Origin of the sequence: Micromonospora sp. DT46 (assembly GCF_049841735.1) — a bacterium.
GTDB lineage: Bacteria > Actinomycetota > Actinomycetes > Mycobacteriales > Micromonosporaceae > Micromonospora > Micromonospora reichwaldensis.
Window position 1 is genome coordinate 1 of the sequence record NZ_JBNCKW010000014.1, and the last position, 56,451, is coordinate 56,451.

Sequence of the window (56,451 nt, forward strand, 5' to 3'; positions counted from 1 at the left end):
AGCACCTCCCGATGCTTCCGGAAGGGGTCAAAATTCAGCCGGAACCACGGGGTCAGTTTTCAGGCGGAGCCGACAGCCCTGCACCGGGCACGTGCGATCAACCGCCCACCTCGCCCTGCACCGGGCACGTGCGATCAACCGTCCCGGCGCGACCGGGCCCGGCAGGTGGGCGCACAGATGGGGCAGCTCGACAGGGGGTCAGGCGATACCGGCGGCGGATGGCGAGGTGCCGTCCTCGGGCGCGGGCGGCGGGTCGCCCGGGTCGAGGCCCGCGAGCGGTGCCCGGCGCAGCAGGCCCGGGCCTGCGGAGGCGGGCGGGCCGACCGGTTCCGGCACGGCGTCACCGTCGGAGGCGGCGCCACCCGGGGCCACCGGCCCGAGCGGCCGGAGCGGGGCTGGCGGAGCGCCCTCGGCACGCTCCTCGGCGCCGCCCGGGTGCCGGTCGTCGCCGTCGGTGCGTGGAACGGGGGCGGGAACGAGCGCCGGGGCGGAGGCCGACGGAGGCATGATCGGCACCTCGGGACGACCGTTGCTCCGCCGAGCCGAGGGCACGACCGAGCCGGCAGACGCCGACGGCCCGGCCGAATCCGCAGACGCCGATGGCCCAACCGAGCCAGCAGACGCCGAGCGCGTGGCAGGGGCGGCAAACGCAGACGGCCCAGCCGACACCGCAGACGGCCCAGCCGACACGGCAGACGGCCCAGCCGACACGGCAGACGGCCCGGACGACACGGCAGAGGAAGACGGCACGCCGGGGGCGGCAGACGGCGACGGCACGGTCGGCGCGGCGGACGCAGAGGACGTGGTGGGGGCGGAGGGGGCGGAACGCCTGGTGGGGGCGGCAGACCGTGACGGCGCGGACGAGGCGGCGGACGCCGACGGGCCCGGCAGCAGTCGGGGCGGCGAAGCCGTCGGCGCCGAGACCGGGCGCAGCCCGGCCACCACGGTGTTGACGATCTCGGCCGCGTACGCGCCGTCCGGGTCGTAGTCGGGGTCGAAGACGGTCAGCTCGACGCCGAGGCAGTGCGGGGTGTCGACGAGGCCGGCGAGCAGGATCTCCAGCTCGGCGAAGGCGATCCCGCCCGGGTCGGGGGCGTCGACCGCCGGCATCACGGCCGGGTCCAGCACGTCCACGTCGATGTGCACCCAGTAGCCGGCGCAGTCGGCGAGCTGCTCGTGCGCCCACTGTGCCGTACGCGCGGCGCCCTCGGCGCGCAGCGCCGGCACCGGCCGGGTGGTGATCCCGGCGGCCTGGAGGTCGAGGCGGTACTCGTCCTGCGCCCGGATGCCGAGCACCACCACGTCGATGTCCCGGAAGTACGGCCGGCGCCCCTCGATGGCGGCCAGGTCGGCCTGCCCCCGCCCGGTGACCAGCGCGAGGTCCTCGCCGGCCGCCGCGCCCACGTAGGAGGCGTTGCCGGGGTGCCGGAAGTCGGAGTGGCCGTCGACGAAGACCAGCCCGATGCGCCCGCCGACCGCCTCGCCGAGCCGGTGCATGGCCAGTGCCGAACCGAGCAGGATGGAGCAGTCGCCGCCGAGCACCAGCGGGAACTCGCTGCGGTCGATGATGGCGCCGATCCGTTCCGCGAGCGCCACCGAGTAGTCGGCGATCTCGCGGGCGTGGCAGACCCCGTCACCCGGTCGCCAGTCGCCGGGGTCGTAGCGGGGAGCGGTGAGGCAGCCCGCGTCGCGGGCCCGCAGCCGGGCGAGCAGCCCCTGGTCGCGCAGCGCGCCCGGGGCCTTGCCGCAGCCGGGGACCGAGGTGGACGTGGGTGGGCGCAGGCCGAGGTTGCTGGGCGCGTCGAGGACGGCGATCCGGCGCATCATGGGCTCCCGTCCTCGAGGTGTCGGGCGGGCCGGCCGGAACGCCGGCCCGCGCTGGCGTGCTACGTACTCACAAGCAGGGCGTGATCACGAACAGGGCGTGGTGCTCAGAACAGGGCGCTGGCCAGGGCCCGGCGCGCCGCGGCGACGGCGGGATCCTCCGGCCCGGCGACCGTGAAGAGGCTGACCAGGTGCTGGCGTACCTTCTCCCGCTCTTCACCGGCGGTGCGGCGGACCACGCCCACCAGGCGGGCGTACGCCGCCTCGGCCTGACCGCTGAGCACCTCGATGTCGGCGGCCAGGAGCTGGGCCTCGACATCGTCGGGGTTCGCCTGGGCGGCGGCGACCGCCGCGCCCGGGTCGGCCCCAGCCACCCGGCGGGCGAGCCCGACCTGGGCGAGGCCCGCCTCCGCCGCGGCGTCCGCGGGCGACTCCGCGAGGATCTTGCGGTACGCCTGCTCGGCCGCGTCGAGGTCGCCGCTCATCAGGGCGTCGTCGGCCTCGTCGAGGCGCGGGTCCTCCGGCTCGGCGACGCTCACGCCACCGGCCTTGAGCACCGCCTGGATCCACTGCCGCAGCTGCGCCTCGGGCACCACTCCGGAGAAGGCGTCGACCGGCTGGCCGCCGACCACCGCGTAGACCATCGGGATGCCCTGCACCCGGAACATCTGGGCGATCCGGGGGTTGGCGTCCACGTCGACCTTGGCGAGCACCCAGGCGCCGCCGCCCTCGGCGGCCAGCCGCTCCAGCACGGGGCTCAGCTGCTTGCACGGCTCGCACCACTCGGCCCAGAAGTCCACGATCACCGGTGTGGTGAGCGAACGCTCGAGAACCTCGGACTGGAATGTCGCCTCGCTCACGTCGATGACGGCGACGCCGCCACCGGCGGCGCCGGGGAAATCGGCGGAGGGGGCTGACTGGGCCGGGGTGGCGGGGCGGGCAGGGGCCGGTGCGGGGGTGCGCAGCGCGCTGAGGTCGACCGCGCCGCGGGTGAAGATCGACGAGGTGATCCGTGGGTCGCTCATGGTTACCTAGTCTCGCACGCGACCCACGGAACTCAGATCAACCGCGACGGCGACAGTTGTGACTGTCACGGCTGCTCCCGCCCTTGCCCACCCCGTCCCTGCGCCCCTGCCCGACCTCCCGCCCGGCATGGCGCGATCCCGCACCTCCGGTCCTCGGTACGAGGCCTGCGCGGCGACTGCCGGGACACGAGGTGCGGGATCGCGGTGGAACGGGGTCGAGGGGGGAAGGGTCAGAAGCGGGCGGGTTCGCGGTAGACGCCCCACTCGGCGCGCAGGGCGTCGCAGATCTCGCCGAGGGTGGCCTCCGCGCGGACGGCGTCCAGCATGGCCGGGATCATGTTGCCGTCGGTCCGGCCGACGGCGACCATCCGCTCGATGGCGGCCTTCACGGCGGCCTCGTCACGGCCGGCCTTCCGCTCGGCCAGCATCCGGCGCTGCTCCAGCTCCACCTCGTGCGAGATGCGCAGGATCTCCAGGTCCTTGGCGACCGTGCCGGTGTGGCAGTTGACCCCGACGATCCGCTTGTCGCCCTTCTCCAGCGCCTGCTGGTAGACGAAGGCGGATTCGGCGATGTGGCCGGTGAACCAGCCGTCCTCGATGCCGCGCAGGATGCCGGAGGTCATCGGGCCGATCTGGTGCGGACCCTCCCCGCCGAGCTGCCGGATCCGGGCGAAGATCTCCTCCGCCTCGGCCTCGATCTTGTCGGTGAGCGCCTCGACGTACCAGGACCCGCCCAGCGGGTCCGCCACGTTGGTCACCCCGGTCTCCTCCATCAGCACCTGCTGGGTACGCAGGGCGATCTCGGCGGACTCGTCGGTGGGCAGCGCCAGGGTCTCGTCCAGGGCGTTGGTGTGCAGCGAGTTGGTGCCGCCGAGCACCGCCGCGAGTGCCTCCACGGCGGTACGCACCACGTTGTTGACCGGCTGCTGGGCGGTCAGCGACACCCCGGCGGTCTGCGTGTGGAACCGCAGCCAGAGCGCCTTCTCACTGGTCGCGCCGTAGACGTCGCGCAGCCAGCGGGCCCAGATGCGGCGGGCGGCCCGGAACTTGGCGATCTCCTCGAAGAAGTCGACGTGCGAGTCGAAGAAGAAGCTCAGGCCGGGCGCGAAGACGTTGACGTCGAGCCCCCGGGAGAGCCCCAGCTCGACGTAGCCGAAGCCGTCGGCGAGGGTGTACGCCAGCTCCTGCGCGGCGGTCGAGCCGGCCTCGCGGATGTGGTAGCCGGAGACCGACAGCGGCTTGTAGCGCGGGATCTCCCGGGCGCAGTACTCCATCAGGTCACCGATCAGGCGCAGGTGCGGCTCCGGGTCGAAGAGCCACTCCTTCTGTGCGATGTACTCCTTGAAGATGTCCGTCTGCAACGTGCCGTCCAGAGTGGACAGGTCGGCGCCCTGCCGCTCGGCGGCCACCAGGTACATGCAGAACACCGGCACCGCCGGCCCGGAGATGGTCATCGACGTGGTGACCCCGGCGAGGTCGATGCCGTCGAAGAGGGCCTCCATGTCGGCGGCGGTGTCGATGGCGACGCCGCAGTGGCCCACCTCCCCGAGCGCCTGCGGGTCGTCGGAGTCCCGGCCCATCAGCGTGGGCATGTCGAAGGCGACGGAGAGACCGCCGCCGCCGGCGCCCAGGATCATCTTGTAGCGCTCGTTGGTCTGCTGGGCGTTGCCGAACCCGGCGAACTGCCGGATCGTCCAGGTCCGTCCGCGGTAGCCGGTCGGGTAGAGGCCCCGGGTGTACGGGTACTCGCCCGGCCAGCCGATGCGCTCGAAGCCCGGGTGGTCCACGCCCTCCGGCGGCCCGTAGACCGGGTCGACGGGCATCCCGGAGAGCGTGGTGAAGTCGGCGTCCCGCTTGCGCGCGGCGTCGTAGCGGGCCTGCCAGCGTGCCCGTCCGGCGGCGATCTCGTCGGCGTTCATCGGCGGGGCTCCTCCTCGAGTCCTCGACTGCACTGCGAGTGTAGAGCCCAGACCTGAACGATCGCTAAGTAAGTTCGTACCGGCAGGTAACCTGGGCCGCCGGACGCGTCACGCGACGGGCGCGGCGGGACCGCCCAGGGCCACGTCGTCGACCCTGATGTTGACCTCGTCGACCCGCAGCCCGTACGCCTCGACCGCCCCGGCGACCTGCTCCCGGACCTCGGCGGTCACCTGCGGCACCGCGCGGCCGGCCTCGATCACGATGACCAGGTTGACCACCGCCGCGCCGTTCGTGACGTGGGCCGAGCAGCCACGCCGGGCGTCGCCGACCTGGTCGAGCCCGACCTTGTCGAGCACCGCGTTGAAGAACCGGGCCACGTCCCCGCCCAGCTCGACCACCCCGGGCACGGACCGCGCGGCGGCCACCGCGATCTTCTCCACCACCTCGTCGGAGACGAGCGTCGTCCCGCCCGGCACCGCGTCCGGCGTCACCGACAGCTCCTGCGTCGCCTCGTCGCCCATCGTCTCCCCACTCCGCCGCGCACCGCCCCACGCCGACCGTGGAGCGGTGCGAGCGTACTAGCTCGACGGGCCCCTCAGGAGCCGAGTTGGGAGAGCAGTTCGTCGGCCGCCGCGTACGGGTCGAGGGCGCCCTCGGCCACCTTCGCGGCGAGCGCCGGCAGCTCCGTACCGTCGCGCAGGGAACCGATCCGGGCGCGGAGCACGCCCAGCGCGATCGCCTCGACCTCGGCGGCGGCCCGCGCCTCCTGGCGGCGGCGCAGCTCGCCGTGCTCGACCAGCCAGCCACGGTGCTTGTCGATGGCGGCGGCGATGTCGTCGATCCCCTCGCCCCGGGAGGCGATCGCGCGCACCACCTGCGGCCGCCAGTCGCCCGGGCCGCGCTCGCCCAGGGCGATCATGCCCTGGATGTCGCGGTAGGTGGCGTCGGCGCCGTCCCGGTCGGCCTTGTTGACCACGAAGACGTCGGCGATCTCCAGGATGCCGGCCTTGACCGCCTGGATGGCGTCGCCCATGCCCGGGGCGAGCAGCACCAGCGTGGTGTCGGCCAGCGAGGCGACCTCCACCTCGGCCTGCCCGACGCCCACGGTCTCCACCAGCACGACGTCGCAGCCGGCGCCCTCCAGCACCCGCACCGCCTGCGGCGTGGCGGCCGACAGCCCGCCGAGGTGGCCCCGGCTGGACATCGACCGGATGTAGACGCCCGGGTCGGTGGCGTGGTCCTGCATCCGGACCCGGTCGCCGAGGATCGCCCCGCCCGTGAACGGGCTGGACGGGTCGATGGCCAGCACGCCCACCCGGTGGCCGCGGGCGCGCAGCGCCCGGACCAGCTCGTTGGTGGTGGTCGACTTACCCACCCCGGGTGAGCCGGTCAGCCCGACCACCTGGGCCTGGCCGGCGTACGGCGCGAGGGCCGCCGCGATCCGCGGCAGCGTCTCGTCGCCCGACTCGACCAGGGTGATCAGCCGGGCCACCGCGCGCGGATCGCCCGCGCGGGCCCGCTCGACCAGCATCGGCACGTCCCGGCTGCGGCGCACCGGGGGTGCGCCGGCCGCCGGGACGCCGTCGACGATCTCGCTCACTGTGCTGCCTCTACGGGATCGGCCGGCCGGCGGTCAGTGACCGCTCTCGCCGGGGGCCGGGACGTGGATGATCAGAGCGTCGCCCTGGCCGCCGCCGCCGCAGAGCGCCGCGGCGCCCGTGCCGCCGCCCCGGCGCTTGAGCTCCAGCGCGAGGGTGAGTACCAGCCGGGCGCCGGACATGCCGATCGGGTGGCCCAGCGCGATCGCCCCGCCATTGACGTTGACCTTGTCCGGGCTGATCCCGAGGTCACGGGTGGACTGGATGCCCACCTGGGCGAACGCCTCGTTGATCTCGATGAGGTCCAGGTCCTCGATGCCGAGCCCGCCCTTCTTGAGGGCGTGCTGGATCGCGTTGGACGGCTGCGAGTGCAGGGAGTTGTCCGGGCCGGCGACGTTGCCGTGCGCGCCGATCTCGGCCAGCCAGGTCAGCCCCAGCTCCTTGGCCTTGGCCTTGCTCATGACGACCACCGCGGCGGCGCCGTCGGAGATCGGCGAGGAGCTGCCGGCGGTGATGGTGCCGTCCTTGGCGAACGCCGGGCGCAGCTTCGCCAGCGACTCGACGGTGGTGTCCGGGCGGATCCCCTCGTCCTCGCTGATCACCAGCGGGTCGCCCTTGCGCTGCGGGATGACCACCGGGGTGATCTCGTCGGCGAAGTGGCCGTTCTTCTGCGCGGCGGCGGCCCGCTGGTGGCTGGCCGCGGCGAACGCGTCCTGCTCCTCGCGGGTGATGCCGTGCCGCCCGTTGTGCCGCTCGGTGGACTCACCCATCGCGCAGCTGTCCCAGGCGTCGGTGAGCCCGTCGAGCGCCATGTGGTCCTTGACCACCACGTCGCCGTACTTGTAGCCGCCGCGCTGGCCGAGCAGCAGGTGCGGGGCGTTGGTCATGGACTCCATGCCGCCGGCGACGACGATGTCGAACTCGCCGGCGCGGATCAGCTGGTCGGCCAGGGCGATCGCGTCCAGGCCGGAGAGGCAGACCTTGTTGACGGTCAGCGCCGGCACGGACATCGGGATGCCGGCCTCGACCGCCGCCTGGCGGGCCGGGATCTGTCCGGCGCCGGCCTGGAGCACCTGCCCCATGATCACGTACTGGACCTGCTCGGGGGCGACGCCGGCCCGCTCGAGCGCCGCCTTGATCGCGACGCCACCGAGCCTGGTCGCGGGGAGGTCCTTGAGGTTGCCCAGCAGGCGCCCCATCGGGGTCCGCGCGCCGCTGACGATCACCGAAGCCATGCCTGCCTCCGAGGGGGTGCCGACCTGTACGCCTTAACGATTGTTCGGTCAGACTAGCGCCATGGCTGAGAACTCCCCCGTCGAGACCGCTGCCGACTATGTCACAGACATCGGCCTGCGCCGCATCGACCACGTCGGGGTCGCCGTCGCCGACCTGGACGCCGCGATCGACTTCTACCAGCGCACCTTCGGGATGCGCTGCGTGCACACCGAGGTGAACGCCGAGCAGGGCGTACGCGAGGCGATGCTGGCCGTCGGCCCGGACGCCGAGGGCGGCTGCGTGCAGCTGCTCGCCCCGCTGACCCCGGAGTCGACCATCGCCAAGTTCCTCGACAAGAAGGGCCCCGGCGTGCAGCAGGTGGCGTACACCGTCGAGGACATCGACGCCGCCTGCGCGAAGCTGCGCGAGCGGGGCGTGAAGCTGCTCTACGACACCCCGAAGCGCGGCACCGCCAACTCGCGGGTCAACTTCGTCCACCCGAAGGACGCCGGCGGGGTGCTGGTCGAACTCGTCGAGCCCGCCGCCGGGCACTGATCCCCACCTCCGGCTCCCGCCGACCGGGCGGGAGCCGGAGGCCACTCCCCCGGCCGCCGGAGAAGGGGCCGGAGGCCACTCCCCGGCTGGTGGGAGAGGGGTCGAAGGCCCCGCCGAGCGCGCCGGTGCGTGGTTCCACCGCCGCCCGGGCACCTCCACGCATCGGCCAATGCAGTTTTTCACAGAGGACTTCCGGCCCTACCTACTCTTCAGTAACGTCCCGCCCCACAGGAGCGCGGCCGGTACCGGATGTGTCGGATGCCGACATGGCGGTGGGCCGCACCGACGCCGACGATGGCAGCACCCAGGCCCGCGTGGGCGGGGTGCGGACGAACGGGAGGTCGACGTGCAGGACATCCTCGAAGCGATCATGGCGGCGGAGGGATCCGACCAACCCGCACGGGAGCTCGCCGGGATCGCCGGCCTGCCGGTACCCGAGACGTACCGCGGCGTGGTGGTGCGCGCCGACGAGACCCGGATGTTCGACGGCCTGGCCACCCGGGACAAGGACCCGCGCAAGGCGCTGCACGTGCAGGAGGTGCCGACGCCGGAACTGGGGCCGGGCGAGGCGCTGGTCGCGGTGATGGCGAGCGCGATCAACTACAACACGGTCTGGACCAGCATCTTCGAGCCGCTGCCGACCTTCAAGTTCCTCGAGCGCTACGGCCGGCTCTCCGAGCTGACCCGCCGGCACGACCTGCCGTACCACGTGGTGGGCTCCGACGCCGCCGGCGTGGTGCTGCGCACCGGGCCCGGGGTGACGAAGTGGAAGGCCGGCGACGAGGTCGTCGCGCACTGCCTCTCCGTGGAGCTGGAGGACGCGGCCGGGCACGACGACACCATGCTGGATCCGCAGCAGCGGATCTGGGGCTTCGAGACCAACTTCGGCGGCCTGGCCGAGCTGTGCGTGGTCAAGGCCAACCAGCTGATGCCCAAGCCGCGCCACCTGAGCTGGGAGGAGGCGGCCAGCCCGGGGCTGGTCAACTCGACTGCGTACCGGCAGCTGGTGTCGCACCACGGGGCGAACATGAAGCAGGGCGACGTGGTGCTGATCTGGGGCGCCTCCGGCGGCCTCGGCGGCTACGCCACCCAGATGGCGCTCAACGGCGGCGCGATCCCGGTCTGCGTGGTCTCCTCGCCGGAGAAGGCGGAGCTGTGCCGGAGGATGGGCGCCGAGCTGGTGATCGACCGCACCGCCGAGGGCTTCCGCTTCTGGAAGGACGAGCAGACCCAGGACCAGGACGAGTGGCGCCGCTTCGGCGAGCGCATCCGCGAGCTGACCGGCGGCGACGACCCGGACATCGTCTTCGAGCACCCCGGCCGGGAGACCTTCGGCGCCAGCGTCTACGTGGCCAAGAAGGGCGGCACCATCGTCACCTGCGCCTCCACCAGCGGCTACCTGCACCAGTACGACAACCGCTACCTCTGGATGCACCTGAAGCGGATCATCGGCAGCCACTTCGCCAACTACCGCGAGGCGTGGGAGGCCAACCGGCTCGTGGCACTGGGCAAGGTCCACCCCACCGTGTCGAAGACCTACGCGCTGGAGCAGACCGGTCAGGCCGCGTACGAGGTGCACCGCAACGCGCACCAGGGCAAGGTCGGCGTCCGCTGCCTGGCCCCGACGGACGGGCTCGGCGTACGCGACCGCGAGCTGCGCTCCCGGCACGAGGACGCGATCAACCGGTTCCGCGGCCACTGACCCGAGGGACGAGGCGCCGTCGCCCATTGCGGTGAACGGCGATTGCCTTTCCGCCTAGTGTCTGACGCTCATTCGAGCGATGCCGACCATGGCGCGACAAAGGGCCGCGGGGTACTCCCGCGGCCCTTTTCCATGTCACGCTCCGTGCCCTCTCCCCTGTCACGCTCCGTGCCGTCCGACCCGCCCGGGACCTGCCAAGATCGGCGATCTGCCCGGTCCTCGGCCGACCCGCAGTTGACCATGTAATGAGGACACGAAAGCTCGGCACCGCTCTTGCGAAGCACCCTGGGGGGTCTGCGAGTATGTCCCAATGCCCCAGCAGTCCTCCCCTCTTGCGTTCTTCGATAACGCGAACTCGCAGCCCGATTTCACCGTTGGCCTGCGCGGCTACAACACCCACCAGGTCGATGACTTCATCGGCCGGATGACGGCCGCGCTGACCCAGTCCGAGCAGGCCCGCGCCGAGGCCGAGCAGCGGATGAACGACGCCCAGCGACGGCTCCGCCAGGCCGAGCAGCGGATGAGCGCGCTGGAGCAGAAGCTCGCCGACACCAACAAGCAGCTCGAGGAGAACAGCCGGCCCACCCTCTCCGGCCTCGGCACCCGCGTCGAGCAGATCCTGCGGCTGGCCGAGGAGCAGGCCAACGACCACCGCAACGAGGCCAAGCGCGAGTCGGAGGGCATCCTCTCCGCCGCCCGCCTCGAGGCGCGCGAGATCACCGACAAGGCGCGCGCCGAGGCGGCGGCCATGAAGGCCAACGCCGAGCGGGAGGCGGGCAGCGTCCGCACCGCCGCCGAGCGCGAGGCCGCCGAGGTCCGCGTCCAGGCCCGGCGCGAGGCCGACACGCTGCGCGCCGACGCCGACCGGGAGACCAAGCAGCTGCGCACGGTCACCGCCCACGAGGTCGCCGAGCTGAAGTCCACCGTCGAGCGCGAGGTCGCCACCCTGCGGGCCACCGCCGAGCGGGAGATCACCCAGCAGCGGGCGAAGGCGGCCCGCGAGGCCGAGGAGAAGCGCGCCGAGGCGACCAAGCTGCTCACCGACGCCCGCGACAAGCGCGACAAGGACCTCCAGGCCCTGGAGCTCCAGCTGGCCGAGCGCCGGGAAAAGGCCGAGCGCGAGGAGTCCGAGCGGCACGCCGCGCAGGTGGCCCAGACCCAGAAGCTGGTCAGCGAGGCCGAGCAGCGGGCCCACGCCGCGCAGGAGCGGGCCAAGGAGATCGAGCAGCGCGCCGAGGCCCGCCGGGTCGAGTCGGAGCGCACCGCCAACGAGACGGTCGACAAGGCCAAGGCGCTGGCCGACAAGACGCTCACCGAGGCGAAGGCCGAGTCGAAGCGCCTGCTCACCGAGGCGCGCACCGAGGCCGAGCTGACCACCCAGGCGGCCCGTCGCGAGGTCGAGGACCTCACCCGGCAGAAGGACGCCGTCACCTCGCAGCTCGGCCAGATGCTCTCCGGCCTCGCCGGCATCGTGCCGGGCGTACCCGCCACGCCGCCGGCCGCGCCGGCCAAGCCGGAGGCGAAGAAGGCCGACAACGCCGACGAGCGGGTGGCCGCGGAGACCGCCAACTGACCCGACCGACCCACCCGACCGGGGCATGATTTCCACGGCGCGGGGTGACACCGGGTGACCGGTGCGCCCCGCGCCGTACGCTTTTTCCCGCCGAGCGAATTGCCCGGGCGTGTCGGCAGTGAAGTAGGTCCTATCCGGGGCGTCCGTATCGCCCCAGCCGGACTGGAGGCGTGTGAGGATGGGGGCATGTCGCACGGCGAGGAACTGTTCGCTCTCGGCGGGGATGTGACCACGGAGCCCAGCTTCGAGTCCGCTCTGCGGGGGTACGAGAAACGACAGGTCGACCGGTACGTCGCTCGCGCGGAGCACGAGATCGCGGCCCTGGCGGCCGAGCGGGAACAGGCCTACACACAGATCCACAAGCTGGCCGGCCAGGTCGAGGTGCTCCAACGTGACCTCGCCCAGGCACGCAAGTCGTCCGGGGCTCTGGAGAACGTCTCCTACCGGCACCTGGGCCCGCGGGTGGAGCAGATCCTCACCATCGCCGAGGAGCAGGCCGACGCGATCCTGGCCTCCGCCAACGAGGAGATCGAGGCTCGCCGGGCCGCCGCGGAGCACATCGTCGACGAGGCCCGCGAGCAGGCCGCCACCGCCCTCAAGGACTTCGAGATCGCGCTGGCCGCCCGCCGGACGGAGGAGGAGCGGCACACCGCGGCCCGCAAGGCCGAGGCGGACGCCGCCGTCCGCACCGCCAAGGACGAGGCCGCCCGGCTGCGCAAGGCCGCCCAGGAGGCGCTCGCGAAGGCCCAGCAGGAGGCCACCCAGCTGCGGGACGCGGCCAAGGAGATCCACCAGCGGGCCCAGCAGGAGGCGACCAAGCTGCGCGAGGCCGCCAAGGAGGTGCACGCCAAGGCGCAGCAGGAGGCCACCCAGCTGCGGGAGGCCGCCAAGGAGGTGCACGCCAAGGCCCAGCAGGAGTCCAAGCGCCTGGTCGACCAGGCCACCGAGGCGGGCCGGGCCACCCACGCCAAGGCGCAGCGGGACGCCAAGCAGATCATCGACGACGCCGCCGGCGCCGGCCGGGCCACCCGCGAGAAGGCCCGCCAGGAGGCCGAGCGGCTCACCACCCAGGCGGCCGAGACGGCCAAGCGCAACCGCGCCGAGACCGAGGCGTACGTGCAGCGGATGCGCAGCGAGACCGAGGCGTACGTGCAGCACGCCCGGGCCCAGACGCAGCAGGAGCTGGGCGCCTGGCGGGCCGGGGTGGAGCAGGAGGTCAACAGCCGGCGCGAAGCCGCGGACCGCGAGCTGACCCAGCGCCGCGCGGCGGCCGAGCAGGAGTTCACCAAGCGCCGCGACGAGCTGGAGAAGCAGTACAAGACCCGGCTCGCCGAGCTGGAGAAGCAGCACACGAGCCGGCACGACGAGCTGGAGTCCGGGTTCGAGTCGCGCCGCGCCGCGCTGGAGGCGGAGTACACCGCCCGGAAGAACGAGATCGAGCAGGGTGCCACCGCCGTCCGCCAGGCCGCCGAGCAGGACGCGCTGACGATGCGCCGGCAGGCCGAGGAGGAGGCCGCGGCGCTGCTCGGCCGGGCCGAGTCGGAGGCGGCCGACAAGCGCCGCAAGGCCGACGAGCACGTGGCGACGTCGCGGCGGCAGTTCGAGGAGTACGCGGCCACGACGCAGCAGCACCTGGCCACCACCCAGCAGCACCTCGCCGCCACCCAGCAGGAGGCCGCCGCCAGCCGTCAGCAGCTCGCCCAGGTGATGCTGGAGATCGCCCAGGCCCAGCAGGAGCTGGCCGACCTGCGGCAGGAGACCTGGAAGTCCCGGCAGGAGTCCGACGAGCTCCAGCGACAGGTGGCGGAGCTGCGGTTGGGTCGGCTCGCCGCGGCCGACCTGCCGGGCGGTACGGACGGCGCCGCCGCCCCGGTGGTGGCGGACGGCAAGCCGGCCACGGCGAACGGCGGCAGGCCCCGCCCCGACACGGACAAGACCTCGGCGGGCGCGGGTGCGACCCCGGTCGGCGCGGGCACGGACAAGGCGGACAGGACCCCGGCGGGCGCGGCCACGGCGGGTGCGGGCACGACCCCGACGGAAGCGGCCAAGGCGGATGCGGCCACCGCCCCGGCGGGCGCGGGCACGGCGGGCAGGACCCCGGCGGGTGCGGGCTCCGCGGACAAGGCTCCGGTCGCGGGCGGGGCGACGGGCCCCGCAGCGGCTCCGTCCTCCTCGGACGGGAAGCCCGCCGCCGGCAAGGTGGAGCCGGAGGACGCCGGGCAGCCGGCCAAGGGCCGGATCGAGCCGGCCGACGCCGGGCAGCCGGCCAACGGCAAGGCCACCGTGACCACCGTCGACGGGGGTACGGCCAGCGCCGGCGTGGACGGGGAGCCGACCGTGGCGGCGGTGCCTGGCGAGGGAGGTCGGGGCGCCACCCCGACGAAGATCACCAGCACCGGCGAGAACGGCAAGCGTCCGGCGAAGCCGACCACCGACGAGCGCAGCGCCAAGCCGAGCAAGGTCGTCGTCGAAAAGGACTGACCCCGGACCGCTCCACCGCCCGACAGCTGAGGCCGTCCAGCGGATCTTGGTACGGCACGGCCCCTATAGGGGCCGTGCCGTACCAAGATCTCAGGACTTCGGTCCTGCCCGCACCCAGAGGGTGCGCGGAGGGGCGGCGTTGGCTGGTCCCGGTGGCCCAGCCGGGTCGGGTGGCACCGCCCGGGTGGGTGGCACCGCCCGGGTGGGTGGCACCGCCGGGGCGGGTGACACGGCTCGGGTGGGTGGCGCGGGCAAGCCTGCGGCGTACGCTCCCGGTGGGATTTCGCCGACATGAGCCATGGTCGGGCCGTCCCGCGGGAATCGATCCAGGGAGGTCCGATGGCGGACGACGGACCGATGGCGTCGAGCGGCGACCGGGAGCCCGATCGCGCCCCGGCACCGGGCGACAGGAACCGGAAGCCGGAGCACGCCACCGCGCCCGAACACGCCGACAGGACGACAGGCACGACGGGCACCACGAGCACGAGAGACACGACGAGCACGAGAGACACGACGAGCACGAGAGACACGACCGGCACGGCGGACGACGGCGAGCTGGCGGGGAACGGGTCGAGCCGGTTCGGTACGCCGGGGCGGCCGCTGAAGCGCAGCAGCTTCCTGGTCGGCTTCACCGGCGCGGCCGGGGTGCTGCTCGCGTACGCCCTCTATCTGGGCGTGCGCAACGCGGCCGGCATCCTGGTCCTGGTGGTCATCGCGCTCTTCCTCGCCGTCGGCCTGCACCCCGCGGTGGTCCGGTTGCGGTCCTGGGGGCTGCCGCACGGGCTCGCCGTGGCGGTCGTCGCGCTGACGGTCGTGCTGCTCCTCTGCGGTGGCCTGTTCGCCCTGGTGCCGCCGATCGTGACGCAGAGCGGGCAGTTCATCGAGCAGCTCCCGAGCTACCTGGAGGCGTTGCGCCGCAACGAGACGGTCAACGACCTGGTGGAGCGGTACGACCTGATGGAGCGGGTGCAGAGCGCGGCGAACGCGGACACGGTCGGTCAGGCCCTCGGCGGGGTGCTCGGCGGCGCCCAACTGATCTTCGGCACGGTCTTCCGGGGGCTGACCGTGCTGGTGTTGACCATCTACTTCCTGGCCTACTTCGACCGGCTCCGCGACCTGGGCTACTCGCTGGTGCCCCGCTCGCGCCGGGAGCGGGTACGGCTGATCGGGGACGAGATCCTGACGAAGGTCGGCGCGTACATGGTCGGCGCGCTCAGCATCGCGGTGCTGGCCGGGGTGTCCACGTTCGTCTTCGCGGTGATCGTCGGGCTGCCGTACCCGTTCGCGCTGGCCGTGGTGGTCGCGGTGACGGACCTGATCCCGCAGATCGGCGCGACCCTCGGCGCGGTGATCGTCAGCCTGGTCGGGTTCGCCACGGACCTGCCGATCGGCATCGCCTGTGCGGTGTTCTTCCTGATCTACCAGCAGGTGGAGAACTACCTGATCTATCCCAAGATCATGCGCCGGTCGGTGTCGGTCAACGAGGTGGCCGCCCTGGTGGGCGCCCTGCTCGGGGTCTCCCTGCTGGGCGTGGTGGGCGCGCTGATCGCGATCCCGGCGGTGGCCGCGCTCCAGCTCATCCTGCGGGAGGTGGTCCTGCCCCGGCAGGAGTCCCGCTGACCCCGCCCGGCCCGGCCCGACCGGCCACCGGTGGACCGGGCCGCCACGGGTGAACCGGGCGGCCACGGCCAGACCGGTCGGCCACGGGTGGACCGGATCGGCCACGGATGGACCGGGTCGGCCGGGCCCGCGACGGGAGCGCGCGGCGGAGGGCGGGTCCGCGGCGCGAGCGCGAGGCCGAGGGCGGGTCAGCCGGCCTGGCCGGCAGGCGGGCCGGGCACCGGGCGGTCCGCGAAGGAGGCCACCGTGCGGTCGGCGTACGCGCTGACGTCGCCGGTCTCCATCGGGCCGTCCCAGGTGGTCGGCAGCGGCACGGCGGCGGCCGGGTTGACCCGGCGGACCACCTCGTCCAGCACGGTCTCGGCGTCGCCGACCCAGAGGTGCTTCGCCCCGGGCACCCCGACCACCTCGGCCTGCGGCACCGCCGCGAAGCGCTCCCGGGCCTCGTCGGGGCGCAGGTAGTCGTCGAACTCGGGCACCAGCGCGGTCAGCGGCTTGCCGGACTCCGTCCAGTGCTCCAGGTCGGCCGGGGCGGAGAAACGCAGCGGCGGGGAGAGCAGGATCGCCCCGACGACGGCCGGGTCGCAGCCGTACTTCAGGGTCAGGTCCGTGCCGAACGACCAGCCGAGCAGCCAGACGTTCGGCAGCTCGTGGAACTCGGCGTACTCGATGGCGGCGGCGACGTCGAAGCGCTCGCCGACCGCGTTGTCGAAGGCCCCCTCGCTGGTGCCGCGCACGCTGCTGGTCCCCCGGGTGTTGAAGCGGAGCACCGCCAGATCGGCCAGGGCCGGCAAACGCCACGCCGCCTTGCGGAACACGTGGCTGTCCATCATCCCGCCGTGCGTCGGCAGCGGGTGCAGGCAGACGAGGGTGCCCACCGGCGCACGGTCCAGCGGCCGGGCCAACTCGCCGACCAGCCGCAGACCGTCAGCGGTGTGCAGCTCGATGTCCTCGCGGTGCCCGGGCAGGATGGAGGACGCGCGGATCGGTGTGCTCACCCCACCAGTCTCGCCGGTGCGGCCGGGAACCGCCGGGCGGGGCGGAAACAGCGTGATCCAGATCGCTCAGCCGTAGCGGGGAGCACCGCGACCGCGCTGGACGACCGGCCCACGCCGGTCGCGGGCACGCCAGCACCCGCTGTGCCAGTGCCGCCGGTCGGTCAGGTCGCCCCGCCCGTCCGCCGGCCACGCCACCAGGTGCGCCACCCCGGGCCGGATCTCCTGGTCACAGCCGGGACAGCGGTACGTCTTGGTGGACGCGCCGCCGCTGATCCCGCGTACCTGCCAGTCGCCGTCGCGCCACTGCTGCACCGAGGCGACGCCCTGCCGGGCCCGGTCGGAGTCGAGGTGCGCGGCGTCATCGCGGCGGGGTCGGTTGCGACGGGGGCTCACGCTTGCCAAGCGTACGGGCCGGCGGCGGGACCGGCCCGGGGTGGGCGGGCCGGCCCCGCCGCTGGTCAGCCCCAGGTCTCCGGGTCACCGGGATCGGTGGCGACCTGCGCCCCGCCCAGCAGGACGGCGGCGTCCGCCTCGGTGAAGTCCCCGTGCGACCAGCTGAAATCGACGATCAGGTGGGCCTTAGGGATGCCGAGCAGCTCCAACTGGTCGCCCCGCGGGTAGAGGTAGGCGGCCCGGCCCCCGATCGTCCGGTTGCCCGCCGTACGGCCGGTGACCGTCGAGCGCGCGTAGTCGAACGCGACACGCGTCTCCGCTTCCCCGGGCCCGTTCACCACCAGCGACATGTGCAACGTGGCGGGGAAGGACCCCGCATCGACGGTGCACTGGTCCAGCCGGGCGCCGGCGGGCAGCGTGGTGAGCCGCACCGGCGCGACGCAGCGGCGCGCCTCACCCAACCGGAGGGCGCCGACCGCCACCTCGATCTCCTGGGCGGTCACGGCGGTCACGGCGGCCCGGGCGTACAGGCCGGGGGCCGGTTGCCAGAGCCGGATCCAGATGGAAGTGCCGCCCTCCCGGTGCAGGCGATCGGTGCCGTCGAAGACCGTCCCGCCCGTCATCCCGGTGGCCCCCGGCGGCAGCCCTTCGACCGCGTACTCCCACAGCGCGTCGGCGGAACGGGCCAGCGCGACGCTCACCGGCCGGCCACCGTCGACCTCGACGCGGATGCTCTCCACGCCGAACCCGACGTGCCAGCCCCGGTAGCGGGCGCGGGCCGGGTCGAACCCGAAGTGCAGTACCTGCGGATCCGTGCCGACCAGGTCGGGCCGGGCGGCCGCGCCGGGGACGTTCTCCAGCCGGGGCGGCGCGGCGGTGGCGGCGTCCGGCGCGGCGGCGTCCGGCGGGCGTACCCGCTCCGGCAGGCCCACGCCGGTGGCGACGGTGAACCCGAGCACCGCCGCCACGCCCAGCGCGAGGCCCGCGCCGGCCCGACGGCGACGGCGACGGACCCGTCCCCCGGCGACGGCACGGGAGGTGAGCCGGTCGGTGTCGACCGTCCCCTCGGCGCGTTCCCGCAGCGTCCGTACGATCCGTTCGTCGAGGTCGGTCACGGCCGGCTCCCGTTCGTCGCCGGGACGCCGTGGCGCTCCCGGAGGTTGTTGAGCGCCCGCATGGCATGGGTGCGGACGGTGACCGGCGAGCAGCCGAGGATCTGGGCGATGGTCGCGTCGTCGAGGTCCTCGTAGTAGCGCAGCACGAGCACCGCCCGCTGGCGGTCCGGCAGCCCGAGGATGAGCCGCCACATGGCGTCCCGGTCGGCCGTCTCGCCGCCGAGGTCGCCGTGCTGGGGCCGTTCCGCGAAGTCGGCGGTGGCCAGCTCCCGGTTCGTCCGCCGGCGCCACCAGGAGTTGTTGGCGTTGACCAGCATCCGGCGCACGTACACGTCCGGCCGGTCCACCCGGGCGATCCGCCGCCAGTGCACGTACGCGCGGGTCAGGACGTCCTGGGTGAGGTCCTCGGCCCGGTGCTCGTCGCCCGTCAGCAGCCGGGCCAGCCGCATCAGGGCGGGGCCTCGGCTGCCGACGTACTCCTCGAAGGTCACACCATGCAGACGCCGTCACCGGCGGGCGGTGTTGACCGGGTCAGCGACGGGTGTGGTCGCGGAAGCCCCGGCCGCTCTTGCGCCCCAGGTAGCCGGCCGTGACGAGGTGCTCCAGCAGCGGCGCGGGCGCGAAGCCCGGCTCGCGCAGCTCCAGGTAGAGCTCCCGCTGGATGGCCAGCGAGACGTCCAGGCCGACCACGTCGAGCAGCTCGAACGGGCCCATCGGGTAGCCGCAGCCCAGCTTCATGGCGTGGTCGATGTCGTCGGCGGTGGAGTAGCTCGCCTCCAGCATCTTCACGGCGTCGTTGAGGTACGGGAAGAGCAGCGCGTTGACGATGAAGCCGGACCGGTCGCCGCAGACCACGCCCGTCTTGCCCAGCGCGGCACAGACCGCGCGGGCGGTGGCGGTGGTCTCCGTCGAGGTGCGGATGGTCTCCACGACCTCGACCAGCGGCATGAGCGGCGCCGGGTTGAAGAAGTGCAGCCCGATCACGTCGGCGGGCCGCTGGGTGGCCATCGCGACGTCGATCACCGGCAGCGATGAGGTGGTGGTGGCGAGCACGACGCCCGGCTTGCAGATCTCGTCGAGGCTGGCGAAGAGGGCCTTCTTGACGCTCAGCTCCTCGACCACGGCCTCGACGACGAGGTCGACGTCGGCGAGGTGGTCCAGGGTGGCCGACCAGTTGATCCGGCCGAGCGCGGCGTCCCGGTCGGCCTCGCTGAGCTTGCCGCGCACCACGCCCTTGTTGAGCGAGGTCCTGACCGCCTCGAAGACCTTGGCGGACTTCTCCGCGCCCCGGGTCACCGAGACGACCTCGTAGCCGGCCTTCGCGAAGACCTCGATGATGCCGGTGGCCATCGTCCCGGATCCGACGACGCCGACCTTCGCGATCGCGGCGGCGCCGCCGAGCGCGGCCTCCGTCGCCACAGGCGTCTGCTCGTCGGGTACGACGACCGGGGAGCCCGGCCGCTCGTAGGTGTAGAAGCCCCGGCCGGACTTGCGGCCGAGCAGCCCGGCGGTGACCATCTGCTTGATCAGCGGCACCGGGGCGTGCCGGCGGTCCCGCCCGCCGCGCCGGTACATGGTGTCGAGGATCTCGTACGCGGTGTCCAGGCCGATCAGGTCCATCAGCGCCAGCGGGCCCATGGGCAGGCCGCAGCCGAGCTTCATGGCCGCGTCGATGTCCTCGCGGGTGGCGTAGTGCGCCTCGAACATCCCGACGGCGTGGTTGAGGTAGCCGAAGAGCAGCGCGTTGGCGATGAAGCCGGCCCGGTCGCTGATGGTGACGTCGACCTTGCCGAGCCGCTTGCAGAGCGCCTCCACGTCGGCGACCACGTCGGCGGAGGTGACCACCGTCCGGACCACCTCGACCAGCTTCATCACCGGGGCGGGGTTGAAGAAGTGGATGCCGATCACCTGGTTGGGACGGCTGGTGGCGACGGAGATCTCGGTGACACTCAGCGACGAGGTGTTGGTGGCCAGGATCGCCTCGGGCTTGCAGACCCGGTCCAGCTCGGCGAAGATCCGCTGCTTGAGGTCCAGGTGCTCGGGCACCGCCTCGATGACCAGGTCGACCGCGTGCAGCGCGTCCAGCCCGACGGCGAACCGTACGCGGCTCAGCAGCGCGTCCCGGTCGGCCTCGGCGAGCTTGCCCTTGGCCACGGCCCGGTCCGTCGACCCGGTGAGGATGGCCCGGCCGCGTTCCAGCGCGTCCTCGGAGACCTCCACCGCGACGACGTCGACCCCGTTGCGCGCGAATACCTCGACGATGCCGGCACCCATGGTGCCCAGACCCACAACGCCCACGCTGGTGAAATCACGCGCCACGACCAGCCTCCTCGATGCTCCGCACAGCCGCGTTAACGACCATTAAGGTTATGCGCGCGAGTCTGCCACGTGACGTTGCGTTGTCGAGGCGCCGTGGGAAATTTCACGAGCCCAGCGGGGCTGCGCGCGCGCCGTTCGACAGGGCGGGTCGGCTCGCGGTCGGTCGGCTCGCCGCGCCGGCCGCGCTCGCCCGTCGATCGGCCCACCGTGTCGATCAGCCCACCGTGTCGGTCAGCCTCAGCAGCTCGGCGACGAACTCGGCCGGCCGCTCCAGGTGCGGGCTGTGCCCGCAGCCGGGCAGCAGCACCTCGCGGTACGCCCCGCCGGCCGCCGCGTAACGCTCCAGCACCGCCCGGGTCTGCGCCACCATCGGCTGCGCCGGGCAGGCCGCCTCCCCCGGCCAGCCGGGCACCACGCCCAGCGAGCCCAGGTGGGCCAGGTCCATCATCGCGGTGTCCGAGACGATCACGTCGGCGTCCCCGTGGATCCAGGTGACCGGCGGCTTCCCGGCCACGGCGACCAGTTCGTCGGCGATCCGGAAGTGCGCCGGGGAGAGGGCGTTGAGCACGCCGCGCCGTCCCGGGGCGGTGCCGGGCCAGTTCGCCGAGGCCACCGCCGTACCGGGGTAGTTGTCGTCACCGGTCGCGGTGGAGAGGAGGCTGTCCAGCAGCAGCTCCTCGTCGTCGCCGAGCGAGGCCGGGTCCGCCACGTAGGTGGCCCGCAGCACGGCGCGCGGGCTGGCCGGGCTGTCCACGCCCCGGTCGCCGGCGGCCAGCCGCCTGACGAACTCTCCGTTGGCGGTGCCGCCGCCGGTGCCGGCGAAGTCGGGGGTGGTCGGCGTCCCCGTCAGGTCCCGGGTGCCGCCGTAGCCGTACGGCGAGACCGGAGCGGCGAGCAGCAGCGCGCCCACCCGGTCGGGGTGGTCAACGAGCAGCCGCATGGCCACCCCGCCGCCGAGCGAGTGGCCGACCACCACCGGCCGGACGCCGGGGGCGAAGAGGGACGGCTCGTCGAGCAGCGCGGCGACGTCGTCGGCGAAGTCGCGCAGCCCCCGGGTCGCGTCCACCGGGACGGTGTCGGTCAGCCCGTAGCCGCGCAGGTCGGGCGCGACCACCCGGAGGGTGGCCGGCAGTCGCCGCACGAGCGGCTCCCAGAAGGCCGCCGACGAGCAGTTGCCGTGGATCAGCAGTACGGGAACGCCGTCCGGCGGCCCGGCCACCCGTACCGCCTGGGTGATCCCGTTCGCCGACACCTGCCGCTGTCCGGTCTCCATCCGCCGGATGCTGCCACGGGGGCGCCGGACGCGTCCATGGGCCGGCCCGCCACCTTCACCGGCCCGGAGGTGTGCGCCGGCATCCGCCGTCGGCGCCGGTCAGGACGGCGCGGACACCGCCGCCGGAAGCGCCACCGGCGACACCGCGTCGACGGCCGGTGCGGCCTGCGCCGCGATCGGCAGCGGCAGGGTCGGGCGGCGGTCCCGGCGCGGCTCGCCGAAGCTGAAGCCCACCGGGTCGGTCCGCGCCACGCCCGGGTCGAAGACGCGCAGCTCGGTGCGGCCGAGCCGGATCACGTCCCCGTCGGCCAGCCGCTCCACGCCGGTGATCCGCCGGTCGTTCAGCCAGGTGCCGTTGGTGGAACCCAGATCCGCCAGGGCCGCCCCCTCGCCCGTCAGCCAGACCTCGGCGTGCCGGCGGCTCAGGTGGGCGTCGTGCACCACGATGTCCGCGGTCGACCCCCGGCCGATGACCTGCCGCTCAGGGCCCACCCGGACGCTCAGCCCCCGCATCGCCCCACCGGCCACCGTCAACAACGGTCTCAGTTCCGGATGTTCCTCCATGGAATGTCAGCCTCCACCCCGCGCGGTCACCCCGCGCGTCAGCCTGCCACCACACGGTAGTCGCCTCCACCGCCGCATGGTCACCTCCGCGTCCCCGGCCGGACACCTCGCGTTCGGCGATTCGGCGCCCTCCGGCGGAAGAATCATCACAAGTCCGGCCGACCGCCGTCCACCCCGTTCCGCCGTTCCGCGGCCGGTCCGACCGGCGGGACCCTGCCGTCGCGGCCCTACCGGCGAGTAATTCTCAGGTCTAGACTTCCGCCATGACGGCTGTGCGTGTCCCGGGTACCCCGATCATCGAGGACGGTCGGCTGGTGTCGACGAGCCCGGCGACCGGCGCGGAGGCCGGACGCCTGCCGGTCGCCACCGCCGAGGACGTCGGGCGGGCCGTCGAGCGGGCCCGAGCGGCCGGCGAGTGGTGGGCCGGGCTCGGCTTCGGCGGGCGCAGGGAGCGGCTGCTGCGCTGGCGCAGCCTCCTCGCCCGGCGGATCGAGGAGATCGCCGAGCTGGTGCACGTCGAGGGCGGCAAGCCGATCGCCGACGCCGTCGTCGAACTCGTCAGCGCCGTCGAGCACGTCGACTGGGCGGCCCGCAACGCCGGCCGCGTGCTGGGCCCCCGCCGGGTCCGCTCACGGCTCGTCCTGGCCGAGTTCTCCGCCCACCTCGAATACCAGCCGTACGGCGTCGTCGGCGTGATCGGCCCGTGGAACTACCCCGTCTTCACCCCGATCGGCTCCGCCGCGTACGCGCTGGCGGCGGGGAACGCGGTGGTGCTGAAGCCCAGCGAGTACACCCCCGTCGTCGGGCAGTGGCTGGTCGACACGTTCGCCGAGGTGGTGCCGGAGCAGCCGGTGTTCACCGCGGTGCACGGGCTCGGCGACGTGGGGGCGGCGCTCTGCCGCTCGGGAGTGGACAAGGTGGCCTTCACCGGCTCGTCGGCCACCGCCCGGAAGGTGATGGCGGCCTGCGCCGAGTCGCTGACGCCGGTGCTGCTGGAGGCGGGCGGCAAGGACGCGATGATCGTCGACGCCGACGCAGACCTGGACGCCGCCGCCGAGGCGTGCGTCTGGGGCGCGCTGACCAACGCCGGCCAGACCTGCATCGGCATCGAACGGGTCTACGCGGTCGAGCCGGTCTTCGACGCCTTCGTCGGCAAGGTCGTCGAGCGGGCCGGCCGGTTGACCGTCGGCGCGGACGACGCGGACATCGGCCCGATCACCATGCCGAGCCAGGTCGACGTGATCCGCCGGCACATCGACGACGCGCTGGCCCGGGGCGGCCGGGCCGTGCTCGGCGGCGCGGACGCGGTGCAGCCGCCGTACGTGCGGCCGACCGTGCTGGTGGACGTCCCGGAGGACTCCGCCGCCGTACGCGAGGAGACGTTCGGGCCGACGCTGACCATCAACCGGGTCCGCGACGCCGACGAGGCCGTCGCCCGCGCCAACGCCCTGTCGTACGGCCTGGGGGGTTCGGTCTTCGGCCGGCGGCGCGCGGTGGCGATCGCCCGGCGGCTGCGCTCGGGCATGGCGTCGGTGAACTCGGCGCTGACCTTCGCCGGGATGTCCACCCTGCCGTTCGGCGGCGTCGGCGACTCCGGCTTCGGGCGCATCCACGGCGAGGACGGGCTGCGCGAGTTCAGCCGCGCCAAGGCCATCACCCGGCGGCGGGCCCGGTCGCTGCTGCCCTCGACGACCTTCGAGCGGACGCCGGCCGACGTCGCACGACTCGTCAAGGCCATCAAGGTCATGTACGGCAGGTGACTGTCGGATAACCGATCATGAAGACCCTCACATGTGTCCAACGTGGTGGGAGCGGTACATTGCGTTAAATGCGCCCCCATCGATTGCGCTTCCACCTCGTCGACAGTGACCGGTCGTGGAGTGCCCGGCAGCGGCGTCGCCGCGCCGACTGGCTGGTCCGGACGTTCCCTGACCTGGAGAAGATGCACGTCATCGACCTGGGTGGCCGGCTCGGCACCTGGACCCGGGCCGACGTGCGGCCGGCGCGCGTACACGTGGTCAACCTGGAGCGACCGCCCACGGACGTCCCGGAGTGGGCGGAGGTCGACCGGGCCGACGCCTGCGACCTGCCGGCCCGGATCACCGGGCGCCGCTACGACCTGGTCTTCTCCAACTCGGTGCTGGAGCACGTCGGCGGGCACGAGCGGCGGCTGCGCTTCGCCGACGCCGTGCGCAACCTCGGCGACCGGCACTGGGTGCAGACGCCCTACCGCTACTTCCCCATCGAGCCGCACTGGATCGCGCCGGGCATGCAGTTCCTCCCCGTGCGGCTGCGGACCGCGTTCGCCCGCCGCTGGCCGCTCGGGCACAAGCCGACCCGCAGCCACGAGGCCGCCATCCACCAGGTGCTCTGGACGGAGCTGCTGGACCGCTCGCAGATGCGGCACTACTTCCCCGACTCGCGGATCCTCGTCGAGCGGGTGGCCGGCCTGCCCAAGTCGCTGATCGCGGTCCGCGCGGACGGCCCGCCGGAGCCGCCCCGTTGACGCTGCGGCGGGCCCGGCCTCCGGCGTCCGCCGCAACGCCGCGAGGACGGTCCGACCCGGCCAGCCTCACAGTCAGAACAGGGTGAGCTCGTCGCGCTCGATGCCGCGCAGCTTGTCGTAGTTGACGACGACGCAGCGGATGCCCCGGTCCGTGGCGAGCACCCGGGCCTGCGGCTTGATCTCCTGTGCCGCGAAGACCCCGGCGACCGGCGCGAGCAGCGGGTCGCGGTTCATCAGCTCCAGGTACCGGGTGAGCTGCTCCACGCCGTCGATCTCGCCGCGCCGCTTCACCTCCACAGCCACGGCGCCCTGGTTGGCGTCCCGACAGAGCAGGTCGACCGGGCCGATCGCCGTCATGTACTCCCGGCGGACCAGCGTGAACCCCTCGCCGAGCGTTTCCGGGTTGGCCGCCAGCAGCTCCTGAAGGTGCGCCTCCACGCCGTCCTTGCGCAGGCCCGGATCGACGCCCAGCTCGTACGAGGTGTCCTGGAAGATCTCCTCCAGGGTGATCCGCAGTTCCTCCCCCGCCTTGTTGACGACCCGCCAGACGCCGGGGGCCTCCTCCAACCGGCAGGGCGGGCTCATCCAGTTCAACGGCTTGTACGCCCGGTCGTCGGCGTGGATCGACACCGACCCGTCCGCCTTCACCATGAGCAACCGGGTGGCCGGCGGCAGGTGGGCCGAGAGCCGTCCGACGTAGTCCACCGAGCACTTCGCAATGACCAACCGCACCCGACGAGGGTAGCGGAGACCCCGGTCCGCGCCACCGAGCGGCACTGGCGCGCCGGTGCGATGCTGAGATGGTGCTCGAAGTTCTCACCGGTACCGGTCTCGCCGCCTCGGCGGGGCTGAACGCGTACATCCCCCTGCTCACCATGGGTCTCCTGGCCCGCTACACCAGCCTGATCGACCTGCCCGGCGGCTGGCAGTGGTTGGGCAACGGCTGGGTGATCGCGATCCTGGCGGTGCTGCTGGTCGTCGAGGTCGTCGCCGACAAGGTCCCGGTGGTCGACCACGTCAACGACGTCGTGCAGACCGTGGTCCGGCCGACAGCCGGCGGCCTGGCGTTCGGCGCGGGCTCGTCCTCGGAGACGGTGACGGTCAGTGACCCTGACACCTTCTTCTCGTCCAGCCAGTGGGTCCCCGTGGTGGCCGGGGTGGTGATCGCCCTCGGCGTACACCTGTTGAAGTCCGCCGCCCGACCGGTCATCAACGCGACCACGGCCGGCGTCGGCGCACCCGTGGCCAGCACCGCCGAGGACGCCACCAGCGTGGCCATGTCGGTGGTGGCGATCCTGCTGCCGGTGCTGGTGCTGGCGTTCCTGCTCGGGCTGGTCGTCTTCGTCTTCTGGTTCGTGCGCCGCCGCTCCGACCGCCGCCGGGAGCGTCAGGCGGCGCGGGCCGCCGGCTTCCGCGTCTGATCGTCGTACGCCCCGACCGCCTCCCGTCTGCCGGTGGCGCGGTGCTGGTGTCCACCCGGCACGCGCCGCTGCCCGACGTGCCCGGCACCGCCGGCTGGGGTCGGCGAACTGACCACGGCCCGCCGAACAACGCCCGCCCCGGTCCCGGACATGCGTCTGGCCGGCACCCCACCTCGGGGTGCCGGCCAGAGCGACGTTCAGTTGCTGTCGTCAGCTGTTCCAGTGCTCGGCCACCAGGTCAGCGGCCTGCTGCTCCCACTGGGCGTAGTGGTCGGGGTACGCCGACACCTGCACCGTCTGCGCGGCCTTCGTCAGCGGCATGTCCTGCCACCCGTCGACCTGCTTCAGACCCTTCAGGAACGCCGTCGTCGAGTACTCCGGGTCGGTGATCTGCTCCACCGTGCCCCACCCACTGGACGGACGCTGCTGGAACAGGCCCTGCGAGTCATGGTCGTTGCGGTCACCCAGATGACCCAGGTTCTCCAGCTTCGACTCCTGCAACGCCGTCGCGATCGACACCACCGCGGCACGCTCGTCCATGCCGGCCTTCTTCGTCGCCGCGACGATCGCCTTGACGTTGGCGACCTGCTCGTCCGACAGGTCAACGTGCGACTGCGCGCTCTGCACGCCATGCGGCACCAGCTTGCCCATGTCCGGCTTGTCGGCCTGCACCGCAGCCGCCGTGATCGGCGAGCCCGCCTCGACCTCGACACCGGAGTTGGCGTGGTTCAGCGGACCGGCAGCAAGACCACCGGCGACCGCCAGGCCAGCGATACCAAGAACGCTCTTACGCATGATCGTGTTCATCGGAAACGCTCCATTCGGGGGTCGGCACCCGCACCGAGGGGGATCGGCTCACGCGGGTGCAAGCACCGTCCGGCGCTCACGAACTCGGCTCAACTCAGGAACCAGGAGATCTCCGGCAACTCGTCCGGAGGAAGATCAGATCGGCCGCGCCCGCCTGCTGACCAGTGGAGGTCGTGGCTGTCTCGCGGGGCGGGGACGCCCTCACGCTTCGCGTTGCGGGTGCCCTTACGCGGGCCGTGACCATGTGTAACCACCGCCGGCCCGCCATCATTCCGGGCCTGGGCCCGCCAGCCCGTCGGACAACGTGGCCTGACCCACTCGAACTGGCCCGAGGGCGCGGGCGAGGGAATGGCGGCTTGGTTCAGCCTCCCGCGACGGCGGCCTTGCTCGGTCGTACGCACGGTGTAACGACCCCGCCGCAGCCACGATTCCGCCCCCGCAATGCCTCCGGTCGCATCCACAAACCGGACAAAACATTTGGGACGGGGCGTCAGGTGATGCCCGACGCGGCCCCGACCGGACCTTGGCGACAAGCCCGGACACCCGTGCAGCCAGGAAACAGGTGGCCGACCGCCGCACCCCGCCCAAATTGCCCGCCTCGCCACACCCGGGCAAGCCAAGAACACCGGTCCACCCACTGGTGATCAGGACGCCATGGACGTTAAAACCGCCCGTTAAGGTCCATGGCGTCCTGATCACCAATGCTCGCTTCACGGCGGCAGGCAGGGTGAGGGCTCCCGTTGCGGCGACCGGCCCTCTGCACGGCCGGCTTGGACGGGCCGTCCGGGGCGCGTCGACCGGATCGCGGCACCGCGGTCGGGTCGCCCGGTCCGCGTCGCTCGGTCTGCGTCGCCCGGTCCGCGTCGCCCGGTCCGCGTCGCTCGGTTCGCGGCACCCGATGTCGGGATGAGCGGGGACCCACCGGGCACTGCCAGCCGGGATGAGGCAGGCGCAACCAGCCGGGACAGAGCCCGCGCAAGCAGCCGGGACAAGGCCGTGGAATCAACCGGACACGGCCCGCGCAAGCCGCCAGGACAAGGCCGCGCGACCAACCCGACGGGGTCCCCGCGCGCAGCCGGTTCAGGTAGCAGGCTCGACAGCGGGCACGCAGGAAATGTCAGGCGCTGACATCATCTCCCGGTGCACGTGAAGATCCCCCGCGTTCCGCTCGTCGCGACCCTCACCGCCGTCGTCGCCGCCGCGGCTCTCCTCGTCCTCCCAAACCCGCTGCGCGCGCCGGCCGACGCCGGCATCGTCCGCATCGCGGCAACCGATCGCGCCGCGGCCGCCCCGGAGACCACGGCCCCCGCCGAGCCCGCGGTGACGGTGGCCCCGGCCACCCCGGAAACCACGGCCCCCGCCGCGCCTGCGGCGACGGTCCCCGGCGCGACCCCGGTCGGGACCAGGCCACCCGTCGTCGACCACGGACCGCGTACGGGGAACAAGGTGGCGCTCACCTTCGACGCCGACATGACGGACGGGATGCGGTACCAGCTGCGCAGCGGCGCGGTGCGGTCGTACGCGAACCTGAAGATCATCGACCTGCTGGAACGGGAGCGGGTGCCGGCCACCTTCTTCCTCACCGGCAAGTGGGTGGAGCAGTACCCGGACGTGACCCGTCGACTCGCCGCGAACCCGCGCTTCGAGCTGGCCAACCACACGTACGGGCACCTGGCCTTCACCCCGGACTGCTACGGCCTGCCCCGTATCGCGGAGCGGGAGATGACGGCCGACGTGGCCCGTACGTTCGACGTGGTGGCCGCGTACGGGGGGCGGCAGACCCGGTACTTCCGCTTCCCCGGGCTGTGCCACGACCGGAAGGCGCTGGCCGCGCTGGCGCCGCTGGGGGTGACGGTGGTCGACGGCGACGTGGTCAGCGGCGACCCGTTCGCGAAGTCCTGGCGGCCGGTGGTGCATGCCGCGCTGGACGGGGTGCGTCCGGGATCGGTGATCGTCCTGCACGTGACGGAGGCGAACGCGCCGATGACGGACGAGGCGCTGCCGCACATCCTGGCCGGGCTGGCCGAGCGCGGCCTCGAGCCGGCCCCGCTGTCCGAGGTGCTCGGAGTGGGCTGAAGCAGGCTCGGCAAAACCCACAAAAGCCTAAAATCGGGGCACGACTCTATAGGAGGTCACCATGACCGCAGCAGTGGAGATGCCCCGCGTCCAGGAATGTGTCGTGGCGGCGTGCTCGTACAACCACACCAACGACTGCCACGCCTTCGCCATCACCATCGGCAGCCCGGACCACGCGCACTGCCACACCTTCGTCGAGATGCCGGCGGTCCGTGGCGGGGTCGACGGCGGCATGACCGCGCAGGTGGGCGCCTGCCAGCGCGCGGACTGCCAGCACAACGAGCAGCTGGAATGCCACGCGCCGTCGATCAAGGTCGGTCCCGACAACGACATGGCCGACTGCATGACCTACGTCAGCCGCTGACCTGACACGGGCGCACCGGCGTCGGGCCGCGACGGACAGGCCCCTGGCGACGCGTCCTCGCCGGGGGCCTTCCCCTCAGCGCAGGCCGTTGGCCTCCCGGACCACGGTCACCAGGTCGTCGATGATCCCCGTCAGGGCGAAGTCCTTCGGCGTGAAGACCCGGGCCACCCCGGCGGCGCGGAGCTGCTCCGCGTCGCCGGCGGGGATGATCCCGCCGACCACCACCGGCAGGTCCGACCGGCCGGCGGCGCGCAGGCCGTCCAGCACCGCCGGTACCGCCGCCAGGTGCGAGCCGGAGAGGACCGAGAGGCCGACCAGGTCCACGTCCTCCTCGACGGCGGCGGCGACGATCTGCCCGGCGGTCAGCCGGATGCCCTGGTAGACCACCTCGAAGCCGGCGTCGCGGGCGCGTACCGCGATCTGCTCCGCGCCGTTGGAGTGCCCGTCGAGGCCGGGCTTGCCGACCAGCAGCCGCAGCCGGCCGCTGCCCAGCTCGCGGGCGGTGGCGGCGACGCGCGCCCGGACGGCGGCCAGGGTGGCGTCCCCGCCGGCCCCGGCGGCGCCGGTCAGGCCGGTGGGCGCCCGGTACTCGCCGAAGACCTGGCGCAGCGCGCCGGCCCACTCGCCGGTGGTCACCCCGGCCCGCACGCACTCCAGCGTCGCCGGCATCAGGTTCGTCGTGGTCGCGGCGTCCGCGCGCAGCCGGGCCAGTGCCGCGTCGACAGCCGAGTCGTCCCGCCCGGCCCGCCACCGGCGTACGGCCTCAGTGGCCGCCGCCTCGACGGCCGGGTCGACCTGCTCGACGGACTCGGCGCCGGCGGCGGTCAGCGGCGACGGCTCGGTCTCGGTGAACCGGTTGACGCCGACCACCACGTCGGCGCCGGATTCCATCCGGCGGCGCCGCTCGGCCAGCGAGGCGACCAGGGCGCTCTTGAGGTAGCCGGTCTCGACGGCCGCGACGACGCCGCCCATCTCCAGCACCTTCTCCAGCTCGACCCGGGCCCCGGTGACGATCTCCTCGACCAGCGCCGTCATCACGTGCGAGCCCTCGAACAGGTCCGGGTACTCCAGCAGGTCCGACTCGTACGCGAGCACCTGCTGCATGCGCAGCGACCACTGCTGGTCCCACGGCCGGGGCAGGCCGAGCGCCTCGTTCCAGGCGGGCAGTTGCACGGCACGGGCCCGGGCGTCCCGGGAGAGGGTCACGCCGAGCATCTCCAGCACGATGCGCTGGATGTTGTTCTCCGGCTGCGCCTCGGTCAGGCCCAGCGAGTTGACCTGCACGCCGTAGCGGAACCGCCGCTGCTTCGGGTTCTCCACCCCGTAGCGCTCGCGGGTGATCTCGTCCCAGAGCGCCCCGAAGGCGCGCATCTTGGCGATCTCCTCGACGAAGCGCACCCCGGCGTTGACGAAGAAGGAGATCCGCTGCACGACGTCGCCCATCCGCTCGGCGGGCACCTGCCCCGAGTCACGGACCGCGTCGAGCACCGCGACGGCGGTGGAGAGCGCGAAGCCGACCTCCTGCACCGGCGTCGCGCCGGCCTCCTGGAGGTGGTACGAGCAGATGTTCACCGGGTTCCAGCGCGGCATCTCGCGCAGCGCGTACGCGACGACGTCGGCGGTCAGCCGCAGCGACGCGGCCGGCGGGAAGATGTGGGTGCCCCGGGAGAGGTACTCCTTGATGATGTCGTTCTGCGTGGTGCCGGCGCAGCGGGACAGCTCCGCGCCCTGCTCCTCGCCGACCGTGCCGTAGAGGGCGAGCAGCCACATCGCCGGCGCGTTGATGGTCATGGACGTGTTCATGTCGGCCAGCGGGATGCCGTCGAAGAGGGCCCGCATGTCGCCGAGGTGCGCCACCGGCACACCGACCCGACCCACCTCGCCGGCGGCGAGCTCGTGGTCGGGGTCGTAGCCGGTCTGGGTCGGCAGGTCGAAGGCGACCGACAGGCCGGTCTGCCCCTTCGCCAGGTTGCGGCGGAAGAGCGCGTTCGTCGCCGCGGCCGAGCTGTGCCCGGCGTAGGTGCGCATCACCCAGGGGCGGTCGCGCTCGGGCAGCCGGCCGGGGAGAGCCTTCTCGTCCATGGCGGGAGTCTAAGTTACCGTTCAGTCACCAGAGCTGTGGAAAACCACACAGCTCCATGGAGCGGAAACCCGGGTGCGAAGCGCCCGACATGGGCGCGACCACCACACCCCGGCCGGCCCACCGCCGCGGCCAGGTCGCACACTTGACGCATGCATGACGAGCTGGCGATCTCCGTCCGGGGGCTGCGCAAGGCGTACGGGGACAACGTCGCCGTGGCGGGCGTGGATCTCGACGTCCACCGCGGCGAGGTCTTCGCCCTCCTCGGCCCCAACGGCGCCGGCAAGACCACCACCGTGGAGATCCTGGAGGGCTACCGGCGGCGCGACGCCGGCGACGTCGACGTCCTCGGCAGCGACCCGGCCCGTCCGGCCGCCGACTGGCGCTCCCGGGTGGGCATCGTGCTCCAGGGCACCGGCGAGTTCGACGAGTTGACGGTCGCCGAGGTGGTGCGCCACTTCGCCGGCTTCTACGCCGACGCGGACGACCCCGACAAGGTCGTCGAGCGGGTGGGGCTGGCCGGCAAGGCGAAGGCGCGTACGCACACCCTCTCCGGCGGGCAGAAGCGCCGGCTCGACGTGGCGCTCGGCATCGTGGGCCGCCCCGAGCTGCTCTTCCTGGACGAGCCCACCACGGGCTTCGACCCGGAGGCGCGCCGGGAGTTCTGGGAGCTGATCCGCGACCTGGCCGCCGCCGGCACCACCATCGTGCTCACCACCCACTACCTCGACGAGGCGGAGTCCCTCGCCGACCGGGTCGGCGTCATCGCGGGCGGCCGGGTGGTCGAGGTGGCCACGCCCGACCAGCTCGGCAACCGGCGCGAGGCCCTGGCGACGGTCTCCTGGCGTACGCCGGAGGGGGCGCGGGAAACGGCGGAGAGCGCGACGCCGACGGCGCTGGTGGCGGAGCTGGCGGCGCGCTTCGGCGGCGAGGTCCCCGGCCTGACGGTGACCCGGCCGACCCTGGAGGACATCTACCTGCGCATGATCGGACACCGATGACCACCACGACGAAGCCGGCCGCGCCGGTCACCACGGCACCGGCCCGGCGACCCGGCCCGGTCGCCCTCAGCCTGCGGCAGAGCCGGCTGGAGATCACCCAGTTCCTGCGCAGCCGGGAGTCCGTCGTCTTCACGATGGGCTTCCCGGTCATCATGATCCTGATCTTCGCGGCGATCTTCGACGACGAGATCGCCCCCGGTGTCAGCTACACGCAATACTTCATCACCGGCATGATCGCCACCGGCCTGATGACGGTGAGCTTCCAGAACCTGGGCATCTGGATCCCGATCGAGCGGGACCGGGGGGTGCTCAAGCGCTACCGGGGCACGCCGATGCCGAAGTGGGTCTGGTTCGCCGGCAAGGTGATCATGGTCGTGGCGATCGGCATCGCCGAGACCGTGCTGCTGCTCGCGGTCTCGGTGGCGCTGTTCGACCTGGAGCTGCCCGGGACCGCCGCGAAGTGGCTGACCTTCGGCTGGGTGTCGGTGCTCGGCGTCACCGCCTGCACGTTGTGCGGCATCGCCATCTCGTCGCTGGCCCGCACCGCCCGCAGCGGCTCGGCAGTGGTCACCCCGGTCGCGCTGGTGCTCCAGTTCATCTCCGGGGTGTTCTTCGTCTTCACCGAGCTGCCGACCTGGATGCAGCAGGTGGCGGCGCTCTTCCCGCTGAAGTGGATGTGCCAGGGCCTGCGCTCGGTCTTCCTGCCGGACGGCTTCGGCGCCCGCGAGCCGGGTGGCTCGTTCGAGCTGGACCGGGTCGCCCTGGTCCTCGTCGCGTGGTGCGTGATCGGCCTGGTGCTCTGCCTGACCACGTTCCGCTGGACGACCAAGCGCGACGGCTGAGGTCTGAGGAAGGGCCCCGGCTAGCGCGTGGACGTCGTGAGCGCGACACCGAGCGGCGTACGCCAGTAGAGCACCTCGCGCCCGGACCGCCGCTTGCCGACGGCGCCCGCGTCCAGCAGCACCCGCAGGTGGTCGCCCACCGTCCCGAGGGAGAGCCCGGTCACCGCCACGAGTTGCGAGGTGCTCAGCGGCGTGTCCAGCCGGACCAGGATGTGGGCCCGGTTCGCGCCGATCAGCCGGGCGAGCCCGTCGGGTGCCGGTGAGGTGGGATCGACCAGGATCCCGCGCACCGGGTACACCATCCCGAACCGGGTCGGCCTGTCCCAGACCACCCAGCCGCGACGGCAGTGCGCCGGGAGGAAGACCAACTGCTCGGCCTCGTCCAGCGACAGCGGCGGCTCCGGGTAGTCGTTGACCTGGAGCCGACCGTCGCCCAGCCAGCACACGTTGCGGTTGAGGTCGGCGAACACCCCGGCCCAGCCGCCCGCGCTCAACGCGGCGGTGCGGGCCACGATGTCCGCCCGGAGCCGGCGTTCCCGCTCCGGCCACTCCGGCTCGACGGTGTGCGTCCAGACCCAGTCGAGCAGCTCCACCACCTGCCCGGTGAGACCGTCCGCCAGCAGCTCGGCGGCGAGCGGCTCCGGGCGGGTGGCGCGCAGGTCGGCCCGGATCCGCTCGTCGGACAACCGCCCGACGGCCGCCAGCTCCGCCGCGAACGTCGGTTCCGGCGAGGCGGGCGCGACGGTGAGGAAGTCGGCGGTCCACCGGGGGTGGAACGACGCGGGCAGCAGCGCCCGGACCACCGGCCGACCGGCCAGCATCCGCCGGAACGCCGCGACGTGCGGCTCCCGCCAGGCCCGCTGCCACGGGCTACGCGGGTCGTGCAGCGCGCGCAGCGCGGCGACCGTGTCGACCATCGGCGAGACCGTGAAGCGGCTGCGCGCGAGGAGATCCGACGGCACCTGCCAGACGGCCATGTTTCGCCTCCAGACGTAACTCTAGGAGATCCACCCGGCACCCCACACGATCGGGCCCGTGAGAACGTACGCAGATCTGTTCGCGGTCCGGGAGTTCCGCAACCTGTTCCTGGCGAACTGCGCGGGCATCGCGGCGCACACCACGTCGGCGCTGGCGCTGGGCTCGCTGACCTACGCGTCGACCGGCTCGGCGCTGCTCACCGCGCTGAGCATGTTCGGCGCGCCGCTCGCCGGCGTGCTCGGCAGCCTGACGTTGCTGTCGGCCGCGGACAGCCTCCCGCCCCGCCGGGCGCTGACCTTCGCCGCCGTGCTGGTCGCCGCCGGAGCGGCACTCCAGGCGGTGCCCGGCCTGCCGCTGTGGGCCCGGTTCGCGATCATCTTCACCGGCGCGTACGTCGGCTCGATCACGGGCGGGGCCCGGTGGGCGCTGCTCACCGACATCCTGCCGACCGACGCCTACGTGCTGGGCAGGTCCACCATGAACACGAGCGTCGGGGCGATGCAGATCGCCGGCTTCGGGCTGGGCGGCGTCCTGTTGTTCTGGCTGGACCCGTACGAGGTGTTCCTGCTCGCGGCGGTGCTGCGGGCGGTGGCGGCGGCAGTCGGGTGGTTCGGCATCTCGGAGCGCCCGGCCCGGACCACCGCCCGGACGACGGTGGGGCGCACGCTCCGGGTGAACCGCGAGCTGTGGACGGATCCCGGCCGCCGCTCGCTCCTGCTCAACCTGTGGCTGCCGCCCGGCCTGGTCGTCGGCTGCGAGGCGCTGTTCGTGCCGTACGCCGGGGACCGCGCCGGCTTCCTCTACGCCGCCGCGGCCCTCGGCATGCTGGCGGGCGACGTCGTGGTGGGACGGTTCCTGCCCCCGGCCCGGCGCAACCGGCTGGTCCCCGCCCTGCGGCTGCTGCTCGTCCTGCCCTACCTGGCCTACGCGCTGTCGCCGGCGCTACCGCTGGCCATGCTGGTCGCGGTCGTCGCCTCGGTGGGCTTCGCCGCCGGGCTGCCGTTGCAGGAGCGCCTGATCGCCCACTCACCCATCGAGTTCCGGGGCCAGGTGCTGGGCCTGCAGCACAACGGGATGATGGCCGCGCAGGCGCTGTGTGCCGTGCTCGCCGGCACGGTCGCGGACTTGGTCCCGGCGGGCTGGGCCGTCGCGCTGCTCGCCACGGCGGCGCTGGCGGCCACGCTGATGCTCACCGCCGGGCTGCGGCGGACCGCCCCCGCGCCCGTGGAGGCGGTCCGCTGAGCGGCCGGGCGACGTCGCGCCCCGGCTGCCCGTCAGTACGTGTAGAAGCCCTTGCCGCTCTTGCGCCCGAGGTCGCCGGCGGTGACCATGCGCTGGAGCAGCTCCGGCGGGAAGAACTTCTCGTCCGCCGTGTCGGTGTAGATGTTCTTCGAGGCGTGCAGCAGCACGTCCACGCCGGTCAGGTCCGTGGTGGCCAGCGGGCCCATGGCGTGGCCGAAGCCGAGGCGGCAGGCGGTGTCCAGGTCCTCGGCCGACACCACGCCCGACTCGACGAGCTTGACCGCCTCGACGACCAGGGCCGCGATCAGCCGGGTGGTGACGAAGCCCGCGATGTCCCGGTTGACCACCACGACCGTCTTGCCGATCTCCTCGGCGAACGACTTCGCCGTGGCCAGGGTCTCGTCGCTGGTCTTGTAGCCACGCACCAGCTCACAGAGCTTCATCATCGGCACCGGCGAGAAGAAGTGGGTGCCGACGACGGCCTCCGGGCGCTCGGTCACCGCGGCGATCTGCGTCACCGGGATGGCCGAGGTGTTGGTCGCGAGCACCGCGTCGGCCTTGCAGATCTTGTCCAGCGCGCGGAACACCTCGTGCTTGATCTCCAGCCGTTCGAAGACCGCCTCGACCACGATGTCCGCGTCGGCCGCTGCCTCCAGGTCTGTGGTGGGGGTGATCCGGCCCAGCGCCGCCTCGACCTCGGACGCCTCGATCCTGCCCTTCTCGGCGAACCTGGTCAGCGACTTCCGGATGCCGTCCATGCCCCGCCCGGTGGCCGCGTCGTCCAGGTCCCGCAGCGTCACCTGCCAGCCCGCCTGCGCCGCCACCTGGGCGATGCCCGCGCCCATCAGCCCGGCCCCGACGACCGCGAGTCGACCCGCCATCTGCTTCTCCCTCGCCTGATTGAGTGTCTGCCAGCACCCTAGTCGGCGAGCCTGAACGGATGCTAAGGCGGCCGGGCGCGGTGGACCCTCCAGGTGCCGGCCCACGCCCTCCCAGGTGCGCGGCCCCGCCGGGGGCCGTGGGCCTCGGAGGGCGAGGTGCCGCTCGGCGCGGGCTCAGATGCTCAGGTCCGGTTCCTCCGGTGCGGTGCCCCGCTCCACCTCGACCCCGAGCGCGCGCAGGTCGGCCGCGAAGTCCGGGTAGCCCCGGTCCACGTGGTGCACGTGGGACACCTCGGTGACCCCCTCGGCGCAGAGCCCGGCGATGATCAACCCGGCGCCGGCCCGGATGTCGGTGGCGCGCACGGGCGCGCCGGAGAGCCGGTCCCGGCCCCGGACCACCGCGTGGTGGCCGTCGGTCTTGATGTCCGCGCCCAGCCGCATCATCTCGTTGGCGAACATGAACCGGCCGTCGAAGATGTTCTCGGTGATCAGGGAGGCCCCGTCGCTGACCGCCGCCAGCCCGATCGCCATCGGCAGCAGGTCGGTGGCGAAGCCCGGGTACGGCAGCGTCACGACGTCCACCGCCTTCGGCCGGTCGTCCATCCGGATCCGGAACGCGTCGCCCCGGGTCTCCACCAGGCCCCCGGCGGAGACCAGCTTGTCGAGCGCGACCTCCAGGAACGCCGGCTCCACCCCGGTCACGGTGACGTCCCCCCGGGTCATCGCCGCGCCGAACGCCCAGGTACCGGCGACGATCCGGTCCCCCACCGTCGCGTGCCGGACCGGCCGCAGCCCCGGCACCCCCTCGATGTGCAGGGTGGAGGTGCCGGCGCCGGAGATCCGCGCGCCCATCTGGTTCAGCATCGTGCAGATGTCGACGATCTCCGGCTCCCGGGCGGCGTTGTCGATGACGCTCGGCCCCCGGGCCAGCACCGCCGCCATGACCAGGTTCTCGGTCGCCCCGACGCTGGGGAAGTCGAGCACGATCTCCGCGCCGTGCAGCCCGTGCGGCGCCGACGCGATCACGAAGCCGTGCTCCCCGGAGATCTCGGCACCCATCCGGGTCAGCCCGGAGACGTGCATGTCCAGGCCCCGCGAGCCGATGGCGTCGCCACCCGGGTGGGCCACCCGCACGTGTCCCCGGCGGGCCAGCAGCGGGCCCAGCACGCAGATCGAGGCGCGCAGCCGGCGTACGAGGTCGTAGTCCGCCTCGGCGCCGGGCTGCTCGGGCACGTCGATGACGACCGACCGGGACCGGGCCACCCCGCCGTACGCGACCATCGGGTCGACCGGGTCGTCGGCGTCGAACCGGACGCCGCAGCCGAGCCGGCGGAGCACCTCGCCCATGATCGCGATGTCGGTGATGCGCGGCACGTTGGTGATGACGCTGCGGCCCGGCGCGAGCAGCGCGGCGGCCATCAGCTTCAGCGCCGAGTTCTTGGCTCCCACGACGTGCACCGAGCCGGCCAGGCGCGCGTCGCCGCGCACCCGGATGACGTCGAGGTCGTGGACCGCCGGGTCACCGGCGTCGCCGGGGCTCCCGGCTGATCGGACGGCGGTGCCGCCCGGCCGCTCCGGGATAGTCAGGTCCGGTATCCGTAGGCTGTGCGTCATGGCCGTCCACCTCACGCGCATCTACACCAAGGCCGGCGATGCCGGCATGACCAGGCTGAGCAACAACGAGCAGGTGCCGAAGACCGATCCGCGCATCTCCGCGTACGCGGACGTCGACGAGTGCAACGCCGCGATCGGCGTGGCGCTCGCCCTGGGACAACTCGACGAGGAACTGCGGGCCGTCCTGGCGTCGATCCAGAACGACATGTTCGACGTGGGCGCCGATTTGGCCACCCCGGTCGAACCCGACCCGAAGTACCCGCCGCTGCGGGTCACCGAGGCGTACGTCGAGCGCCTGGAGGGCTGGTGCGACGAGTACAACGCACGCCTGAGCAAGCTCGACTCCTTCATCCTCCCCGGCGGCACCGCGGGTGCGGCGCTGCTGCACGTGGCGCGGACGGTCGCCCGACGCGCCGAGCGGGCGGCATGGGCCCTGGTCGCGCACGACCCCGAGCGGACCAGCTCGCTCCCGGCAAAGTATCTCAACCGGCTATCGGATCTGCTCTTTATCCTGTCAAGAACGGCAAATCCGGACGGAGATGTGCTATGGGTGCCGGGCGGCAACCGCTGACCACCCACCGTTGACGAAACTGGTCGCGTCGCTACGCCAGTAGTCGATCCGGCGCCTGCCCAGACCGGTGACGGTGGAAGGTGAGACAAGCGGGCGCCGGACCGCGGGCAGTGCGACGGCAGGGGTTTCCGGGGAGCCCACCCGCGGAGGGATCAAGCCTGACCGCCCGGAGCGGGTGGGCTCCCCGGAAACCCCCAAGGACGAGGGGACGTCAGGCGGCGGGCCAGTCCTGGGAGGCCAGACGCGGCGAGACCGCCCCCGGAGGGGCGGCCTCGAGCCAGGAGAGGAATCCGGTGACGGTGGACCGGGCCATGGCGATCTCCACCGGGGCGTGGTCACTCGTACAGCGGAGGATGACCCAGTCGGCGGGCATCGAGAGGCGCTCCTGCCCCTCGGGCAGCCGCCGTCGCTCGACGGCCAGCCCCTCGCGGGAGAGCACCCGGGCGGGCCGGATGGCGAAGCTGAACAGCCGGTACCAGCGGAGTTCGTCGCCGACGAAGCGGCCGAAGCCGGGAGACCAGCCTCGACCGTCGAGCATCGTGGAGGTCCGGACGCCGAGCCGGATGATGCCACCGCTACGGGTGACGACGGTCCGCCGGGCGAAGAGGATCAGGAGTGCGCCGAGGATGACGGCGACGCCGATTCCGATCCCCTCGACGATCTCCATCGACGCTTCGGCTCAGCGGCTCTGCGCGGCGGAGACCGGGGTGGCGCTCTCGGCCAGGACGGTGACGCCCTCGGCGGTCACCGACAGGAAGCCGCCGGCCACCTCGTAGGAGACCTGCTCGCCGCCGGGAAGCTTGATGCGCACCTGGCCGGGCTCGGCAAGCTGGCCGAGCAGGGGCGCGTGCCCCGCCAGCACACCCAGCTCGCCCTCGGTCGTGCGGGCGACGACCATCTCGGCCTCGCCGGACCAGACCTTCTCCTCGACGGCTACGAGCTCGACGTGAAGCTGCTTTGCCACGCTGTCTCCTTGCTGCGGCGGCGGATTGTCGAAAGTCTAGTCGTGCCGCAGACCCGCCCCCAACGCGGGTGGCGAGACCTGCGCCACGGCTACTTCGCCTTGTTCTGGAAGTCGGGATGCTCCACCAGGAACGCGTCGAGCTGTCCCTTGCGCAGCGCGGCGAAGAAGTCGTCCACGGCGGGCTGGAACTTCTCGCCCCGATATTCGCCGTTCTGGATGACCGAGCCACCCGGCAACTTGATCATCTGGATCGTCTCCGGGCGGATGTCCTTGAGCGCCAGGCCGAAGTCGACCACGCCGTGGCCCCGGCCGCTGAAGATCAGCGACTGCCCGGCCGCGCGCAGCACCCGGTCCAGCTTGACCGGGTTGGTCACCACGTCGGCGCTGAGCGCCTGACCGGCCATGGCCTTGACGAACTGCTGCTGGTGCCGCTGCCGCCCGTAGTCGCCGTCCGGGACGCCGTTCTTCGGGTAGCGCTGGCGGACGTAGTCGAGCGCCTGCCAGCCGCTGAGGTGCTGGTCGCCCTTCTTGTAGACCGCCTGCGGGCCGACGTAGCCCTCGCCGTTGGGGTTGCCCTTGCGGTGCTTGCCGTCCGGCTCGCGGTGCTCGGAGCGCACCTCGCGCTCGATGTGCATGTCGACGCCACCCATCGCGTCGACGATCTTCTTGAAGCCGTTGAAGTTGATGATCGCGCCCGCGTCGAAGCGCGTGATGCCGGTGACGTTCTGCACCGTCGTCGCCAGCAGCTCGAAGCCGCGGGCCGCGTCCGGGTTGCCGCCGGGCACCCGGCTGCCGTACGACATCGCCGCGTTGAGCCGGTCGGTGCCGCCGTCGAACTCCGCCCGGCTGAACTCGGGGATCTCCACGATGAGGTCACGCGGCATCGAGAAGAGGTAGGCCCGGTCCAGCTCCGCCGGCACGTGCAGCACCATGACCGAGTCGGCCAGCGGCGGCATCTCCGGGTTGCGCGGGTCGATGCCCACCAGCAGGATGTTGAGCGGCCCCTTGATGTCGCTCTTGCGCTCCTTCGCCCCGGCGGCCTGGTCGCCGAAGAGGTCGGCCTTGCCGACGGCGCCCTCGTAACGGGCCATCAGCGCCTCGGCACCGACCAGCACGGCCCCGCTGAGCAGCATCAGGACGGCACCGAACACGGTGCAGACCCGGGCCCAGCGCGGCACCCCCGACCACCTGGACGGCTTGCCGCCGCCCTTGTCGGCCTTACCCACGATCATCTCCGTTCGTCACGCCCACGATCAGGAGACGGGCGCATGCAGCCGATTCGTTGCGGATCGACGCCCACGTGGTGGGTGGGCGGATCGACGGTACCTCGCGTACGGCATGATCGCCGACCACGCGGAACCGGCCAGCGGCGATCATCGGATCCGAAAACGGACGAAAGGCCGCCCCGGCAATGCCGGGGCGGCCTTTGGTCAGGACCGACAGGTCAGCTCTTCATGAGCTCGGCTGCCTTGCGCTCCAGGTCCTCGAGACCGCCGCACATGAAGAAGGCCTGCTCGGGGAAGTGGTCGTACTCGCCCTCGCTGATCTTCCGGAAGGCCTCGATGGTCTCCTCGATCGGGACCGTCGAGCCCGGCACGCCGGTGAACTGCTCCGCCGCGTAGGTGTTCTGCGACAGGAAGCGCTCGATGCGCCGCGCGCGCTGCACGGTGATCTTGTCTTCCTCGGAGAGCTCCTCGATACCGAGGATGGCGATGATGTCCTGCAGGTCCTTGTACTTCTGCAGGATCCGCTTCACCTCGGTCGCCACCGCGAAGTGCTCGGCGCCGACGAACTCCGGGGCGAGGATCCGGGACGAGGACGCCAGCGGGTCCACGGCCGGGTAGATGCCCTTGTCGGAGATCGACCGCTCCAGGTTGGTGGTCGCGTCGAGGTGGGCGAACGTCGTGGCCGGGGCGGGGTCGGTGTAGTCGTCCGCCGGCACGTAGATCGCCTGCATCGAGGTGATGGCCTGGCCCCGGACGGAGGTGATCCGCTCCTGGAGCTCGCCCATCTCGTCGGCCAGGGTCGGCTGGTAGCCCACCGCGCTCGGCATGCGGCCGAGCAGGGTGGAGACCTCGGAGCCGGCCTGGGTGAAGCGGAAGATGTTGTCGATGAAGAGCAGCACCTCCTGCTTCTTGACGTCGCGGAAGTACTCCGCCATGGTCAGCGCCGACAGGGCGACCCGCAGCCGGGTGCCCGGCGGCTCGTCCATCTGGCCGTAGACCAGCGCGGTCTTGTCGATGACGCCGGACTCGGTCATCTCGGCGATGAGGTCGTTGCCCTCGCGGGTGCGCTCACCCACGCCGGCGAAGACCGAGGTACCACCGAAGTTCCGGGCGACACGGGTGATCATCTCCTGGATGAGCACCGTCTTGCCGACGCCGGCACCGCCGAACAGGCCGATCTTGCCGCCCTTGACGTACGGGGCGAGCAGGTCGATGACCTTGATGCCGGTCTCCAGCATCTCGGTCTTCGGCTCCAGGTCCGCGAAGGCCGGAGCCTTGCGGTGGATGCCCCAGTGGTCGTCCGGCTGGAGCGTCTCGCCCTCGGTGAGGTTGAGGCACTCGCCGATCGCGTTGAACACGTGGCCCTTGACCGTGTCGCCCACCGGAACGGTGATCGGCGAGCCGGAGTCGCGCACCTCGGTGCCACGGACCAGGCCGTCGGTCGGCTGCATCGAGATGGCGCGGACCATGTTGTCACCCAGGTGCTGGGCGACCTCCAGGGTCAGCGTCTTCTCGCCGCCGGAGAGCGTCACGTCCACGTGCAGGGCGTTGAACAGGGCCGGCATGGCGTCGCGCGGGAACTCGGCGTCGACGACCGGGCCGATGACCCGGACCACGCGACCCGTGGCCGTCTTGGTCTCTACTGGGGCAGTCATCACACTTCACTTCCCGACGCGGCCAGCGCGTTAGCGCCGCCGACGATCTCGCTGATCTCCTGGGTGATCCCGGCCTGGCGGGCCGAGTTCATCTCACGCGTGTACTTCTCGATCATCTCTTCGGCGTTGTCGGTGGCGCTCTTCATCGCCCGCCGACGGGCCGCCGACTCGCTTGCCGCCGACTCCAGCAACGCCGCGTAGATCCGCGTGTTGATGTACTTCGGCAGCAGCGCGTCGAGCAGCGCCTCCGCGTCCGGCTCGAACTCGTAGGCCGGCAGTGCACCCTCGGACCGGGGCCGGTCCTCCACCTGCATGGGGCCCATGATCCGGGCGACCGGGGTCTGGGTCATCAGGGAGTGGAACTCGGTGTAGACGATGTGGAGCTCGTCGACGCCGAGCACCCCGTCCGCCCCGGCGCCGCCGTCGACGTCGTCCGCACCGGCGGTGAACGCCTTGATCAGCGTCTCGCCCACGGCGCGGGCGTCGGCGAAGGTCGGCTGCTCCGAGAACCCGGTCCAGTTGGCCTCGATCGGCCGGTCACGGAACCGGAAGAACCCGACACCCTTGCGCCCGATGACGTAGAGCACCGGCTCCTTGCCGTCGGCGCGCAGCCGGGCGATCAGCGACTCGGCCATCTTGATGGCGTTGGAGCTGTAGCCGCCGGCGAGGCCGCGGTCGGAGGTGACCAGCAGGACGCCCGCCCGCCGCACCCGCTCGCGCGGGGTGAGCAGCGGGTGGTCGATCCGCGCGTTGGACGCCAGCGCCGTGAGCACGCCGGTGACCGCCTGGGCGTACGGCAGGGACGCCGCCACCCGGGCCTGGGCCTTGGCGATGCGGCTCGTCGCCACGAGCTCCATCGCCTTGGTGATCTTCTTCATCCCCTTCGCCGAGCGGATCCGCTGACGAAGAACGCGAACCTGGGCCGCCATGAATCAGCCCTTACCGGTTCTCGGCCGGGCGGTCGCCCGTGCCGTCGCGGTAGCGGCTCACCGTCTCGCGGTCCTGCTCGCCCTCGAGCGGCGCGGCCGGCGCGTCGTTGATCCGCCGCTCGTCCTCCTTGCCGAGGAAGACCTGCTTGAACTCGGCGATGGCGGAGTCCAGGGAGTTGATGATGTCGTCGTTCCACTGGTGGTCGGCGATGCTCGCCAGGACGCCCTCGTGCTTGTGCCGGAGGTACTGGAGGAACTCCGACTCGAAGCGACGGATCTCGCCGACCGGGACGTCGTCCAGCTTGCCCTCGGTGCCGGCCCAGACCGAGACGACCTGCTCCTGCACCGGGTACGGCGAGTAGTTCGCCTGCTTGAGCAGCTCGACCAGGCGGGAACCCCGGTCCAGCTGGGCGCGGGAGGTCTTGTCCAGGTCGGAGGCGAAGGCGGCGAACGCCTCCAGCTCGCGGAACTGGGCCAGGTTGAGCCGCAGCGAACCGGCGACCTTCTTCATCGGCTTCACCTGCGCGGCGCCACCGACCCGGGAGACCGAGGTGCCGACGTTGATGGCCGGCCGGACGCCCTGGTTGAACAGGTCGGTCTCGAGGAAGATCTGGCCGTCGGTGATGGAGATGACGTTGGTCGGGATGAAGGCCGAGATGTCGTTGGCCTTCGTCTCGATGATCGGCAGGCCGGTCATCGAGCCGCCGCCCAGCTCGTCGGAGAGCTTCGCGCAGCGCTCCAGCAGGCGGGAGTGCAGGTAGAAGACGTCACCCGGGTACGCCTCGCGGCCCGGCGGGCGACGCAGCAGCAGGGACACGGCGCGGTACGCCTCGGCCTGCTTGCTCAGGTCGTCGAAGACGATGAGGACGTGCTTGCCGCCGTACATCCAGTGCTGCCCGATGGACGAGCCGGTGTAGGGGGCGAGGTACTTGAAGCCGGCCGGGTCGGAGGCCGGGGAGGCGACGATGGTGGTGTATTCCATCGCGCCCGCCTCCTCCAGGACGCCCTTGATCGAGGCGATCGTGGAGGCCTTCTGGCCGATGGCGACGTAGATGCAGCGGACCTGCTTCTTCGGGTCGCCGGAGCGCCAGTTGTCCCGCTGGTTGAGGATGGTGTCCAGCGCGACGGTGGTCTTGCCGGTCTTCCGGTCGCCGATGATCAGCTGACGCTGGCCACGGCCGATCGGGGTCATGGCGTCGACGGCCTTGAGGCCGGTCTGCAGCGGCTCGTCGACGGACTGCCGGGCCATCACGTTCGGGGCCTGGAGCTCCAGCTCGCGGAAGCCCTCGTTGGCGATGTCGCCGAGGCCGTCGATCGGCTGGCCGAGCGCGTTGACCACGCGGCCGAGGAAGGCGTCGCCGACCGGCACGGAGAGCACCCGGCCGGTGCGCTTGACGCGCTGCCCCTCTTCGAGCTTGGCGGAGTCACCGAGAACGACGACACCGATCTCCCGGACGTCGAGGTTCAGCGCCACACCCAGCGTGCCGTCCTCGAACTCCAGGAGCTCGTTGGTCATGGTCGAGGGGAGGCCCTCGACGTGGGCGATGCCGTCGCCGGTGTCGGCGACGGTGCCGACCTCCTCGCGGGAGAGTTCGGACGAGTAGGAGGAGACGTAGCGCTCCAGGGCGCCGCGGATCTCCTCCGTCGAGATGGTCAGCTCGGCCATCCTCTGCTTCCTTAAGTATCAGGGGCCCGGGATACCTAGTACCGACCGGTCCGAATGGCGTCTATTCACAGGCGCTGAGCGGGGGTGCCGCCTCAGCGCTTCGCGAGCGCGTTGCGGCTCTCGTTGAGGCGGCGCAGGACGGTGCCGTCGTACAGGTCGGAACCGACCCGCACGCTCACGCCACCGAGAACCGAGGGGTCCACCGTCTGCTTGACGGAGACCTCCCGACCGTATATCGCGGAGAGACTCGCGCCCAGCCGGCGCTCGTCCTCTTCACTCAACGGGGCCGCGGCGGTCACGTACGCCACCTGCCGGTCCCGCCGGTCGGCGGCCAGCTCGACCAGCCGGGTGAGCGCCCCGGCGAAGTTGCGTCCACCGAACCCGGCGAGCGCGACCCCGACCAGGTAGCCGGTGACCGGCCGGGCCTTGCCGGCGAGCAGCTGGTCGACCAGCGTGGCCCGCCGCTCGGCCGGGACGGTCGGGTCGGAGAGCGCGCTGGACAGCCCCGGCGAGCCGGCGACGACCTGCCCGAAGCGGAACAGCTCGTCCTCGACCTCGCCCAGCTCGCCCGCGGAATCGGCGCCCGCCAGGAGAGCGTCGACGCCCAGCCGCTCGGCGGCGTCGAGCAGCTCCGAGGGCGCCGACCAGCGGCCGGAGACCAGCGAGGCGATCAGGTCCAGCGCCTCGGCGTCGACCTTGCCGCGCAGCAGCTCGCCGAGCAGCCCGGCACGGTCGGCACCGGTGCGGGCCGGGTCGGAGAGCGCCCGGCGCAGCCGCGGCTCGCGCCGCAGCAGGTTGGCGACGGAGAGGATGGCGTCGGCGGTGGTGGCCACCGCCGACGGCTCCGCACCGCGGACGTACGTGTCGAGGCGCTCGGCCGCGACCTTGTACGACTCCCGGCTGGCGGCCTGCATCAGCGGGCCCCCGCGCTCTCGAGGTTGCTCAGGAACCGGTCGACGGTGCCCTTGCGGCGCGCCTCGTCGGCGAGGGACTCCCCGACGATCTTGCTGGCCAGGTCGACCGCGATCGTGCCGACCTCGGTGCGCAGCTCGCGCACGATGGTGGCGCGCTCGGCGGCGAGCTGCTCCTTGCCCGCGGCGATGATCCGGTCGGACTCCTCCCGCGCCTTGGCGAGGATGTCCTGGCGGATGCCCTCGGCGTCGGCCCGGGCGTCGTCCCGGATCCGGGCCGCCTCGGTACGCACCTCGGCGAGCTGGGCCCGGTACTGCTCGAGCACCTGGTTCGCCTCGGCCTGGGCGGCCTCGGCCCGCTTGAGGCCACCCTCGATCGCGTCGACCCGCGCCTGGTACATCGCCTCCATGCGGGGCATGACGAACTTCAGCAGGACGAAGCAGAGCAGGGCGAAGGCGATGGTCCCGACGACCATCTCCTGCCAGATGGGCAGGATCGGGTTGTGCTCCACACCTTCTGCGGCGATGAACATGTCAGACCTCCGGGTCGGGAGAGAGCTTTCGTCAGCCGCCGACAGCGAAGGCGAGCACCAGGCCGAACAGCGCGAGCGCCTCGACCAGGGCGAAGCCCAGGATCAGCCAGGTGCGGTTGTAGCCGGCGGACTCCGGCTGGCGCGCGCTCGACTGGATGTAGGCCGCGAAGACCAGGGCGACACCGATACCGGGGCCGATGGCGGCGAGGCCGTAGCCGATGGTGTTGACGCTACCGCCGATCTCGGCAAGAACAGTCATTGCGGGTATTCCTCCTGTTCGACGCGTGAGGGCTCACGCGTACGCGGGTCGGTACCAGAAGCTTGGTCGGGCCGGGTGGCCCGCCGAGCCCGATCAGTGCTCGTCGGCGAGCGAACTTCCGATGTAGTTCGCGCTCAGCGTGACGAAGACGTAGGCCTGCAGGACGGCGACCAGCACCTCGAAGAAGGCCATCACGATCGCCATCAGGAAGGAGAAGACCGAGGTCACCTGGATGAACAGGCTGCTCGAGTTGAGCATCACGAAGCCGCCGATGGTGAAGACCAGCAGCAGGAGGTGGCCGGCGAACAGGTTCGCGAAGAGCCGCAGGGCCAGCGTGACGGGCCGGACGATGAACGTCTGCATGAACTCGATCGGGATCAGCAGGATGTGCATGGGCCACGGCACGTTCGGGATGATCAGGCTCATCTTGAGGTACTTGCCGAGGCCGTGCTTGCGGGCGCCGATGTAGAGGTACATCACGTAGGAGATCGCGGCGAGCACGATGGGGAACGCGATGTGCGAGTTCGGCGAGATCTGCAACCCGGGCACGATGGCGAAGAGGTTGGTCAGCACGATGAAGCTGAACAGCACCGTGAAGTAGGGCGCGAAGCGGATGCCCGCGTTGCCCATCTGCTCGCGGGCGATGTTGTCCCGGACCAGGCCGTAGACCGACTCCGCGTACCACTGGGCCTTACCGGGGACCAGCTTGGGCTTCCGGTAGGCGAGCATGAAGAAGACGATCAGCAACGCGACCGCGAGCCAGACCATGATCCCGAACTTGGTGACCCAGGGGCCAGCCACGTCCGGCGGGTAGAAATCTCCGACGCTGGGGGGCCAGGGAAGCCCCTCTGCGGCGACGAGCTGTCCACTCACCGTGTCATCCTCCGCACTCGACAGACCCGCGCGTGCTGGCACTCAAGCACTGAGCCTCTTCATGATCAGGTAAATCGCTCCGGCCGCGCCGAAGATCATGCCGAGGGCGACCCCGACGCCGGTTCGCAGATCGAGAAAACGCTCCGCCAACCACCCGAGGAAGCCCCACACCACGATGCCGGCGAGTAGGTAGCCCAGAACGGCACCTGCCGCGCCTTCCGACGAAGGGTCGTCGGACCTGCGGGGGTGTGGGTCTTCGGCCATGACGTGGCGAACAATATCAGCAGGAGCGCGCGGGAGTGTGCGGCACCCCCCACACTGCGAACAGCGTGCGGGCCATGGCGCGGGCGCGAAAGTCGTTGGTCAGGTTACTCCCGTGCGGCCCGCCGCGGCAGCCCGAAATGCCGGACGCAGATCCGACAGAACGCTCACTCACCGCGTCGCTCGAACGTGGGCAGCGGCGTACGCAGGGCCCAGCCCAGGTGGGCGCCCGTCCAGACCACCACGGCCGCGATGATGGCCACCCCCATGTCCGGCAGGCCGGGCCAGCCGGTGGCCGCCACGGCCGCCATCGCCACCCCGAGCACCACGATCTTCGTGGCGTAGGTGACCAGCCCCACCGACATGATCATCCGGGGGTTGACGGCGTCGGCCCAGGCCACCGAGACGCCGGAGACCAGGTAGCTGACGACGACCAGCGCGATCCCGGCGGCCACGCCGGCCGCGCCGGTGCCGCCGCGCAGCACCGCCGCGGCCGGGACCCCGACCAGCGCGAGCACCGCGCAGGCCAGCAGCGGCAGGCGAAGGTGCGGCAGCCGGGACCGGATGGCGCCCGGCTCGCCCGCGCGCGGCTCGCTCATCGGGGGTACGCCGGGAAGGCGGCGACCAGCTCGGCGGCCTCGCTGGCGAGCGCGGCGAGGGTGTCGGTGCCCCCGGGGGCGGCCGGATCGGTGCGCACGGCGCGGGCGATCAGCGACGCGACCTGGCGCATCTCCGGCTCGCGCATGCCCTGGGTGGTGACGCTCGGGGTGCCCACCCGGATGCCCGAGGCGACCATCGGCTTCTGCGGGTCGTACGGGATCGCGTTCTTGTTCAGGGTGATGCCGGCGGCGTCGCAGCGCGCCTCGGCGTCCGCGCCGGTGACCCCGACCTCGCGCAGGTCGACCAGGGCGAGGTGGGTGTCGGTGCCCCCGGAGACCGGGCGCATCCCCTCGTCGGCCAGCCCGGTGGCGAGCGCCCGCGCGTTCGCCACCACGCGCTCGGCGTAGGCCCGGAACTCGGGCTGGGCGGCCTCGCGCAGCGCGACCGCCTTGGCGGCGACGACGTGCATCAGCGGGCCGCCCTGGGTGAACGGGAAGACCGCCTTGTCGATGCGCTGGGCCAGCGACTCCCGGCACAGGATCATGCCGCCGCGCGGCCCGCGCAGCACCTTGTGCGTGGTGAGGCAGACGACGTCGGCGTGCGGCACCGGCGACGGGACGGCCTGCCCGGCGACCAGCCCGATGAAGTGCGCGGCGTCGACCATCAGGTACGCCCCGACCTCGTCGGCGATCTCGCGGAACCGCGCGAAGTCGATCAACCGCGGGTACGCCGTCGCCCCACAGATGATCATCTTGGGTCGGTGCGCGAGGGCCAGGTCGCGTACCTCGTCGTAGTCGATCAGCTCGGTGTCCCGCCGGACCGTGTAGCCGACCGTGTGGAACCACTTGCCGGAGAAGTTGACCCGGCTGCCGTGGGTGAGGTGGCCGCCGTGCGGCAGGTCCATGGCGAGCACCGTGTCCCCCGGCTGGACCAGCGCCGCGTACGCGGCCAGGTTGGCGCTCGCCCCCGAGTGCGGCTGGAGGTTGGCGTGCTCCGCGCCGAAGAGCTCCTTCGCCCGCGCGATGCCGATCTCCTCGGCCCGGTCGACCTCGGCGCAGCCGCCGTAGTAGCGCCGGCCCGGGTAGCCCTCGGCGTACTTGTTGGTCAGGGTCGAGCCGAGCGCGGCCAGCACCGCCGGCGAGGTGAGGTTCTCGCTGGCGATCAGTTGCAGGCCGCCCCGGAGCCGGTCCAGCTCGCCGAGCACCACCCCGGCGATCTCCGGGTCGGTCGCGCGGAGCTGGTCGAAGTCCGGCCCCCAGAAGGTGCTCGTCTCAGTAGCCACGACGCCAGAGTCTATTGGGCCGCACACTGGAGACCGTGAGATGCCTGGTCACGGGAGCTACGGGTTACATCGGCGGGCGGCTGGCGCCCCGGCTGCTGGCCGAGGGGCACACGGTGCGCTGCCTCGCCCGCAAGGCGGGACGGCTGCGGGACGTGCCCTGGGCGGCGCGGACGGAGATCGTCGAGGGCGACCTGCGCGCGCCGGAGACGCTGCCGGCCGCGTTCGAGGGCGTGGACGTCGCCTACTACCTGGTGCACTCGCTCGGCCAGGCCGGCTTCGAGGCCGCCGACCGGGAGGCCGCCACCCGGTTCGCCGAGGCCGCGCGGGCCGCCGGCGTACGCCGGATCGTCTACCTGGGCGGGCCGGAGCCGGCGGCGGACCGGGAGGTCCCGTCGGCGCACCTGCGCTCCCGGGCCGAGGTGGGGCGGATCCTGCTCGACAGCGGGGTGCCGACGGCGGTGCTGCGGGCCGCGGTGATCATCGGGTCCGGGTCGGCCTCGTTCGAGATGCTGCGCTACCTGACCGAGCGGCTGCCGGCCATGGTCACCCCCCGCTGGGTCCGCAACCGGATCCAGCCGATCGCCGTCCGGGACGTGCTGCGCTACCTGGCCGGCTGCGCGCACCTGCCGCCCGAGGTCAACCGCGCCTTCGACATCGGCGGGCCGGACATCCTCACCTTCCAGGACATGATGCAGCGGTACGCGCGGGTGGCCGGGCTGCGCCGGCGGACCATCGTGCCGGTGCGACCGCTGACGCCGTCGCTCTCCTCGCACTGGGTCGGGCTCGTCACGCCGGTGCCGAACGCGATCGCCCGACCGCTGGTGGAGAGCCTGGTCCACGAGGCCGTCGCCCACGAGCACGACATCGCCGCCTACGTGCCCGACCCGCCGGAGGGGCTGACCGGCTTCGACCAGGCGGTCGAGGCGGCCCTGGCGAAGGTCCGCGACGGCGAGGTGGAGACCCGCTGGTCGACCGCGAGCGGCCCCGACGCGCCGGCCGAGCCGCTGCCCAGCGACCCGGAGTGGTCCGGCGGGACCGCCTACACCGACGTCCGCGAGCGGGCGGTGCACGCACCGCCGGAGGAGCTGTGGCGGGTCGTCGAGGGCGTCGGCGGGGAGCACGGCTGGTACTCGTTCCCGCTGGCCTGGTCGGTCCGGGGCTGGCTGGACCGGCTGATCGGCGGCGTGGGGCTGCGCCGGGGCCGGCGCGACCCGCACCGCCTCCAGGTCGGCGAGGCGCTGGACTTCTGGCGGGTGGAGGAGATCGTGCCCGGCGAGCTGCTGCGGCTGCGCGCCGAGATGCGGCTGCCGGGCCGGGCCTGGCTGGAGATGCGGGTGCTCCGGGTGGACGGCGAGGGCAGCCGCTACCAGCAGCGGGCGGTGTTCCTGCCGCGCGGGCTGCCCGGGCACGCGTACTGGGGCGCGGTGGCGCCCTTCCACGCGGTGGTCTTCGGCGGGATGGCCCGCAACATCGCCCGCCAGGCCGAGCAGGCGGCCCGCCGGCCCGTGGCCGCGTCCCCGCGCCGCTGAGACGCCCGGGGCTCAGTTGCCGGCGCGGGCGCCGGTGAGCCGGAAGGCGGTCTCCTCGCTGGGCGGCACGAAGTCGCGGACGGGCTCGTCGCGCAGCGCGAAGGCGAGCACCTCCCCCACCGCCTCGACCAGCTGCCCCTGCACCCGCTGGCCCACCGCGTCGCGCGGGTCGTCGGGGTTCGCGGCGATCGAGGCGACCGCCAACTGCGGGGTGAAGGCGACCACGGTCTCCGTCGCGTACCCGTCCGAGCTGCCCGTCTTGCCCGCCACCGGCCGGCCGAGCAGCCGACGCAGCCCCTCCGCGGTGCCGCCGTCGCACTCCCGGTACATCGACTGGTCGCCGACCGCGCAGCGGGCCGCGTCGGCCGCCGCCCGGGCCACGTCCGGGTCCACCGCCTGCCGGCAGTGCGTCCGCGCGGCGGCCACCGGGCGACCGGCGGCGTCGGCGATCGAAACGACCGGCAGCGGCGCGCACCACGAGCCCTCGGCCGCCACGGCGGCGTACGCGCCGGCCAGGTCGAGCGGGGTGGTGGCGGAGACCCCGAGGGTGAACGGCCCCCACTCGCGCGCGCCGTGGCGGGCCAGCCGCGCGTCCTCCTCGGCGCGGAAGACGATGCCGAGCCGCTCGGCCATCTCCACCACGCGGTCCGCGCCGACCCGCTCGGTCAGCCAGGCGAAGTACGTGTTGACCGACTCGCCGAAGGCGGTCCACATGGTGTGCCGGCCGTCCATCAGGTCGCTGGCGTTGCGCGGGCACCAGTACCCGTCGCAGCTCGCCGCCCCGCTCGCCGAGTAGTCGGTCACGATCCGCTCCGGCGCGTCGAACTCCGTGCTCAGCGGCAGCCCGGACTCCAGCGCGGCCAGCATCGTGAAGACCTTGAACGTGGAGCCGGCCTGGTAACCCTCGATCGCCCCGCCCCCGGCGACCAACTGGTTGACCGTGTTCGGGTGGTTCTTCTGCCCGGCCGGGTTGGCGGCCACGCCGTAGTTGCGGTTCACCGCCATCGCGAGGACCCGGCCCGTGCCGGGCTGGACCACCGCCGTCGGCGCCGCCCGGCGGTCGTCCACCGAGTAGATCCGGCGCACCTGCTCGGTGGTGGCGCGCTGCACCGCCGGGTCGAGCGAGGAGACGATGGAGAACCCGCCCCGGCGCAGCGTGAGCTGCCGCTCGTCGACCGTCGCGCCGAACGCCGGCTGGGCGTTCCACCAGCGGGTGAACCAGTCGCAGAAGAAGCCCCAGTCGTTGTGCTCCGCCGGCACCGCCGTGCAGTCGTTGGGCGTCTGGCTGGGGCGCAGCGTCAACTGCTCCGCCCTGGCCCGGTCCGCCGCCTCGGCCGGGACCTGCCCGGACTCCACCAGCCGGTCCAGCACGTACGCCCGGCGGGCGACCGCCGCGTCCGCGTCGCCGTTGATCGGGTCGTCGGTGTGCGGGGAGCGGACCAGGCCGGCAAGCAGCGCCGCCTCGGCCAGGGTGAGGTCCGCCGGCGGCTTCGAGAAGTAGCGGCGGCTCGCGGCGGCCACCCCGTACGCGCCCGCGCCGAAGTAGGCGATGTTGAGGTAGCGGGCGAGGATCTCGTCCTTGCTCAGCTCCCGCTCCAGGGCCAGCGCGTACCGCATCTCCTGGATCTTGCGCGCGGTGCTCAGCTCGGTGGCGGCGGCGCGCTGCCGCTCGCTCAGCCGGGGGTCGTTGCTGAGCACGTTGCGGACGTACTGCATGGTCAGCGTGGACGCGCCCTGCCGGGTCTCCCCGGCCCCCCGGTTGACGGTGAAGGCCCGCGCCACGCCGCGCAGGTCGACCCCACTGTGCTCGTGGAACCGGGTGTCCTCGGCGGCGATGACCGCCTGCCGCATCACCGGCGCCACCTCGGCCAGCGGCACGTCCACCCGGTCCTCCTGGTAGAAGGAGGTGATCAGCGTGGTGCCGTCGTTGGCGTAGAGGTTCGAACGCTGGGGCGTGGGTGGCGTGCGCAGCGTGTTCGGCAGCTCCGAGTACGGCGCGGCGAGCGCCGAGAACCCGATCCCGAAGACCAGCGCGGCCGGGAGGGCCGCCACCGCGAGCGCCAGCCCGGCCAGCGAGCCGGCGAGCAGCACGGTGAACACTTTGTCGAGGCGTGCCCGGGTCATCAGCTCTCCCCGCAGGAGCCGGTCAGGACCCACTCAGAATGACCCGAAAGCCCCTCTGGGCCGCCCCTTTCCCCCAAACCCGCAGGAAACTCACGCGGGCGGGTAACTCGGGCGGGTTACGGCAGGAGCACCGCGGCGAGGGGGTGGACGCTCTCCTCGATCTCGTCGGCGACCCGGCTGAAGCACTGGTCGCCGCGCCCCCACGGATCGTCGAGATCGTCGGTGGGCAGCGAGGTGGTGCCCAGCCGGGCTGCGTGGGCGGCCTCCACCAGGGCCACGCCGCGCGCGTACACCGCGTCGGGGGTCGCCTCGGCCGCCGGCAGGGCGGCGGCGTCCACGCCGGCGAGCAGCCGGCCGAACTCGCCCAGCACGAACGTGCGCGACTCGGCGTCGGGGCGCAGCGCCACCACGTACTCCTGCTGGTCGGCGGTGGCGGTCAGGACGAGGTCGGCGGCGTCGATGTGGTCCGACCGCAGCTTGCGCGCGGCGAAGCCGGCGACGCTGCCGCCCCGGGAGGTCACCTGGCGCGACGCCGGCGGGTTCATCTCCTCGCCGGCGTGCCAGCCCCCGGTGCCGGCGCTGTGGCTGTGCAGCAGCTCGTCGGCGCGCTCCGGGTCGATCTCGCGGCGGGCCAGCCGTTCCCGGACGGCGAGGGCCAGCAGCCGCTCGGCCATCGGGGAGCGGCAGATGTTGCCCATGCACACGTGCAGCACGGTGAACGGAGGCACTCAGACCCCCTGGCCGACGAGGATGTCGGGCACCACGTCGCGGAGCTTCTCCAACCCGACGGCGCCCTGGCGGAGGAGCTGCGGCACCTCGCCGGTGAGGTCCACGATCGTGCTCGGCACCGGATCCGGGCACGGCCCGGCCTCCAGGTAGGCCCGCACCGAGTAGGAGAGCTGGTCGCGGGCCTCCTCGGCGGTGAGGGCGGCCGGCTGGCCGGTCTTGTTGGCCGAGGCGACCGCCATCGGGCCCGTCTCGCGCAGCACCTCCAGCGCCACCGGGTGCAGCGGCATCCGCACCGCCACCGTCCCCGAGGAGTCGCCGAGGTCCCAGCGCAGGCTGGGCGAGTGCGCCACGATGATGGTCAGCGCCCCGGGCCAGAACGCCTCGACGAGGTCCCGGGCCGCCTGGGGCAGCGAGTAGACCAGGCCGTCGAGGGTGTGCCGGGAGCCGATCAGCACGGGCGGCGGCACCTGACGGCCACCCTTGGCGTCCAGCAGGGCCTTGACCGCGTACGGGGTGAACGCGTCCGCGCCGATCCCGTAGACCGTGTCGGTCGGCAGGACGACCAGCTCGCCGTTCTTGACCGCCTCGATGGCAGCGGCGATGCCGCGGTCCCGGTCGGCGGGCGACCGGCAGTCGTAGAGCATCACGAGGAGTCAGTCTGCCACGTCGCGGCGACGGCGGCGTGCTGGCCGTCCGCCCGACGGGACGCGGTCGCGAAGCGGGGCCGTCCGGTCAGGTCCGGGTGGCCGGCGACCGCCTCGAACCGGCCGTCCGCGGCGAGCAGGTCGGGCACCGCCGTGCCGTGCGTGTCGTCGTGCTCCACGCCGAACACGCCGCCCGGGCGCAGCAGCACCGCCGCCCGCGCGATCACCGGGCGGATCACCGCCAGGCCGTCCCCGCCGCCGAAGACCGCGTTCGCCGGATCGTGCCGGCCCACCTCCGGGGGTACGGCCACCCCCGACGGCACGTACGGCGGGTTGCAGAGCAGCACGTCGACCCGGCCCACCAGGTCGGCGAGCAGGTCGGCGGCGGTGACGTCCGCCGCCACCACCTCGATCGGCCGGTCCCCCGCCTCGACGCGGGCCGCCGCGTTGCGGTGCAGCCAGGGCAGCGCCGCCGCCGACCGTTCCACCGCCACCACCCGGGCCGCCGGCAGCTCCTGGGCCACCGAGAGGGCGATCGCCCCCGAGCCGCTGCACAGGTCCACCACCAGCGCGGCGCCCAGGCGCCGGCCCTGCGCGATCCCCCAGCCGGCGAGCAGCTCCGTCTCGGGCCGGGGCACGAAGACGCCCGGCCCGACGGCCAGTTCCAGGTGCCGGAAGCCGGCGCTGCCCGTGAGATGCTGCAATGGTTCCCGCCCGGCCCGCCGCGCGACCAGCTCGTCGAACCGGTCGAGCTGGTCGGCCGTGAGGTCGTCGGCCAGCGCCAGCCGACCCCGGGGCACCGCCAGCACGTACGCGGCCAACTGCTCCGCCTCGGCGCGGGGCGAGGCGATACCGGCGTCGGCGAGGGCCCGGGACGCCCGGGCCAACGCCACGGAAGGGCGCTGCCGTCTCGTCCCTTCGGACGGGTGTTGCGGCACGGTGGTCACGAGATAATCATGGGGCGTCGCGCTGGACATCACGAGCGGATGCGTCCGGACGCACACCGACAGGAGGTCGCGGTGGGTTGGCTCGACCGGGTCACCGACCAGGTTGACGCCCTGACGCGGGCGCGGGCCCTCCAGGAGTCCAGCCGCTCCGCCGAGGCGTACGCGATCCTCGACCGGGTCGTCGCCACCACCACCGACCCGTACGCGCGGGCCGACGCCCTGGTGCAGCGCCTCTCCGCGGTGATCAACCTCGGGCGGACGGCGGAGTACACCCGGGCCGTCGAGGAGGCCTCCACCGCCGTCCGCGACCTCGCCGAGCCCTACCTGCTCGGGCACCTCAACGCGCTGGCCGCCCTCGCCGCGCACCACCAGGGCGCGCTGGACCGCTGCGTCACCCACCTGGTGAAGGCCGCCCGGGCGTTGGGCGCCGTGGCGGACCCCGACCGGGACACCGCGTGGGGCTGGCACGACCTGGCGATGGCCTACTCGTACCTCAGCTTCCACGGCTACGCCCTCGGCGCCATCGAACGGGCGCGGCAGCTCGGCAGCGCCGCCGAGATCCCGGAGGAGACCTTCGCCGCTCCCGGGATCCGGCTGCGCAACGCCGTCGCCCTCGACCACAACGGCGACAGCGACGGCTGCCTGCGGGTGCTGCGCGACGTCGCCGCCGACCTGGACCGGTTCCTGGGCAGCGGACGGGCCGGCAAGCTACGCCCCAGCAGCCTGGCCGCGTACGGCTACGCCGCCGCCCGGCGGGCGGC

Annotated in this window: 51 protein-coding genes and 1 pseudogene (1 of these 52 only partly in view); 16 read left to right on the plus strand and 36 right to left on the minus strand. The window is 72.8% G+C overall.

Going from position 1 to position 56,451, the window contains the following annotated elements; translation table 11 throughout:
- Positions 1–696 precede the first annotated feature (696 nt).
- From ACLQ20_RS29545 to ACLQ20_RS29570, 6 genes and pseudogenes are all read right to left on the minus strand, one after another.
- Positions 697–1,827: pseudogene (locus ACLQ20_RS29545) on the minus strand (arginase family protein); the annotation flags it as partial.
- Positions 1,828–1,931: 104 nt separating this feature from the next.
- Positions 1,932–2,849, minus strand: coding sequence for a tetratricopeptide repeat protein (locus ACLQ20_RS29550; protein ID WP_327029419.1), 918 nt, complete (start codon positions 2,847–2,849; stop codon positions 1,932–1,934).
- A 230-nt stretch (positions 2,850–3,079) separates the two neighbouring features.
- The gene (locus tag ACLQ20_RS29555) at positions 3,080–4,768 is read right to left on the minus strand and encodes an acyl-CoA mutase large subunit family protein (RefSeq protein WP_425858212.1); all 1,689 of its coding nucleotides are present in this window, start codon (positions 4,766–4,768) and stop codon (positions 3,080–3,082) included.
- Between the two features lie 108 nt (positions 4,769–4,876).
- Positions 4,877–5,290 carry an Asp23/Gls24 family envelope stress response protein gene (locus tag ACLQ20_RS29560; protein WP_151456557.1) on the minus strand — a complete coding sequence of 138 codons (414 nt, stop codon included), beginning with the start codon at positions 5,288–5,290 and terminating at the stop codon, positions 4,877–4,879.
- A 74-nt stretch (positions 5,291–5,364) separates the two neighbouring features.
- A complete protein-coding gene (gene meaB / locus ACLQ20_RS29565) occupies positions 5,365–6,300 on the minus strand; it encodes a methylmalonyl Co-A mutase-associated GTPase MeaB (protein ID WP_370518982.1) in 936 nt (311 codons plus the stop codon).
- Between the two features lie 102 nt (positions 6,301–6,402).
- Complete coding sequence (locus tag ACLQ20_RS29570) at positions 6,403–7,602, minus strand: acetyl-CoA C-acetyltransferase (RefSeq protein WP_327029421.1); 1,200 nt, start codon at positions 7,600–7,602, stop codon at positions 6,403–6,405.
- A gap of 61 nt (positions 7,603–7,663) precedes the next feature.
- Between ACLQ20_RS29570 and mce the strand changes: the two genes are divergently transcribed.
- The 5 genes from mce (at position 7,664) to ACLQ20_RS29595 (ending at position 15,513) form a co-directional block, all read left to right on the plus strand.
- A complete protein-coding gene (gene mce / locus ACLQ20_RS29575; protein ID WP_121399562.1) occupies positions 7,664–8,137 on the plus strand; it encodes a methylmalonyl-CoA epimerase in 474 nt (157 codons plus the stop codon).
- A 346-nt stretch (positions 8,138–8,483) separates the two neighbouring features.
- The gene (ccrA, locus tag ACLQ20_RS29580; protein ID WP_151456553.1) at positions 8,484–9,839 is read left to right on the plus strand and encodes a crotonyl-CoA carboxylase/reductase; all 1,356 of its coding nucleotides are present in this window, start codon (positions 8,484–8,486) and stop codon (positions 9,837–9,839) included.
- Positions 9,840–10,149: 310 nt separating this feature from the next.
- Positions 10,150–11,412, plus strand: a complete 1,263-nt coding sequence (locus ACLQ20_RS29585; protein ID WP_132231256.1) for a cell division protein DivIVA — start codon at positions 10,150–10,152, stop codon at positions 11,410–11,412.
- Positions 11,413–11,598: 186 nt separating this feature from the next.
- The gene (locus ACLQ20_RS29590; RefSeq protein ID WP_425858213.1) at positions 11,599–13,893 is read left to right on the plus strand and encodes a hypothetical protein; all 2,295 of its coding nucleotides are present in this window, start codon (positions 11,599–11,601) and stop codon (positions 13,891–13,893) included.
- Between the two features lie 339 nt (positions 13,894–14,232).
- Positions 14,233–15,513 carry an AI-2E family transporter gene (locus ACLQ20_RS29595; protein ID WP_425858214.1) on the plus strand — a complete coding sequence of 427 codons (1,281 nt, stop codon included), beginning with the start codon at positions 14,233–14,235 and terminating at the stop codon, positions 15,511–15,513.
- A 188-nt stretch (positions 15,514–15,701) separates the two neighbouring features.
- Here ACLQ20_RS29595 and ACLQ20_RS29600 read toward each other — a convergent pair whose 3' ends face one another.
- The 7 genes from ACLQ20_RS29600 to ACLQ20_RS29630 all read right to left on the minus strand — a co-directional run bounded on the left by ACLQ20_RS29600 (position 15,702) and on the right by ACLQ20_RS29630 (position 22,175).
- On the minus strand, positions 15,702–16,511 hold the full coding sequence (locus tag ACLQ20_RS29600) for an alpha/beta hydrolase (RefSeq protein WP_358119305.1): 810 nt from the start codon (positions 16,509–16,511) through the stop codon (positions 15,702–15,704).
- Positions 16,512–16,577: 66 nt separating this feature from the next.
- On the minus strand, positions 16,578–16,904 hold the full coding sequence (locus ACLQ20_RS29605; RefSeq protein ID WP_172896372.1) for a hypothetical protein: 327 nt from the start codon (positions 16,902–16,904) through the stop codon (positions 16,578–16,580).
- A 65-nt stretch (positions 16,905–16,969) separates the two neighbouring features.
- Positions 16,970–18,019, minus strand: coding sequence for a hypothetical protein (locus ACLQ20_RS29610; protein WP_425858215.1), 1,050 nt, complete (start codon positions 18,017–18,019; stop codon positions 16,970–16,972).
- Positions 18,016–18,510, minus strand: coding sequence for a SigE family RNA polymerase sigma factor (locus tag ACLQ20_RS29615; RefSeq protein WP_151454869.1), 495 nt, complete (start codon positions 18,508–18,510; stop codon positions 18,016–18,018). The genes ACLQ20_RS29610 and ACLQ20_RS29615 overlap by 4 nt, the downstream gene beginning before the upstream one ends.
- A 40-nt stretch (positions 18,511–18,550) precedes the next feature.
- Positions 18,551–20,338 (minus strand): 3-hydroxyacyl-CoA dehydrogenase family protein, encoded by a 1,788-nt coding sequence (locus tag ACLQ20_RS29620; protein WP_151454870.1) that lies wholly within the window; start codon positions 20,336–20,338, stop codon positions 18,551–18,553.
- Between the two features lie 214 nt (positions 20,339–20,552).
- A complete protein-coding gene (locus ACLQ20_RS29625) occupies positions 20,553–21,611 on the minus strand; it encodes an alpha/beta fold hydrolase (RefSeq protein WP_425858216.1) in 1,059 nt (352 codons plus the stop codon).
- A gap of 99 nt (positions 21,612–21,710) precedes the next feature.
- Positions 21,711–22,175 carry an FHA domain-containing protein gene (locus ACLQ20_RS29630; RefSeq protein ID WP_151454872.1) on the minus strand — a complete coding sequence of 155 codons (465 nt, stop codon included), beginning with the start codon at positions 22,173–22,175 and terminating at the stop codon, positions 21,711–21,713.
- Between the two features lie 263 nt (positions 22,176–22,438).
- Here ACLQ20_RS29630 and ACLQ20_RS29635 point away from each other — a divergent pair, with 263 nt between their 5' ends.
- Both ACLQ20_RS29635 and ACLQ20_RS29640 read left to right on the plus strand, forming a co-directional pair.
- The gene (locus ACLQ20_RS29635) at positions 22,439–23,935 is read left to right on the plus strand and encodes an aldehyde dehydrogenase family protein (RefSeq protein WP_151454873.1); all 1,497 of its coding nucleotides are present in this window, start codon (positions 22,439–22,441) and stop codon (positions 23,933–23,935) included.
- A gap of 68 nt (positions 23,936–24,003) precedes the next feature.
- Entirely contained in the window at positions 24,004–24,681 is a 678-nt protein-coding gene (locus tag ACLQ20_RS29640) for a methyltransferase domain-containing protein (RefSeq protein ID WP_151454874.1), read from the plus strand.
- Between the two features lie 72 nt (positions 24,682–24,753).
- Here ACLQ20_RS29640 and nucS read toward each other — a convergent pair whose 3' ends face one another.
- Positions 24,754–25,413: an endonuclease NucS gene (gene nucS, locus ACLQ20_RS29645; protein ID WP_151454875.1), complete on the minus strand. Its 660-nt coding sequence runs from the start codon at positions 25,411–25,413 to the stop codon at positions 24,754–24,756.
- A 71-nt stretch (positions 25,414–25,484) separates the two neighbouring features.
- On the opposite strand from nucS, the gene ACLQ20_RS29650 reads away from it, so the two are divergent.
- Positions 25,485–26,102, plus strand: a complete 618-nt coding sequence (locus ACLQ20_RS29650) for a DUF4126 domain-containing protein (RefSeq protein WP_151454886.1) — start codon at positions 25,485–25,487, stop codon at positions 26,100–26,102.
- A 210-nt stretch (positions 26,103–26,312) separates the two neighbouring features.
- Here the strand turns inward: ACLQ20_RS29650 and ACLQ20_RS29655 are convergent, their stop codons facing one another.
- Positions 26,313–26,909, minus strand: a complete 597-nt coding sequence (locus ACLQ20_RS29655) for a hypothetical protein (RefSeq protein ID WP_327029432.1) — start codon at positions 26,907–26,909, stop codon at positions 26,313–26,315.
- A 1,140-nt stretch (positions 26,910–28,049) separates the two neighbouring features.
- Here ACLQ20_RS29655 and ACLQ20_RS29660 point away from each other — a divergent pair.
- Together ACLQ20_RS29660 and ACLQ20_RS29665 are read left to right on the plus strand one after the other, a co-directional pair.
- A complete protein-coding gene (locus ACLQ20_RS29660) occupies positions 28,050–28,985 on the plus strand; it encodes a polysaccharide deacetylase family protein (protein WP_425858217.1) in 936 nt (311 codons plus the stop codon).
- A 61-nt stretch (positions 28,986–29,046) separates the two neighbouring features.
- Complete coding sequence (locus ACLQ20_RS29665; protein WP_151454877.1) at positions 29,047–29,349, plus strand: DUF1540 domain-containing protein; 303 nt, start codon at positions 29,047–29,049, stop codon at positions 29,347–29,349.
- A 75-nt stretch (positions 29,350–29,424) separates the two neighbouring features.
- On the opposite strand, the gene ACLQ20_RS29670 is transcribed toward ACLQ20_RS29665, so the two are convergent.
- The gene (locus ACLQ20_RS29670) at positions 29,425–31,431 is read right to left on the minus strand and encodes a protein meaA (RefSeq protein ID WP_151454878.1); all 2,007 of its coding nucleotides are present in this window, start codon (positions 31,429–31,431) and stop codon (positions 29,425–29,427) included.
- A 150-nt stretch (positions 31,432–31,581) separates the two neighbouring features.
- Here ACLQ20_RS29670 and ACLQ20_RS29675 point away from each other — a divergent pair, with 150 nt between their 5' ends.
- Positions 31,582–32,430, plus strand: coding sequence for an ABC transporter ATP-binding protein (locus ACLQ20_RS29675; RefSeq protein WP_151454879.1), 849 nt, complete (start codon positions 31,582–31,584; stop codon positions 32,428–32,430).
- The gene (locus ACLQ20_RS29680) at positions 32,427–33,272 is read left to right on the plus strand and encodes an ABC transporter permease (RefSeq protein ID WP_151454880.1); all 846 of its coding nucleotides are present in this window, start codon (positions 32,427–32,429) and stop codon (positions 33,270–33,272) included. The genes ACLQ20_RS29675 and ACLQ20_RS29680 overlap by 4 nt, the downstream gene beginning before the upstream one ends.
- A 20-nt stretch (positions 33,273–33,292) precedes the next feature.
- Here ACLQ20_RS29680 and ACLQ20_RS29685 read toward each other — a convergent pair whose 3' ends face one another.
- On the minus strand, positions 33,293–34,249 hold the full coding sequence (locus ACLQ20_RS29685; RefSeq protein WP_151454881.1) for an ArsR/SmtB family transcription factor: 957 nt from the start codon (positions 34,247–34,249) through the stop codon (positions 33,293–33,295).
- A gap of 58 nt (positions 34,250–34,307) precedes the next feature.
- Here ACLQ20_RS29685 and ACLQ20_RS29690 point away from each other — a divergent pair, with 58 nt between their 5' ends.
- Complete coding sequence (locus ACLQ20_RS29690) at positions 34,308–35,492, plus strand: MFS transporter (protein ID WP_358119273.1); 1,185 nt, start codon at positions 34,308–34,310, stop codon at positions 35,490–35,492.
- Between the two features lie 32 nt (positions 35,493–35,524).
- Here the strand turns inward: ACLQ20_RS29690 and ACLQ20_RS29695 are convergent, their stop codons facing one another.
- Together ACLQ20_RS29695 and murA are read right to left on the minus strand one after the other, a co-directional pair.
- Positions 35,525–36,373: a 3-hydroxyacyl-CoA dehydrogenase family protein gene (locus ACLQ20_RS29695; protein WP_151454883.1), complete on the minus strand. Its 849-nt coding sequence runs from the start codon at positions 36,371–36,373 to the stop codon at positions 35,525–35,527.
- Positions 36,374–36,547: 174 nt separating this feature from the next.
- Positions 36,548–37,987 (minus strand): UDP-N-acetylglucosamine 1-carboxyvinyltransferase, encoded by a 1,440-nt coding sequence (gene murA, locus ACLQ20_RS29700; RefSeq protein WP_151454884.1) that lies wholly within the window; start codon positions 37,985–37,987, stop codon positions 36,548–36,550.
- Between murA and ACLQ20_RS29705 the strand changes: the two genes are divergently transcribed.
- On the plus strand, positions 37,986–38,558 hold the full coding sequence (locus ACLQ20_RS29705; protein ID WP_132231212.1) for a cob(I)yrinic acid a,c-diamide adenosyltransferase: 573 nt from the start codon (positions 37,986–37,988) through the stop codon (positions 38,556–38,558). The genes murA and ACLQ20_RS29705 overlap by 2 nt on opposite strands.
- Positions 38,559–38,769: 211 nt before the next feature.
- On the opposite strand, the gene ACLQ20_RS29710 is transcribed toward ACLQ20_RS29705, so the two are convergent.
- The 13 genes from ACLQ20_RS29710 to glyA form a co-directional block, all read right to left on the minus strand.
- Positions 38,770–39,225, minus strand: coding sequence for a DUF2550 domain-containing protein (locus ACLQ20_RS29710; RefSeq protein WP_151452875.1), 456 nt, complete (start codon positions 39,223–39,225; stop codon positions 38,770–38,772).
- 12 nt (positions 39,226–39,237) lie between these two features.
- Positions 39,238–39,522: a F0F1 ATP synthase subunit epsilon gene (locus tag ACLQ20_RS29715; protein ID WP_151452876.1), complete on the minus strand. Its 285-nt coding sequence runs from the start codon at positions 39,520–39,522 to the stop codon at positions 39,238–39,240.
- Between the two features lie 89 nt (positions 39,523–39,611).
- A complete protein-coding gene (locus ACLQ20_RS29720) occupies positions 39,612–40,754 on the minus strand; it encodes an LCP family protein (RefSeq protein ID WP_425858219.1) in 1,143 nt (380 codons plus the stop codon).
- A gap of 212 nt (positions 40,755–40,966) precedes the next feature.
- A complete protein-coding gene (gene atpD, locus ACLQ20_RS29725) occupies positions 40,967–42,403 on the minus strand; it encodes a F0F1 ATP synthase subunit beta (protein ID WP_151452878.1) in 1,437 nt (478 codons plus the stop codon).
- A complete protein-coding gene (locus ACLQ20_RS29730) occupies positions 42,403–43,332 on the minus strand; it encodes a F0F1 ATP synthase subunit gamma (protein ID WP_151452879.1) in 930 nt (309 codons plus the stop codon). Before ACLQ20_RS29730 ends, atpD begins: the two co-directional genes overlap by 1 nt.
- Before the next feature lie 10 nt (positions 43,333–43,342).
- The gene (gene atpA / locus ACLQ20_RS29735) at positions 43,343–44,998 is read right to left on the minus strand and encodes a F0F1 ATP synthase subunit alpha (protein WP_151452880.1); all 1,656 of its coding nucleotides are present in this window, start codon (positions 44,996–44,998) and stop codon (positions 43,343–43,345) included.
- A 92-nt stretch (positions 44,999–45,090) separates the two neighbouring features.
- Positions 45,091–45,912 carry a F0F1 ATP synthase subunit delta gene (locus ACLQ20_RS29740; RefSeq protein ID WP_151452881.1) on the minus strand — a complete coding sequence of 274 codons (822 nt, stop codon included), beginning with the start codon at positions 45,910–45,912 and terminating at the stop codon, positions 45,091–45,093.
- Positions 45,912–46,442, minus strand: a complete 531-nt coding sequence (locus ACLQ20_RS29745) for a F0F1 ATP synthase subunit B (protein ID WP_088998661.1) — start codon at positions 46,440–46,442, stop codon at positions 45,912–45,914. Before ACLQ20_RS29745 ends, ACLQ20_RS29740 begins: the two co-directional genes overlap by 1 nt.
- A gap of 31 nt (positions 46,443–46,473) precedes the next feature.
- Positions 46,474–46,701 (minus strand): ATP synthase F0 subunit C, encoded by a 228-nt coding sequence (gene atpE, locus ACLQ20_RS29750; protein WP_088998660.1) that lies wholly within the window; start codon positions 46,699–46,701, stop codon positions 46,474–46,476.
- A gap of 93 nt (positions 46,702–46,794) precedes the next feature.
- Positions 46,795–47,616, minus strand: a complete 822-nt coding sequence (atpB, locus tag ACLQ20_RS29755) for a F0F1 ATP synthase subunit A (protein ID WP_151452882.1) — start codon at positions 47,614–47,616, stop codon at positions 46,795–46,797.
- Positions 47,617–47,838 (minus strand): hypothetical protein, encoded by a 222-nt coding sequence (locus ACLQ20_RS29760; RefSeq protein WP_132231195.1) that lies wholly within the window; start codon positions 47,836–47,838, stop codon positions 47,617–47,619.
- Between the two features lie 164 nt (positions 47,839–48,002).
- Positions 48,003–48,434, minus strand: coding sequence for a hypothetical protein (locus tag ACLQ20_RS29765; protein ID WP_151452883.1), 432 nt, complete (start codon positions 48,432–48,434; stop codon positions 48,003–48,005).
- On the minus strand, positions 48,431–49,717 hold the full coding sequence (gene glyA, locus ACLQ20_RS29770) for a serine hydroxymethyltransferase (RefSeq protein ID WP_327029441.1): 1,287 nt from the start codon (positions 49,715–49,717) through the stop codon (positions 48,431–48,433). Before glyA ends, ACLQ20_RS29765 begins: the two co-directional genes overlap by 4 nt.
- Before the next feature lie 35 nt (positions 49,718–49,752).
- Between glyA and ACLQ20_RS29775 the strand changes: the two genes are divergently transcribed.
- Complete coding sequence (locus tag ACLQ20_RS29775; RefSeq protein ID WP_425858221.1) at positions 49,753–51,246, plus strand: SDR family oxidoreductase; 1,494 nt, start codon at positions 49,753–49,755, stop codon at positions 51,244–51,246.
- 12 nt (positions 51,247–51,258) lie between these two features.
- On the opposite strand, the gene ACLQ20_RS29780 is transcribed toward ACLQ20_RS29775, so the two are convergent.
- From ACLQ20_RS29780 to prmC, 4 genes are all read right to left on the minus strand, one after another.
- Positions 51,259–53,370, minus strand: coding sequence for a transglycosylase domain-containing protein (locus tag ACLQ20_RS29780; protein ID WP_151452886.1), 2,112 nt, complete (start codon positions 53,368–53,370; stop codon positions 51,259–51,261).
- Positions 53,371–53,486: 116 nt separating this feature from the next.
- Positions 53,487–54,098, minus strand: coding sequence for a phosphotyrosine protein phosphatase (locus ACLQ20_RS29785; protein WP_425858222.1), 612 nt, complete (start codon positions 54,096–54,098; stop codon positions 53,487–53,489).
- A complete protein-coding gene (locus ACLQ20_RS29790; RefSeq protein WP_151452912.1) occupies positions 54,099–54,743 on the minus strand; it encodes an L-threonylcarbamoyladenylate synthase in 645 nt (214 codons plus the stop codon).
- Positions 54,743–55,681, minus strand: a complete 939-nt coding sequence (gene prmC / locus ACLQ20_RS29795) for a peptide chain release factor N(5)-glutamine methyltransferase (protein ID WP_425858245.1) — start codon at positions 55,679–55,681, stop codon at positions 54,743–54,745. Before prmC ends, ACLQ20_RS29790 begins: the two co-directional genes overlap by 1 nt.
- A gap of 81 nt (positions 55,682–55,762) precedes the next feature.
- Between prmC and ACLQ20_RS29800 the strand changes: the two genes are divergently transcribed.
- Positions 55,763–56,451, plus strand: the beginning of a protein-coding gene (locus ACLQ20_RS29800) for a GGDEF domain-containing protein (protein ID WP_151452888.1). It continues 862 nt past the right edge of the window; 689 of the gene's 1,551 nt are visible here — the first part of the coding sequence; its start codon is at positions 55,763–55,765; its stop codon lies beyond the right edge, outside the window.

What these genes read in the sequence shown, in the direction of transcription:
- ACLQ20_RS29730 (WP_151452879.1), bottom strand. Translation starts at nt 43,332, where the DNA reads ATGGCGGCCCAGGTTCGCGTTCTTCGTCAGCGGATCCGCTCGGCGAAG.
- ACLQ20_RS29635 (WP_151454873.1), top strand. Translation starts at nt 22,439, where the DNA reads ATGACGGCTGTGCGTGTCCCGGGTACCCCGATCATCGAGGACGGTCGG.
- ACLQ20_RS29695 (WP_151454883.1), bottom strand. Translation starts at nt 36,373, where the DNA reads ATGGCGGGTCGACTCGCGGTCGTCGGGGCCGGGCTGATGGGCGCGGGC.
- ACLQ20_RS29655 (WP_327029432.1), bottom strand. Translation starts at nt 26,909, where the DNA reads ATGAACACGATCATGCGTAAGAGCGTTCTTGGTATCGCTGGCCTGGCG.
- ACLQ20_RS29640 (WP_151454874.1), top strand. Translation starts at nt 24,004, where the DNA reads ATGCGCCCCCATCGATTGCGCTTCCACCTCGTCGACAGTGACCGGTCG.
- ACLQ20_RS29710 (WP_151452875.1), bottom strand. Translation starts at nt 39,225, where the DNA reads ATGGAGATCGTCGAGGGGATCGGAATCGGCGTCGCCGTCATCCTCGGC.
- ACLQ20_RS29665 (WP_151454877.1), top strand. Translation starts at nt 29,047, where the DNA reads ATGACCGCAGCAGTGGAGATGCCCCGCGTCCAGGAATGTGTCGTGGCG.
- ACLQ20_RS29745 (WP_088998661.1), bottom strand. Translation starts at nt 46,442, where the DNA reads ATGTTCATCGCCGCAGAAGGTGTGGAGCACAACCCGATCCTGCCCATC.
- atpD (WP_151452878.1), bottom strand. Translation starts at nt 42,403, where the DNA reads ATGACTGCCCCAGTAGAGACCAAGACGGCCACGGGTCGCGTGGTCCGG.
- ACLQ20_RS29595 (WP_425858214.1), top strand. Translation starts at nt 14,233, where the DNA reads ATGGCGGACGACGGACCGATGGCGTCGAGCGGCGACCGGGAGCCCGAT.
- meaB (WP_370518982.1), bottom strand. Translation starts at nt 6,300, where the DNA reads ATGCTGGTCGAGCGGGCCCGCGCGGGCGATCCGCGCGCGGTGGCCCGG.
- ACLQ20_RS29705 (WP_132231212.1), top strand. Translation starts at nt 37,986, where the DNA reads ATGGCCGTCCACCTCACGCGCATCTACACCAAGGCCGGCGATGCCGGC.
- ACLQ20_RS29675 (WP_151454879.1), top strand. Translation starts at nt 31,582, where the DNA reads ATGCATGACGAGCTGGCGATCTCCGTCCGGGGGCTGCGCAAGGCGTAC.
- ACLQ20_RS29790 (WP_151452912.1), bottom strand. Translation starts at nt 54,743, where the DNA reads ATGCTCTACGACTGCCGGTCGCCCGCCGACCGGGACCGCGGCATCGCC.
- ACLQ20_RS29625 (WP_425858216.1), bottom strand. Translation starts at nt 21,611, where the DNA reads ATGGAGACCGGACAGCGGCAGGTGTCGGCGAACGGGATCACCCAGGCG.
- atpA (WP_151452880.1), bottom strand. Translation starts at nt 44,998, where the DNA reads ATGGCCGAGCTGACCATCTCGACGGAGGAGATCCGCGGCGCCCTGGAG.
- ACLQ20_RS29680 (WP_151454880.1), top strand. Translation starts at nt 32,427, where the DNA reads ATGACCACCACGACGAAGCCGGCCGCGCCGGTCACCACGGCACCGGCC.
- ACLQ20_RS29585 (WP_132231256.1), top strand. Translation starts at nt 10,150, where the DNA reads ATGCCCCAGCAGTCCTCCCCTCTTGCGTTCTTCGATAACGCGAACTCG.
- ACLQ20_RS29555 (WP_425858212.1), bottom strand. Translation starts at nt 4,768, where the DNA reads ATGAACGCCGACGAGATCGCCGCCGGACGGGCACGCTGGCAGGCCCGC.
- ACLQ20_RS29740 (WP_151452881.1), bottom strand. Translation starts at nt 45,912, where the DNA reads ATGCAGGCCGCCAGCCGGGAGTCGTACAAGGTCGCGGCCGAGCGCCTC.
- mce (WP_121399562.1), top strand. Translation starts at nt 7,664, where the DNA reads ATGGCTGAGAACTCCCCCGTCGAGACCGCTGCCGACTATGTCACAGAC.
- ACLQ20_RS29780 (WP_151452886.1), bottom strand. Translation starts at nt 53,370, where the DNA reads ATGACCCGGGCACGCCTCGACAAAGTGTTCACCGTGCTGCTCGCCGGC.
- ACLQ20_RS29760 (WP_132231195.1), bottom strand. Translation starts at nt 47,838, where the DNA reads ATGGCCGAAGACCCACACCCCCGCAGGTCCGACGACCCTTCGTCGGAA.
- murA (WP_151454884.1), bottom strand. Translation starts at nt 37,987, where the DNA reads ATGACGCACAGCCTACGGATACCGGACCTGACTATCCCGGAGCGGCCG.
- ACLQ20_RS29570 (WP_327029421.1), bottom strand. Translation starts at nt 7,602, where the DNA reads ATGGCTTCGGTGATCGTCAGCGGCGCGCGGACCCCGATGGGGCGCCTG.
- ACLQ20_RS29720 (WP_425858219.1), bottom strand. Translation starts at nt 40,754, where the DNA reads ATGATCGTGGGTAAGGCCGACAAGGGCGGCGGCAAGCCGTCCAGGTGG.
- ACLQ20_RS29630 (WP_151454872.1), bottom strand. Translation starts at nt 22,175, where the DNA reads ATGGAGGAACATCCGGAACTGAGACCGTTGTTGACGGTGGCCGGTGGG.
- ACLQ20_RS29685 (WP_151454881.1), bottom strand. Translation starts at nt 34,249, where the DNA reads ATGGCCGTCTGGCAGGTGCCGTCGGATCTCCTCGCGCGCAGCCGCTTC.
- ACLQ20_RS29670 (WP_151454878.1), bottom strand. Translation starts at nt 31,431, where the DNA reads ATGGACGAGAAGGCTCTCCCCGGCCGGCTGCCCGAGCGCGACCGCCCC.
- ACLQ20_RS29590 (WP_425858213.1), top strand. Translation starts at nt 11,599, where the DNA reads ATGTCGCACGGCGAGGAACTGTTCGCTCTCGGCGGGGATGTGACCACG.
- ACLQ20_RS29560 (WP_151456557.1), bottom strand. Translation starts at nt 5,290, where the DNA reads ATGGGCGACGAGGCGACGCAGGAGCTGTCGGTGACGCCGGACGCGGTG.
- atpE (WP_088998660.1), bottom strand. Translation starts at nt 46,701, where the DNA reads ATGACTGTTCTTGCCGAGATCGGCGGTAGCGTCAACACCATCGGCTAC.
- ACLQ20_RS29765 (WP_151452883.1), bottom strand. Translation starts at nt 48,434, where the DNA reads ATGAGCGAGCCGCGCGCGGGCGAGCCGGGCGCCATCCGGTCCCGGCTG.
- ACLQ20_RS29550 (WP_327029419.1), bottom strand. Translation starts at nt 2,849, where the DNA reads ATGAGCGACCCACGGATCACCTCGTCGATCTTCACCCGCGGCGCGGTC.